Below are 56,436 nucleotides of genomic sequence, written 5' to 3'. Positions count from 1 at the left end.
GGCCGGCCGTCGTCGAGCACCTCGACCTCGACGAAGGGCCGCTCGGCGTCCTCGGCGACCCGCAGCCGCACCGACGTACTGGTCGCCGTCGAGTGCCGGACGACGTTCGCCAGCGCCTCCTGGGTCGTGCGGTACAGGGTCAGGCCCACGGTCTCGGGCACCCGGGCCGCCGCGCCGGAGCGGTCCTCGACCACGACGTACGACGTGCGCAGCCGGTCCGAGGCCCGGCTGGCGACCAGCTCCTCGAGATCGGCGACCCCGGGGGTGGCCGCGCGGGTCCTGCCGGCCGACGGGTCCTCACGGCGCCCCTCGAGGTCGCGCAGGGTGCCGAGCAGCGAGCGCATCTGGGCGATGGTCTCGCGGGCGCTCGTCTCGATCGCGCCGAGCGCGCCGGCCGCGGCCGGTGGGTCCTGGTGGAGCACCCGGCGCGCCCCCGCGGCCTGGACGCCGATCACCGACACGTGGTGGCCGACGACGTCGTGCAGCTCGCGGGCGATGCGCAGCCGCTCGTCCATCACCGCGCGCTCCTGGAGGGTCACGGTCTGCCGGGCGATGGTGCGGGCCTGCTCGGCGAGCGCCGCGCGCTGCCGGGCGCTACGCCAGGCGACCTGCCCGCCGACGATGGCGCCGACGAAGTAGACGACGTTGATGATGAAGGTGAGCAGCACGATGGCGGGCACCGGCGGCAGGAAGCCGAACCGCTCGTCGGCGCCGGCGGTGTCCAGCCAGGACTGCACGCTCTGGCCCATCGCGAACTGCCAGGCCACCCAGCACAGCATGAAGGCCAGGATGGTGCCGCTGACCAGGAGCGCCGAGCGCCGGCTGCGTCCCCACGCCATCGCGGAGAACAGGCCCAGGAAGTAGCAGATCTGGAGCGCTATCTGCCCCATCACCTGGGGCATCGCGATCCCCGTCACGAACATGTGCGCCGAGAGGTAGACCGCCACCGCGAGCGGGAAGCGGCGCCGCAGCACGAGCGCCAGCGCGGCCGCGGACATGACCAGGTAGATCACCCACCACGGCGCGTCGACCTCCTGGAAGGCGCCGGCGCTGCGGGCCAGCTCGAGCGTGACGACCCCGGCGACCTCGACCGCCGCACCGTTGACGACGTCGCGCCGCGCGACCGGCGGGTTGCCCCGGTCCCAGTCGTCGTCGACCGCGAAGTACGCGCCCAGACGGGCGCGCAGGGCGGGACCGACGGCAGGCACCCGGCGACTCTAGATGACAAGACGACGCGCGCCGCTACAGCGCGAGCCGCTCCCGGACCACGTCCGCGAGCCGCTGGGCGACCGCGTCGGCCTGCGCGGAGGTCGGCGCCTCCACCATCACCCGGACCAGGGGCTCGGTGCCGGACGGACGCAGCAGCACCCGGCCGGTCGCGCCGAGCTCGGCCTCGGCGCCGGCGACGGCCTCGAGGAGCGCCGGGTCGTCGGTCCGGGCCCGGTCGACGCCCGGCACGTTGACCAGCACCTGGGGCAGCCGGGTCATCACGGCGGCGAGGTCGCGCAGCGAGCGGCCGGTGGTGGCCATCCGGCGGGCGACGTGGAGCGCGGTGAGGATGCCGTCGCCCGTCGTGGCGTGCTCGCGCATGATCACGTGGCCGGACTGCTCGCCGCCGAGGCTGAAGCCGCCGCGGCGCATCTCGTCGAGGACGTAGCGGTCGCCGACCGCGGTCTGCACCACCGTCACGCCGGCCTGCTCCATGGCCTGCAGCAGCCCGAGGTTGCTCATCACGGTGGCGACCAGGGTGTCGCCGACCAGTCCGCCGGACTCGCGCAGCGCGAGCGCGAGGATGCCCATGATCTGGTCGCCGTCGACGACCTCGCCGGTGTGGTCGACCGCGAGGCACCGGTCGGCGTCGCCGTCGACCGCGAATCCAGCGTCGGCGCGATGGTCCAGCACCGCCTTGCGCAGCGGCTCGAGGTGGGTGGAGCCGCAGCCGTCGTTGATGTTGAGGCCGTCGGGCGAGGCGCCGATGGTGACGACCTCGGCGCCGGCCGCGGCCAGGGCGCGGGGCCCGACCTCGCTGGCCGCGCCGTGGGCGCAGTCGAGCACCAGCTTGAGCCCGGTCAGCGGCTTGCCGGTGGGCGCGTCGAGGGTGCGGACCAGGTGGTCGACGTACTCCTTGACGGTGGGCCCGTACGGCGTCACCCGGCCCACCGAGGCACCCGTCGGCCGGTCCCAGTCCTGGCCGAGCAGCGCCTCGATCTCGCGCTCGAGGGCGTCGTCGAGCTTGACCCCGCCCCGGGCCAGGAACTTGATGCCGTTGTCGGGCATCGGGTTGTGGGAGGCGCTGATGACCACGCCGACGTCGGCGCCGAGCGCGTCGGTGAAGTACGCGACGCCGGGGGTCGGCAGCACCCGCAGCCGCAGCACGTCGACCCCCGCGGAGGCGAGGCCCGCGACGACGGCGTGCTCGAGGAACTGCCCGGAGATCCGGGTGTCCCGACCGACCACGGCGAGCGGCCGCGGCCGGCTGTAGCCGCCGTGCTCGACCAGCACCCGGGCCGCGGCGCTGCCGAGGTCGACGGCCAGCTCGGCGGTCAGCTTGTCGTTGGCCAGTCCACGGACCCCGTCGGTCCCGAAGATGCGCGGCACGTGCCGTCCCCCTGACGAGTGTGGTGCGGATGGTGGGGTGGAAATACCGACAGGGCCACGGACCGCGGCTGCGGTGCGTGGCCCTGTCGTGGTGATCCTGGTGGGATCAGCGCTTGCTGTACTGCGGGGCCTTGCGGGCCTTCTTGAGACCGGCCTTCTTGCGCTCGGTCGCCCGGGCGTCGCGGGTCAGCAGACCGGCCTTCTTCAGGGTCGGGCGGTACGCGTCGACGTCGACCCCGTTGAGGGAGCGGGCCACGCCGAGGCGCAGGGCGCCGGCCTGGCCGGTGATGCCACCACCGTGGATGCGGGCGATCACGTCGAAGCGGCCCTCGAGTCCGAGAGCCGCGAAGGGCTCGTTGACGACCTGCTGGTGCAGCTTGTTGGGGAAGTAGTCGTCGATGGTCCGGCCGTTGATGGTCCAGTTGCCGGTGCCCGGGACGATCCGCACGCGGGCCACGGCCTCCTTGCGGCGACCGGTGGCCGCGCCGGGGGCGACGGTCACGGGGCGGTTGTCGGCGACGGCCGACGGGGAGGTCTCGCTGGTGTAGGCGACACCCTGCTCGTCGGTCTCGAAGGTCTCCTCGACCTCGTTGATGTTCTCAGTCACGTTGTCCTCAGTCCGTTCAGATCAGTCGAGAAGTCACTGGGAGATCTGGGAGATCTCGTAGGGCACGGCCTTCTGGGCCTGGTGCGGGTGAGCCGGGCCGCTGTAGACCTTCAGCTTCTTGATCATCTGCCGACCGAGACGGTTCTTCGGCAGCATGCCCCACACGGCCTTCTCGACGGCCTTGCGGGCGTCCTTGTCGAGGACCTCGCCGATCGGGGTCGCGGTCAGACCGCCCGGGAAGCCCGAGTGGCGGTAGACGAGCTTGTCGGCACGCTTGTTGCCGGACAGGGCGACCTTGTCGGCGTTGACGACGATGACGTAGTCACCGGTGTCGGCGTTCGGAGCGAAGATCGGCTTGTGCTTGCCGCGCAGCAGGTTGGCGGCGGTGACAGCCAGGCGACCGAGGACGACGTCGGTCGCGTCGATCACGAGCCAGGCGCGCTCGACGTCGCCGGGCTTCGGAGCGTAGGTGCGCATGAGAATGCACCCTCCTTGCTAGTTCGTTTCCCGATCCGGCGGTCGCCGACCCGGGTGCCGTCGCAGCGAGCTGCTCGGGCGGCGTTCTCCTGACGAACTCAGCCCGGCCCACGCACGCTCGTCTCTCGACGATCCGTGAGCGATCCGGGTCTGCCCCGACGGCCACCCGAGGGACGGCGTACGAAGCGGCAGAAGACGCGACCGCCTAGGCTACGTGAGGCCGGGAACGCGGGTCAAAACGCCTCGCCCCCTCCGGCGCCGGCCCGGACCCACGGGCACCGGACGTGACCTGTGCCACACTCGGGGCGCATGGACTCAGGTCTGGTGTCGATCGGTCTGCCCGCCGCCCTCGCGATCATCATGTTCGGCCTCGGCCTGGCGCTGACGGTCGACGACTTCCGCCGGGTCGGCCGCGCGCCCCGGCCCGTGGTCGTCGCGCTCCTCGCCCAGCTGGTCCTGCTCCCGCTGCTCTGCTTCGGCCTGGTGCTGGCACTCGAGCTCGAGGCGATCCTCGCCGTCGGCATGATGCTGCTGGCCGCGTCCCCGGGAGGAACCACGGCCAACCTGTTCAGCCACCTGTTCCGCGGCGACGTGGCCCTCAACATCACGCTGACCGCCGTCAACTCGGTGATCGCGGTGGTGAGCCTGCCGCTGGTGGTCAACCTCGCGATCGGCTGGTTCGAGCCGACCGGCGCCGACGACATCGGCCTCCAGCCGGCGAAGACCGCCCAGGTGTTCGCGATCGTCCTGGTGCCCGTGGCGCTCGGGATGCTGGTCCGCCGCACCTCCCCCGCCTTCGCCTCGCGGGCCGACCGTCCGGTGCGGATCGCCTCCGCGGCGGTGCTCGCCCTCGTCATCGTCGGCGCACTCGTCGGCGAGCGCGAGAACCTCGCCGACTACCTCGCCGAGATCGGCGTCGCGACCGTCCTGTTCTGCGCGCTCAGCCTCACCGTCGGCTACGCGCTGCCGCGGGCGCTCGGCGTACCGGACCGACAGGCGCTGTCGTCGGCGTTCGAGGTCGGCATCCACAACAGCACGCTCGCCATCGCGGTGGCGCTGAGCGTGCTGGAGCACGACACGCTGGCGGTCCCGGCGGCGGTGTACGGCGTCGTGATGTTCCCGCTCGCGCTGCTCGCCGGCTGGCTGCTCACCCGGGGCCGTCCGGGTGCCCCGGGTCACGCTTCGGGACACCGGCTACCGGCTCTGTGACGTGGCCGACTAGGTTGGCAGGGTGACTGACTCTCTCACCGTACGCGACAACCGCACCGGCGCGGAGTACGAGATCCCGATCACCGACGGCACCATCAAGGCCGCCGACCTCGGGCAGATCAAGCTCAACGACGACGAGCCGGGCATCGCGACCTACGACCCGGGCTTCGTGAACACGGCTTCCTGCCGCAGCGCCATCACCTACATCGACGGCGACAAGGGCATCCTCGAGTACCGCGGGTACCCGATCGAGCAGCTCGCCGAGAAGTCCAACTTCCTCGAGGTCGCCTATCTCCTCATCCACGGCGAGCTGCCCACCAGGGAGCAGTACGACGCCTGGGTGCACGAGATCACCTACCACACGTTCGTGCACGAGAACGTGAAGGGCTTCATGGAGGGCTTCCGCTACGACGCGCACCCGATGGGGATGCTGATGGCGTCGGTGGGGGCCCTCTCGACGTTCTACCCGGAGTCCGCCCGGATCGAGGACCCGGAGAACCGGCACATCCAGATCGTCCGGATGATCGCCAAGATGCCGACCCTCGGCGCCTGGGCCTTCCGCCACGCGCAGGGCAAGCCGTACGTCTACCCCGACAACGAGCTGTCGTACGCCGAGAACTTCCTCTCGATGCTGTTCAAGATGAGCGAGTCGAAGTACGCCGGCGACCCGCGCATCGTCAAGGCGCTCGACGTGCTCTTCATCCTGCACGCCGACCACGAGCAGAACTGCTCGACCAACGCGGTCCGCTCGGTGGGCTCCTCGCAGGTCGACCCCTACTCCGCCGTCGCCGCCGGCATCGGGGCCCTCTTCGGCCCGCTCCACGGTGGCGCCAACGAGGCGGTGCTGCGGATGCTGCGCCGGATCGGCACCAAGGACAACATTCCCGCCTTCATCGAGGGCGTCAAGAACGGCGACGAGCGCCTGATGGGCTTCGGGCACCGGGTCTACAAGAACTACGACCCGCGCGCCAAGATCATCAAGAAGGCCTGCGACGACGTCTTCGAGGTCACCGGGGTCAACCCGCTGCTCGAGGTCGCCCAGGAGCTGGAGAAGATCGCCCTCGAGGACGAGTACTTCGTCAAGCGGCGCCTCTACCCCAACGTCGACTTCTACTCGGGCCTGATCTACGAGGCGCTCGAGTTCCCGCCCGAGATGTTCACCGTCCTGTTCGCGATCGGCCGCACCCCCGGCTGGCTCGCGCAGTGGCTGGAGCTGACCGGCGACAAGGAGCAGAAGATCGCCCGCCCCAAGCAGATCTACACCGGCGACCGCGGGCTGACCTTCGTCGCCGCCGAGGAGCGCTGGGCCTGACCCCACCTCCTGTCTCGACCCCGGTCACCTGGTGACCGGGGTCGTTCGCATTTTCGGCAGTGGGATCAGGCGAGCAGGGCGTCGATGTCGAGGGCGACATCGGCGTCGCCGTACCGCAGAGTCGCCCGGCCCCCCGTGACCCGGCCGGTCTCGAGGTAGAGGCCGTCGACGAGCTCCATCGTCACCACCTGGTGGTCGCGCGGGTCGACGATCCAGTACGACGGCGCGCGCCACGCGGCGTAGCGCTGCACCTTGCCCACGAGGTCGTCGCGGCGGTTGGTGGAGAGCACCTCGACGACCAGCAGCGGGATGCCGGACAGGAAGGGGGCGTCGCTCTCGTCGCGGAAGACCGTGAGGTCGGGGATGAGGAGCTCGCGTACGCCCGGTGGCGACCAGCCGAGCGACTGGAGCGCCTCCGCGCCGGGCGGCAGGGTCGCGTCGATCAGCCGCTCCAGGCGCTTGAGCACCTGCTGATGCTTCTTGCTCGGCGTCGGCATGACGACCAGGCACCCCCCGTAGTACTCACCGGTCTCGGGGTGGTCGAGGAAGTCCTCCCAGGTCATGGGGATGCGCCGCAGCTCGTCGGTGGGCTCGATCGTCACGGTCATCGCTGCTCCTTCCGGTGTCGGCGTCTCCCGAGATCGTCGCCGAGGCCCCAACGATCCGCAAACGGACCCCTGGCCGCAACCGCGACCCGCCGGCCTGTGGATGAGTCGGCCTCAGCCTGGCTCAGGCGAGCAGGGCGTCGATGTCGACGGGGACCTCGATGTCGCCGTAGCGCAGGGTGGCCCGGTCCGAGGTGAAGCGGCCGGTCTCGAGGTAGAGGCCGTCGACCAGGTCCATGGTCAGCACCTGGTGGTCGCGCGGGTCGACGATCCAGTACGACGGCGACCGCCACGCGGCGTAGCGCTGCACCTTGCCCACCAGGTCGTCTCGGCGGTTGGTGGAGAGCACTTCGACGACCAGCAGCGGGATGCCGGCGAAGACGGCCTCGTCACTCTCGTCGCGGAAGACCGTCAGGTCGGGGATGAGGTACTCCCTGACGCCGCGCGGCGACCAGCCGAGCGAAGGCAGCACCTCCGCACCGGACGGAAGGCCACCGGCGAGCAGGTGCGTCAGACGCATGACGATCCGTTGATGCTGCTTGCTAGCCGGCGGCATGACGACCAGGCACCCCCCGTAGTACTCACCTGTCTCGGGGCGGTCGAGGAAGTCCTCCCAGCTCATGGGGATGCGCCGCAGCTCGTCAGTGGGCTCCATCGCCACGGTCATCGCTGCTCCCTCCGGTTTCGGCGTCTCCCGAGATCGTCGCCGAGGCCCCCACGATCCGCAACCGCAACGCCGGGCGCAACCCGGAGCGTCAGGCCTGTGGAAAACCCGGCAGTGCGACGTCGTACAGCCACGGCCGCAGCACCGCCGCGACGTCCGCACCGGTGTGCGCGGACGCGAAGGCGAGGAAGTCGTCGGTGGTGACCGACTCCCCCGCGCGCGAGGACGCCCAGTCGCGCAGCACGCCGAAGAAGGCGTCCTCGCCGACGGCCACCCGCAGCGCGTGCAACGCCAGGGCGCCGCGCTTGTAGACGCGGTCGTCGAACATCAGCTCCGGACCGGGGTCGGCGAGGAGCAGGTCCTGGGGCAGGTCGGTGAGCCGGTCGTGGTGGTGGCGAGCCCATTCGTCGCAGGTGCGCGGCCCGCCGCTCTCCTCCGACCACAGCCACTCGGCGTAGCAGGCGAAGCCCTCGTGCAGCCAGATGTCCTGCCAGCGGCGCAGGGTCACCGCGTTGCCGAACCACTGGTGGGCCAGCTCGTGGGCGATCAGCCGGACCTGCTCCCAGTCGGAGGAGCAGAAGTTGCGCCCGAAGGTGGACAGGCTCTGGCTCTCGAGGGGGATCTCGAGGTCGTCGTCGGTGATCACGGCGGCGTAGGCGTCGAAGGGATAGGGCCCGAAGACGCGCTCGAAGAACGCCAGCATCGCGGGCTGCTGGTCGAAGGAGTCGGCCAGGTCGGCGTCGGGCGGCGCGATGGTGCGGGTACGCCGATCGTGCTCGGTGGTGGCGTAGCGGCCGATCTGCACGGTCGCGAGATAGGTCGCCATCGGCCGGTCCATCACCCAGGTCCAGCTCTCCCCACCGGCCCGGCGCTGGTGGGCGGCGAGGGTGCCGTTGCTGACCACGGTGTAGCCGGCGGGTGCGGCGAGGACGATCCGGTAGGTCGCCTTGTCGTCGGCCCGGTCGTTGCACGGGAACCAGGTGGGCGCGCCGTGGGGCTGCGCGGCGACGATGACGCCGTCCTCGAGCTCCTCCCAGCCCGCGTCGCCGTGGTGGCGGTCGACGAGCGGCTTCGGCGAGCCGCCGTAGGTGACGGTGAGCCGCAGCGGGGTGTCGGGGCCGACCGGGCGGTCGAGCTGGAGGACCAGCCGGTGCTCGCGCGCGGACCACTTCTTCAGCCGTGCGCCCTCGAGGCGCAGCTTCGAGACGCGCAGGTGGGCCAGGTCGAGGACCAGGCGGGCGGTCTGCTCACGGGCCACCAGGTCGAGCACCGCGGTGCCGCTCAACCGGTTGCCGTCGGGGACGTAGGCGAGGTCGAGGTCGTAGTGCCGCACGGCGTACGACGGGTCGCCGTGGCCCGGCAGGTAGGGGTCAGCGCTCGGCAGGCTCGGCACGGCTCAGTCGACCCACGGCCCGATCGGGTTGCCGATCCAACGCGTCTTGTCCGGCACGGACTCCCCCCTCATCACCAAGGACACCGGCCCGACCGTAGCGTGCTTGCCCAACGAGGCGGCAGGCAGCACCACGGAGTTGGGGCCGACGGTGGCGCCGCGGCGCAGCCGGACCGTGTCGGTGGCGAGCAGCCGGTCGTGGAAGAGGTGGGTCTGCACGACGCTGCCCTGGTTGACGGTCGCGCCGTCGCCGAGGTCGACGAGGTCCGGCTCGGGCAGCCAGTACGACTCGCACCACACGCCGCGGCCGACCGTGGCACCCATCGCACGGAACCACACGGCGATGAGCGGCGACCCGGTCGCGAGCCCGGCGAACCAGGGCGTCGCGACCACCTCGACGAAGGTGTCGGCGAGCTCGTTGCGCCACACGAAGGAGCTCCACAGCGGGTGCGAGCCGGCGCGGACCCGGCCGACCAGCAGCCACTTCGCGAGCACGGCGACCACGGCGGCGACCAGGCCGGCCGCCCACAGCAGCACGGGTACGACGAGCAGCCCGGCGAGCGCGCCGTGCCGGTCCCACACGGCGAGGCTGCCCAGCAGCACGCCGAGGTGGAGCGCGACGGCGAGGGTGACGGGCAGCAGCCGCGCGATCTCCCAGCAGGCCCGGGCGACCTTGAGCCGGGTCGGCGGCGCATAGGTCCGCTCGTCGGCGGAGCCCTGCTCGGCGCGGCGCAGCGGGGCCGGCGGGCTGCCGAGCCAGGACTCGCCCGCCTTGACCGTGCCCCGGGCCGGCGCGGCCGAGAGCACCGCCACCAGGGAGCGCTTCGGGACCTTGCGACCGGGCGCGGCCATCGCCGAGTTGCCGACGAAGGCGCGCTTGCCGACCTTGACCCGCTCGGCGCGCAGCCAGCCGCCGCCGAGCTCGTAGCCGCCGATCAGCGTGTCGTCGGCGAGGAAGGCCTGGTCGCTGACGGTGACCAGGGACGGGATCATCAGCGCGGTCGACGCCTCCACGTCCTTGCCGATCCGCGCGCCGAGCAGCCGCAGCCAGCCGGGCGTGAGCTGCGAGCTGTAGAGCGGGAACAGCCAGGTCCGAGCCTCGTCGAGGACCCGGATCGTGGACCACACGCACAGCGCCGCTCCGCTCTGCAGTGGGTGCGCGCCGGGCTTGATCCCGCGGGCCAGCAGCCGCACCACGACCAGCACCAGCAGCGCCAGCACGACGCAGCCGGCCACCACGCCGGGCACCAGCCACGGCAGCAGCGCGCCGACCGCGTCGCGCGGCCCGGTCGTGCTGCCGAGGTCGGCCAGGAGCAGGACGGGCACCGCCACGACCAGCACGGCGAGCGCGGGCAGGCAGGAGAGCAGGCCCGCCACGGCGCCGTACGCCGTCGCCCAGGTGCGCAGCGAGCGGCGCGAGGCGGCCGGCCGCTCGGCCCACGGGCCGCGCGCCGCGGAGCTGGCCCGGGTCGCGGGCGCGCCCGACCAGAACTCCCCCGCGGGGACCTGTCCGAACACCGCCGAGCCCGGCGCCACCTCGGCGTCGTCGCCGACGACCGCGCCCGGGCAGAGCATCGAGCGGGTGCCGACCCGGGCCCGCCGGCCGACCCGGATGCCGCCGACATGGAGGGTGTCGCCGTCGATCCAGTAGCCGGTGAGGTCGACCTCCGGCTCGATCGACGCGCCCTTCCCGACGGTCAGGTGCCCGGTGACGGGCGGCAGCGAGTGGAGGTCGGCGCCACGGGCCACCTTGGCGCCGAGCAGCCGGGCGTACCAGGTGATGTACGGCGCCCCGGCCAGCCGGGTCGCCCCCAGCTCGTCGGCCAGCCGCTCGGCAGTCCAGATCCGCAGGTGCACCTTGCCGCCGCGCGGGTACGCGCCCGGGGTCACGCCGGCGAGCACCGCCTGGGCCAGCTTGGCGGCGAGGAGCATCCGGCCCGGCGGGCTGACGAACACGACGAGCAGCAGCGTGAGCACCCACCACGGCACGGCCGGGAGCCAGGCGATGTCGAGCAGGTCGTGGCCGAGCCGGGCGGCGGTCAGCGTCCCGGCGACCCAGCGCGGCGCCGCGAGCGCGCGCAGCAGCGGGACGGCGAGCACCTGGCCGATCTGGGTCTTGCGCGGGATCGGCATCACCTTGCGGCTCTGCTCGGCCAGTGCGCTCGGCTCCAGGGAGTCGAGGAAGGCCGCCAGGCCGTCGACGGTCGAGTGCTCGTAGAGGTCGGCGACGGTCAGCTCGGGCTGGTCGGCGCGCAGCAGGGTGACCACCTGGGCGGCGGTCAGGCTGCCGCCGCCCAGGTCGAAGAAGTCGGACCTCGGGCCGTCCGGCGCCGCGCCGATCACCTGCTGCCAGACCTCGGCGATCCGCGCGGCGGTGCCGTGCAGGCCCGCGTCGGCGGGATCGGCCGCCGCGAGCGGCCACGGCAGCGCGTCGCGGTCGACCTTGCCGGACGTGCGGGTCGGGATCTCCTCGACCACCGCGAGCCGGGGCACCAGGGCGGCCGGCATGGTGGCGCGCAGGTGGGCGGTGGCCGCGGCGCCGTCGTAGTCGGCGGTGGTCGCGACATAGCCGACGAGCAGCTGGTTGCCGGTGCTGGTGCGGCGTACGGCGGCCGCCGCCGCGCTCACGCCGGGCAGGGCCAGCAGCGCCGAGTCGATCTCGCCCAGCTCGATCCGGCGGCCGCCGACCTTGACCTGGTCGTCGGCACGGCCGGCGAACAGCAGCCCGGCCGGGTCGTTGACCACGATGTCGCCGCTGCGGTAGGCCCGCTCCCAGCCGAGTGTCGGCATCGGCGCGTACTTCTCGGCGTCCTTCGCGGGATCGAGGTAGCGGGCCAGGCCGACGCCGCCGATGATCAGCTCGCCGCGCTCCCCCTCGGCGACCGGCTCGCCGGTCGCGGGGTCGACGACGACCAGGTCCCAGCCGGCCAGCGGCAGCCCGATCCGCACCGGCCCCTCGGCCTCGACCGGGGCTCCGCAGGCGACGACGGTGGCCTCGGTCGGGCCGTAGGTGTTCCACACCTCGCGCCCGGGCTCGACCAGGCGGGCGGCCAGTTCGGGCGGCAGCGCCTCACCGCCGAGGATCAGCAGCCGGACCCGCGCCAGCGCGTCGTCGGGCCACAGGCTGACCAGGGTCGGCACGGTCGAGACCACGGTGATGTCGTTGGCGGTCAGCCAGGGGCCGACGTCGACGCCGCTGCGCACCAGTGCGCGGGGCGCCGGGACCAGGCAGGCGCCGTACCGCCAGGCCAGCCACATCTCCTCACAGCTCGCGTCGAAGGCGACGCTCAGCCCCGCCATCACCCGGTCGCTCGGGCCGATCGGGGCGTCCCGCAGGAACATCAGCGACTCGGCGTCGACGAAGGCGGCGGCGTTGCGGTGGGTGACGGCCACGCCCTTGGGCGTGCCGGTCGAGCCGGAGGTGAAGATCACCCACGCGTCGTCGTCCGGCGCCGGGTCGCGCCGGGACCGGGCGGCGGCCTCGCGGCGGGCCTCGATGACCAGCCCCGGGCCGATCAGCGCCGCGACCCGGGCCTCCCCGAACACCAGCCGGGCGCGCTCCTCCGGGTCGTCGGCGTCGACCGGCACGTAGGCGGCGCCGGCGAACAGGATCCCCATGATCGCGACGTAGAGGTCGGTGGTGCCCGACGGCAGCCGCACCCCGACCTTGTCCCCCGGCCCGATCCCGAGCTCCGCCAGCTCGACCGCCACCGTCTCGGCGGCCTCCGCGAACTCGGCGTAGGTCACCGTGTCGTTGCCGCTGTCGAGCGCCATCGCGTCCGGGTGGTCGGCCGCCGTACGTCGGAGCACGTCGACGAGCGTGCGCGGCGCGGGCGCTTCGTCGCCGCGGAGCAGGGGATTCACCTCTCGATCCTCGTCGACGGAGGTGAACGGGAAGTGGCCGGGCGATGCGTGCTCCGTTGTGCCGTTTTGTGATGTGGGCCACAATCTCACGCGTGAGCGCGACGACGGAGTCCACCACCCCTGCGACCAAGGCCTGGCCCCCGGCCACGCCGCCCGAGCCGACCTATGTCGAGGACCGGCTCAACTACTGGGCCGAGGCCACGCCCGACGCCGAGGCGATGACCTACCTCGGCCGGACCTGGACCTGGAAGGAGTGGCACGACCGGGTGCACCGCGCCGCGGGCGGCCTGCGCGACCTCGGCGTGGCGCGCGGTGACGTCGTCTCCTTCCTCGACAAGAACCACCCGGCCTGCGTCGAGATCAGCCTGGCCGCCGGCTCGATCGGCGCGGCCAACGCCATCATCAACTGGCGCTCGGCCGGCGACGAGATCGACTACGCCGTCAACGACTCCGGCGCCAAGGTGCTCTTCGTGGGCCGCGAGCTGATGCCCACCATCGAGGCGATCCGCGACCGGCTCCCCAACGTCGAGAAGATCATCGAGGTCACCCCCGAGGGCGGGGACGACGACCCCTACGAGCAGTTCCTCGCCTCCGCCACGCCGTGCGACGACGGGCCCGACGTGCTCGAGGACGACGTGTGCCTGGTGATGTACTCCTCCGGCACCACCGGCCGGCCCAAGGGCGTCATGCTCACCCACCGCAACATGGTCAAGCACACCATCAACGCCCACGACGGCTGGGGCTTCGAGCCCGGCGACAAGTCGATGGTGGCCATGCCGCTGTTCCACGTCGGCGGCTCGTCGTACGTCCTGTTCGGGATCCACGACGGCATCCCCAGCGTGATGACCCGCGAGCCCGACGCGGCCTCGCTGGCCGGCGCGATCCTGGCCGGCGCCAACCGCACCTTCCTGGTGCCCGCCGTCCTCGCGCAGGTGCTGCAGGCCGGCCCCGACGCGATCAAGCTGTTCGGACTGCTCAAGACCTACACCTACGGCGCCGCACCGATGCCGCCCCCGCTGCTGCGCGCCGCGATGGAGGCCTGGCCCGACACCGACTTTATCCAGGTCTACGGACTCACCGAGGTCGCCGGCGTCGCCACCCACCTGATGCCCGAGGACCACCGCACCGCCGAGTCCTCCGGCCACCCGGAGCGACTGGTGTCCGCCGGCAAGCCGCTGCCGGAGTGCGAGGTCCGGATCGTCGACCCCGCATCCCTGACCGACGTGGGGGTGGGTGAGCACGGAGAGATCTGGCTGCGGACCCCGCAGCTGATGAAGGGCTTCCTCAACAAGCCCGAGGCCACCGCCGAGGTGATCACCGACGACGGCTGGTTCCGCACCGGCGACATGGGCCACGTCGACGAGGACGGCTACGTGTTCGTCTCCGACCGGCTCAAGGACATGATCATCACCGGCGGCGAGAACGTGTACTCCCCCGAGGTCGAGCGGGTCCTCTCCGAGCACCCCGGCGTCCTCGAGGTCGCGGTGATCGGCGTACCCGACCCGACGTGGGGCGAGTCGGTCAAGGCCGTCGTCGCGCTCAAGGAGGGCGCGGACGCCACCGAGGTCGAGCTCATCGAGTGGACCCGCGAGCGGCTGGCGCACTTCAAGGCGCCCAAGTCCGTCGACATCATCACCGCGCTCCCCCGCAACCCCACCGGCAAGATCCTCAAGCGCGAGCTGCGCAGGCCGTACTGGCAGGAGCAGGAGCGCCAGGTCTGAGCCCGGCCCGCGTGGTTCGCCGGGGGCGCTGTAACACGCTGTCCACCAGGCTGGTCGGCGCTTTTCCGCAGCGGAGAGGCTCTTCGAGGGGCTTTCCTGCTGACAGCCGTCGCCCAGTCGTGCGGACAGCGTGTTACAGCTCAGGCGTGAGCCTCACGGCGACCACGTCGGAAGGACCGGCCCCCGTCGTACGACGACGCGCGGCTTGGCATGGCGGGGGCGGAACTGCGCGAGATCGGTCGCGTCCGCACCGAACCGGGAGCAGGTGTCGAGGAACTCCCGACGACAGCGCTCCAGCGCGATCTGTCGCCGACGTCCGAAGAAGTCCCTCCACGTCAGCCGCGACACGCCTGTCTTGAACCCGGTCACGAAGTCCTGACGCAGTTTCTCGTCCCAGAGCACGTCCTCTGGATCCTTCACGGCGAAGCCGCCGGCGCCCACCGAGCGCAGCTTCGACCTGCCGTCGATCTCGAAGAAGTGCCGTCCCAGACGCAGGTCGCACCACACGGTCCGGCCCTCCGCCGTGAGCCCGAACTGTGGCTGAGGTACGCCGTAGCCGAGCTGGCTGACGAGGTCCCGGCCGAGCGTCTCGGCGACCGAGTCCGTGAGCGGGGACGCGGACGCGATGACATCGCGCACCACGGTGACGTTCGGCCACGACGTCATCGAGCTCGCCGCCCGTTCGAGATCGACGAGCGTCGCGCCTGCGCGGAGGGCGGAGTCAGCAGCGACCAGGCCTTGCAGGTAGCCGTGCTCGCGAGCGATGTCGAGGCTGGTCCGCGAGGGGTCGAGGACGGGCACCCCGTCGATCTCGACGACCTGGCCCGGCTCGAACGGCGCCAGGTGATGCTTGACGCCATGGCGCAGGTGAGCGCCGACGATGCCGGGACGGCCGATGTGCGTCACCGGCTCGGGCTCACGAAGCACGTCGAGCTGCTGGACGAGCGCTGAGGAGTGGTGGGACATCACATGCGGGTCGTCGACGCGCAGACTGTCGGCCCGGTCCGTGAGCACCCTGAGGTGGGGGTAGGTGGTGAGCGAGGAGACGTACGCCGCTTCGGCGTACACCCCTCGCCGGACGGCGATCCACGTCCCTGCGCGAACGAGGCTGTCGATCCGGTGGCCGAGCATGCCGGCACCGATCGCCTGACGCCTGGTGATCAGGCCCCACTGCGCGCTCATCAGCGCGCCCACCCGAGCATTCATGCGAAGACGATCAGCCGTCCGCCTTCCCTCCGGCGACCCCGAGCCCACCGCCTGTGGACGACCCTCGCCTGCGTGCCGGCTGTGGATGCTCGCGGTAGCGATGCGCACGTGCCGGGACGGGTGATGTAACACGCTGTCCATACGTCTGGTCGCCCGCTGTCAGCAGAAAACGGCCGCCACAGCGCTCCGATCAGCTGATTCGGGCCAGGTTGTCGGGTGGACAACGTGTTACAGCGGTCGGGCCAGCCGCGCCCCACCCCCGCGACGCACCGGCCTCTCACCGGAACTCCTCACCCCGTCCTCAGCCGGATCACAGGGACCGCTCGCACAGTGGGTGACATGACCCAGGCCCTGCCCCCGATTCCGCCGACCCCGCCGGTTCCTCCCGCTCCGCCCGCGTTCCCGCCCCCCTCCTTCGAGAGGGCGCCGGCCCCACACCGGCGACCGAGGCGGGCCGGGTTCGCGGTCGCGGTGCTGACCGGCGCCCTGGTCGTCGGGGGTGGGGCCGGGGTCGCCACCGCGGCGCTCTACGACAGCTCCCAGGGCGGCTCCGGCAGCGCCGGCGGCTCGTCGTCGCTGCCGGTCGTCGACAACGGCAACCGGCCCGCGGCCACGGGCAGCGTGGAGTCCGTCGCGTCGACGGTGCTGCCGTCCGTGGTGGCCCTCGGCGTCAGTGGCGGCGGCTCGGCCGGCAGCGGCTCGGGCGTCATCCTCGACACCGACGGGCTGATCCTCACCAACGACCACGTGGTCACCTTGGGCGGGCAGATCCCGGCCGACCAGGCCGAGGTGACCGTGTCGTTCAACGACGGCAAGAAGGTGCGGGCCACCGTCGTCGGCACCGACCCGCTCACCGACACCGCCCTGGTCAAGGTCGACGGCGTCTCCGACCTGAAGCCGATCACCATCGGCAAGTCCAGCAACCTCGACGTCGGAGAGCAGGTCGTGGCGATCGGGTCGCCCTTCGGCCTCGACGCCACGGTCACCAGCGGCATCGTCAGCGCGCTCGACCGGCCGGTCGAGGTCGCGCGCGACGCCCAGGGCAATGCCACGGCGTATCCCGCCATCCAGACCGACGCGGCGATCAACCCCGGCAACAGCGGCGGGCCGCTGGTCAACATGGACGGCCAGCTGGTCGGCATCAACGCCTCGATCCGCTCCACCTCCTCGGGCCAGGGCGCCGAGTCGGGCTCGATCGGCCTCGGCTTCGCGATCCCGATCGACGAGGTGCTGCCGATCATCGACCAGCTCAAGGCCGGGGAAACCCCGACCCATGCCCGGCTCGGCATCCAGGTCGCCGACGTGGCCGGTACGGCGGGCTCCAGCGACACCACGCTCAGCGGCGCCCGCATCGCCTCCATCGAGAAGGGCTCCGCCGCCGAAGACGCCGGCCTGAAGCAGGACGACGTGATCACCTCGATCGACGACCACCGCATCGACGGCAGCGAGTCGCTGATCGCGACGATCCGCTCCTACCGCCCCGGCGACGAGGTCAAGGTGACCTACCTGCGCGGCAGCAAGGAGAGCAGCACCGAGCTGAAGCTCGGCTCGGACGGCTAGGGGATCCTAGGAGCCGCCGCCACCGGCCTTGCGGCGGTGCATCTTCGGAGCGCCGCCGACCACCTCGGAGCCGTGCGCCTTCTCCTTGGTCGGGCCGTCGGCGTGCACGCCCTGCTCCTTGTGGTTCTTGCGGTCGAGGGCCTCGCGCATCTTGGCCTTGAGGTCGTCGTTGGCGCCGTTGGCAGTCATGGTGGTCCTTCCGCAGCGGTGGGGGTGACTCCCCCACCGTCGCATCCAGGTGCCCGCGAGCCAAGGCATTAATGGCTCGCGTCGCTCACCGGACCCGCGCCACCCGGCCCTCGTCCCAGACCGGGCCGTCGGACTCGTAGACCGTGCCGTCGGCCCCGAAGACGCAGAACCGGTCGAACCCGCGGGCGAACCAGCGGTCGTGGGTGACCGCGACGACGGTGCCGTCGAAGGCGGCGAGACCCTCCTCGAGAGCCTCCGCGGACTGCACGTCGAGGTTGTCGGTCGGCTCGTCGAGCAGCAGCAGGGTGGCGCCGGAGAGCTCGAGCAGCAGGATCTGGAAGCGGGCCTGCTGACCGCCGGACAGCGACTCGAAGGGCTGCTCGGCGCTGGCGGCGAGCTCGTAGCGGTCGAGCACCCGGCTGGCCGCCTCGCGGCCCATCCCCTGCCGGCCGTTGGGCACGCCGTCGCCGCGGTGCAGGATCTCGACCAGGGTGCGACCGGTCAGCTCGGGGTGCTCGTGGGTCTGCACGAACCAGCCGGGCCGCACCCGCGCGCCGAGCCGGGCCCGGCCGGAGTGCGCGACCGGCGCGATGGGGACGTCGCCCACGGGCCGGTGCTCGACGTCGGGGTCGCTGCCGCCGGCCGCCAGCAGGCGCAGGAAGTGGGACTTGCCGGAGCCGTTGGAGCCGAGCACGGCGAGCCGGTCGCCGTACCAGACCTCGAGGTCGAACGGCTTCATCAGGCCGGTCAGCTCGAGGTCCTCGCACACGACCGCGCGCTTGCCGGTGCGCGCGCCGGACAGCCGCATCGTGACCTGCTGCTCGCGCGGCTGCTCGGTCGGCGGGCCGGCCTCCTCGAACTTGCGCAGCCGGGTCTGCGCCGCGCGGTACTGCGAGGACATGCCGTCGTTGTACTCCGCCTTGACCTTCAGCCGCAGCACCAGCGCCTTGATCTTGGCGTGCTCCTCGTCCCAGCGCCGGCGCAGCTCGGCGAAGCGGGCGAACCGGTCCTTCCTGGCCTCGTGGTACGACGTGAACCCGCCCGGGTGGGTCCAGACGCTGTTGCCCCCGCCGCCCGCGCCGAGCTCGACGGTGACGACGTGGGTGGCGGCGTTGGCGAGCAGCTCGCGGTCGTGGCTGATGAACAGGATCGTCTTGTCGGAGGCGGCGATCCGCTGCTCCAGCCAGATCTTCCCGGGGACGTCGAGGAAGTTGTCGGGCTCGTCGAGCAGCAGCACCTCCTCGGGCCCGGCGAGCAGGTACTCCAGCACCAGCCGCTTCTGCTCGCCGCCCGAGAGGGTGCGCAGCTCGCGGTACTTGGCCCGGTCGTAGGGCAGCGCCAGCGCCTTGACCGTGCAGACGTCCCAGACCACCTCGACGTCGTAGCCACCGGCGTCGGCGTACTCCGCGAGCGCGTGGGCGTAGGCCAGCTGGGTGGCCTCGTCGTCGGTGTCCATCAGCGCGAGCTCGCAGCGGTCGACCTCGGCGGCGGCCTTCCGGACCCGCTCGGGGGCGAGCGAGAGGAGCAGGTCGGCGATCGTCGGCTCCTCGCCGAGCCCGCGGTCGACCATCTGGCGCATCACTCCCAGCCCGCCCGAGCGGGTGACCGCGCCTGCGTGGGGCGTCAGGTCACCGGTGATGATCCGGAACAGCGTCGTCTTGCCCGCGCCGTTGGCGCCGACGAGCGCGACCTTGGCGCCCTCGCCGACCCGGAACGACACGTCGTCGAGCAGCACCCGCCCGTCGGGCAGCTCGTACCGGACGCCGGCGACCTCCACATGACCCACGAGGGTCGATTCTCCGCGACGAGGCCGCCGGCTGGCGAGCGGTTTAGCTCCGGTTCAGGCCCGCCGCTCCAGCATCGGCACCCGCGAGCGGGTGCAGGCCGCCGTGATCAGCGCCGCGAGGATCGGAACCCCGAGCCCCACGCCCACGAGGTTCGCCCACGGCACCGTGAACGACGACGCTCCGAAGGTCGCGCGCAGTGCGTAGGACACGAAGCTGCCGAGGACCACCCCGACCAGCGCGCCGACCCCCGAGATGACCAGGGCCTGCGCGCCGGCCAGGCGGCGGCGTACGGCGGGATCGGCTCCCACCGCCGACAGGGTCGCCAGCTCGCGCCGGCCCTCGGCCGCCGAGAGCGCGACCGCGATCGCGACGCCGATCAGGGTGACCAGCGCGGCCAGGCCGCCGGTGACCAGGAGGGCGAGCCCGCTCTCGGAGTGGTAGGGCCGCTCCACCGACGCCGACGCGCGATGGCCCTCCGCAGCGGCCCGGAGGCCGGCCCGGACCTGGCCCTTCGTCGCGTCCGCGTCGAAGGTGACGAAGCGCTGGGTCGGCACCACCACGAGCCCGTTGGCCTGCGCCGTCTCGGGGCTCATCAGCACCCCCGGCATCGACGCATAGGCCGTCGGCGCCTCGACCACGCGGGCCGGCAGCGAGAGCCTCGGGATGTCCTTCTCCTCCACGACGCCGTCGCCGTCGCCGTCCGCGAGCCCCTCGAGGTCGGCGGTGACCCGGCCGTCACCGCCGACCAGGCCGGGCAGGAGCGCCAGCACCTCGCCGTCGGCGAGCGCGGCGGTCTCGGCGGCGCTCAGGTCGCGCCCGAGGACGGCCCGGGCGAGCGCGGGGTCCGCGAGCGCGGCCGAGCCGCCGACGCCGTAGCTCACGCAGCTGTCCGGACAGGCGGCACCGCCGCTGAACCACACCTGCTCGACGGCCGGCCCGCCCTGCTCCTGCTGCGCACCCGGGTTCGGGTAGCCCAGCTCGCCGGCCGGGAGCGCGGTCCCGTCCGGCAGCGCCGCGGCCGCCCGCTGCGCCGCCTCCTCGACGGTCGCCGGCACCTCGTCCGGGTCGACATAGGTCGGGTAGACCTGCATCACGCCCGGCGGCAGGCTCGGGATCCAGGCCTCCTGGTCACCGCGCACGCTGCCGGCGATCGCGAACGCCGCGACCACGGACCCCGCCACGGCGAGCATGATCGCGCTCGCCGCCGGACCGGTGCGGTGGCGGTGCCGGTCGGCGTCGCGCAGGGCGATCCGGCCGGCCAGCGGCAGTCGGGCGCCGAGCCGGCCCAGCCGGCCGATGAGCACCGGCATGGCCAGCACCAGGCCGGCGATGGCGAGGACGGCACCCATCAGGACGAGCGCGACCGGGATGGTCGGGCTGGGCGCGGACACGTAGTTGCCGGTCTGCTTGGCCATGGCCAGCGCGGCGGAGTACTCCCGGAAGTCGTCGGCCATCTGCGCGCTGCCGACCAGGGCCAGCACGGCGCCGGCCAGGATGCCCGCGAGGCCGAGGAGCCCGGCGCGCCGCGAGCGGGCCCCGGTGATCCGGAACCGACCGGACAGGGCGTCGAGCGGCTGCTGACGCGACGCGCCGATGGCCGGCACCACCGCCGCGAGCACGCCCGAGAGGATGCCGACGACCACGGCGATGAGCACCTCGGGGCCGAACCGGAAGACGGGCAGCACCGAGCCGTTGAGCCACTCCCACAGCGGCCAGCCCAGCCAGGCGACCAGGAAGCCGACCGCGACCCCACCCGTCGTACCGATCACGCCGAGGGTGGCCCCCTGCACCAGCAGCACGGCGCGCAGTTGGCGGGGCGAGGCACCGCCCGCGTTGATCAGGCCCATCTCGCGCACCTGCTTGCGGGCGCCCACCGCGAAGGCGGCGCCGGCCAGCAGGATCACCTCGAGCAGCCCGAGGCCGACGATCAGGGTGGTGAGCGCGGCTCCCCGCAGCTCGTCGTAGGTCAGCGACGGCTCGTCCCAGGTCTGGTAGCGGTCGGGGTGCAGGTAGGTGTCGCGCGAGTACAGCAGCACGCCCCGCTCGGCGAGGGACGGCGCCAAGGCGTTGGCGTCGACGCCGGCCGGCAGGTCCACGAGGTACGTGGGCCGGCCGGGCTCCCACACGTAGCCGTCGGCATTCGGGACGGGCGGGACGAGATCCTGCCCGGACTGGGCGTAGGCCGCCTGACAGGAGCGGCACTGCTCGTCGCGGACGATCCCGCTGACGCGCAGCCGGATGCCGCTGAGGTCGTCGGTGACGGTGTCGCCCGCCCCGGCCTTCAGGCCCTCGGCGGCCGCCTCGGTGAGGACCACCTCCCCCGCCTTCGGGTAGCTGCCCTCGCGCAGCTGAAGCCGGTCCGGCTGGAGCCGCGACGGCAGGGTGGCGTACTGGAGCGGCAGCTCCTCGACGTCCGAGCCGCCCAGCACCTGCAGGAGCAGCCCGGACCCCGACCCGTCCTCGTCGTCCTGCTCGAGCACGGTGCCGTGGGGCAGCAGCGCGGCGACGTCGACGCTCGCCGGGTCTCTCGTCACGGCGTCATCGTCGTAGGCGTAGCCCTCCCACTCCGTCCCCTGCCGGAAGTCCTCGATGGTGGGTTGGTCGGTCACCACGAGCTTGGCGTCGGCGTCGCCGAGCGCGAGATAGGCGGCGCGGGCCGGGGAGTCGCTGGAGCGGTAGAGCACGTCGCTGAACGTGGCCACCGCCACCGGCAGCCCGATCAGCAGCGCGATCAGGATCGACCGGGCCAGGTTGCGGCGGATCGAGCGCCGCGCCATCCGGCGAGCGGGCCGCCACACGCTCACGTCAGCGCCCCGAGGTCGAGGGCGGCGGGCGCGTCGGCGACGGTCTCGTCGACGATGGCGCCGTCGCTGATGAAGACCACCCGGTCGGCCCAGGCGGAGTGCCGCGGCTCGTGGGTGACCAGCAGGCAGGCGGCGCCCGCGTCGCAGCGCGCCCGCAGCAGCCGCAGCACGCCCTCACCGGTCTCGCTGTCCAGCGCGCCGGTCGGCTCGTCGGCGAGCACCAGGCGCCGCGGACCGATGAGCGCGCGGGCGATCGCGACCCGCTGCTGCTGCCCGCCCGACATCTCGTCGGGGAACCGGTCGGCGACCTCGCGCAGCCCGACCTCCTCCAGCGCAGCGAGCGCGTCGGTGCGCGCCTCGGCGGCGGCGACGCCGTCGAGCTCCCGGGGCAGCGCGATGTTCTCGGCGGCGGTCAGCGACGGCACCAGGTTGAGGTCCTGGAAGACGTAGCCGATCGAGCGCCGCCGCAGCCGGGCCAGGTCCTTGCGGGAGAGTCCGGAGAGGGACTGGCCCTCGACCAGGACGTCGCCGGTGCTCGGCGCGTCCAGCCCACCGGCCAGGTGCAGCAGCGTGCTCTTGCCCGAGCCGGACGCGCCGCGGACCGCGACCAGCTCGCCGGGCGCGACGCTCAGCGACGCGCCGTGCAGCGCGGTCACGAGGGTCTCGCCCACGCCGTACACCTTGCCTGCGTTGCGAAGTTCCAGGACGGGGTTGGCGGTCACTGGACGGCCTCCTTCTCGGGGATCTGAACGGTTCGGGCCTTGCGGAGCCGGGCTTCACAGCGGTCGAGCCAGCTGACCTCGGCCTCGACGGCGAAGATCAGCGAGTCGATGACCATCACCCGGGCCAGGTCCTCGTCGGGGACCGACGCCTTGGCGCGGGTCAGGGACTGCAGGGAGCTCATCGCCTGGCGGCGCTGGGCCTGGACCACCTCGCGCGCCTCGACGCCGGGGGTGTTCACGGCCATCGCCAGCTTGATGGCGAGCTCGTCGCGCGGGCGCGACTCCTGCGCGATCGGCGAGCGGAACCAGCCGGTCAGCTCCTCACGACCGGCCGGGGTGAGCGCGTAGACCACGCGCCCGTCGTCGTCCGGCACCCCGTCGGCCTCGATCTGGCCGCCCTTCTCCAGGCGCTGGAGGGTCGAGTAGACCTGCCCGATGTTCAGCGGCCAGGCCGACCCGGTCGTGGCCTCGAACTCGGCCTTGAGCTGGTAGCCGTACTTCGGGCCCGGCGCCAGGAGCGCCAGGAGACCGTGCTTGATGGACATAGGTACGGAGTATGCATACGGCGTATCCATCTGTCCAGCGACACGGCGCGTCGCCTCCGTGACAGCGTGCTGCGAAGATCTCGCCATGGAGTGGATCGACCTGCTGGAGACGACGACCGGCCGGTTCGCGGAGGTGCTCGCCACGGGCGACCTCGCCGCGCCGGTGCCGACCTGTCCGGGCTGGACCCTGGCCGACCTCGGCGAGCACACCCGCTGGGTGCACGCCTGGGCCACCCACGCCGTCGTCGAGGGCTCCCCCGACGGCGACAGCCCCGCTCCCGGGCCCGGGCGCGAGGTCCTGGTCGCCGGCTACCGGGCGGCGGCGAGCGGCCTCGTCGACGTCCTGCGTCGCACCCCGCCGGACGCGCCGGCCTGGACCTTCGGCCCCGAGAAGGTGGCCGGGTTCTGGCCGCGGCGCCAGGTCCACGAGGTCACCATGCACCTCTACGACGCGCTCGGCTCCCAGGACCGCACCCGCGAGTGGCAGCCGGGCCCCGAGCTCGGCTGGGACGGCGTGGAGGAGGTGGCGAGCCTGTTCTACCCGCGTCAGGTGCGACTCGGCCGCAGCGAGCCGCTGACCGCGCCGGTGCGCGTGGTCGCCACCGACCTCGACCGCTCGCTCGTGCTCGAGCCGGACGCGGCCGGGAAACCGGTCGAGCTGGCCGCACCGGCCACCGACCTGCTGCTCCAGCTCTGGGGGCGGCTGCCCGCGAGCGGACCAGCGGCGGACGTGCTGGCGGGGGCGCGGATCACCTCCTGAGGCGGACGGGGCAGAGCCGCCCCTCAGTCCGCGACGAAGCGGGCGTCGACCTCGGCGCTGACCTCGATGTCCTCGGGTGCCAGCTCCAGCTCGGCGCCGCCCCCGCTGTCCTTGGCGGCCATCCGCATGAACCCGGCCGGTCCGCCGCCGCCCATCGGGGAGATGCCCTGGCTGAGCATGCCGGCGTCGGCCACCGCGACGGGGCGGACCTGGCCGAGGCCGAGCGCGTCGGCGTACTCCTGGGCCCGGCGGACGGCGTCCTGCACCGCGTGGGTGCGCACGGCGCGCTCCAGCTCGACCCGCCGCGCCTCGGTCAGCGCCCACTCGACGCCGTCGAGGCGGAAGCCGTCGGCCGAGCTGACCAGCCGGCCCACCCAGGTGGCGAGCCGGGCGAAGTCACGGAACTTGACCCGCACCCCGACGCTGGCGTGGTGGACGAGCGGGAGCTGCTTGCCGTCCTTGTTCCACGGCCGCTGCGCCCAGGTCCGCACCTGCTGGGTCGACCACCAGGTGACCGGTCCCTGCGCCGGGTCGTGGAGTTCCTGGATCGAGGCCCGCACCGCGTCGAGGTCGCCGGCCACCCGGTCGTACACCGGCTGCAGTGCCGGGCCCTGGAAGGCCAGCGTGACGTGCGCGGTGCCGCGCTCGGGCGACTGGAAGGCGGAGTGCGACCCGCGCACCGTGAACTCGGTCGGCATGGCGCCACTGTAGGAGACGGCGCCTCACCCACGACGGGTCTCGAGGACCCGGAACCCCTTCGCGCTGGCGATCCGGCCGGTCGGGAAGCCCTGCTCGCCCAGCCAGCGCTGCAGCGAGTCGGCGCCCAGGTTCTTGCCGACCACCAGCACCGCGCGGCCCTCGGGCGCGAGCCGCGGCAGCCAGGTCAGCAGCAGCTCGTGGAGGGCAGCCTTGCCGATCCGGATCGGCGGGTTGGACCAGATCTCGTCGTACGTCGCCGCGGGGTCGACCTGGTCCGGGGTCGTCGCGCTGAACCGCTCCCCCAGGCCCAGCGAGGCGGCGTTCTCGTTGGCCAGCAGGACGGCGCGCTGGTTGACGTCGACCGCGGTGACGGTGGCGGCGGGGGCCGCGACGGCGCAGGCGAGCCCGATCACGCCGTACCCGCAGCCCAGGTCCAGGATCCGCCCGCCGGTGGGCGGCTCGGTCTCGCGGAACAGGACCGAGGTACCGATGTCGAGGCGGCCCTGGGCGAACACGCCGGAGCCGCTGACCAGGCGCAGCCGGTGGCCCCAGACCTCGGCCTCGACGGGGGCGCGCTGGAAGGCGACCGCCGGGTCGGCGGAGAAGTAGTGCTCGTCGCTCACCGCTGCGTCTCCTCGGCCGTACGACGGGCGGCGGTCTGCGCCACCCGCGCCGCGAGCCCGGCGGCGTCGGGATAGGCGACCTCCTCGAGGGTCAGCCCGTGCGCCGGCACCACGACCACCCCCTGGTCGCGCCGCCGCCCGGTCAGGATCTCGACCGCCCACGCCGGGTCCTGCCGGCCCTCGCCGATCGCGATCATGCAGCCGACCAGGGCCCGCACCATCGAATGACAGAACGCGTCGGCCTTGACGTGCCCGACGACGAGCCCGTCGTCGGTCCGGCTCCAGCCGAACTCCAGCAGGGTGCGGATGGTCGTCGCGCCCTCCCGGTGCTTGCAGAACGCGGCGAAGTCGTGCAGCCCGACCAGCGAGCCCGCCGCCTGGTCCATCGCGGCGACGTCGAGCCGGCGCGGCCAGAACAGCACGTGGTTGCGGGTCAGCGGGTCCACCCGCTCCGGGTCGTCGACGATCCGGTACGCATAGCGCCGCCACAGCGCCGCGAAGCGCGCGTCGAAGCCCTCGGGCGCCGCACTGATCCGGCGTACCCGCACCGTCTTGTCGAGCACCCCGTTCACCCGCCGCGCCAGTACGTCGAGCTGGGTGACCTGGCGCGCCGCCGTCGGCGAGCCCTCCTCGGGATCCTCCGGCACGTCCACGTGCACGACCTGCCCGCGCGCGTGCACCCCCGAGTCGGTCCGGCCCGCGCAGGTCACCCGCAACGAGCCGACCGGGAGTCGCAGCACCGTCGTCAGCGCCGAGGTCAGCTCGGCCTGCACCGTGCGCAGCCCGGGCTGCGCCGCCCAGCCCCGGAAGTCGCCGCCGTCGTAGGCGAGGTCGATCCGCAGGCGCACCGGGCAAGCCTATGCGTCCGCGCCGGCCAGCTCCGCACGGGTCGGCGGGTCCGCACCCACCCGGCCGACGGTGACGGCCGCGGCGCGGGCGGCGTGGGTGAGCGCGGCGCTCCACTCGTCGGGCCCGAGCGCGGCGAGGCGGGAGCGGGCGTCGGCGCCGAGCAGCGGCCACAGGTGGTCGAGGAGAGCGGCGGCGAAGGTGTCGCCGGCGCCGATGGTGTCGACGACGGCCGCCGGCGTGGCGTGGACGCCGCCCGTGGACCAGTCGGGCCCGGAGCAGGCGTGCCAGGAGGCACCCTCGCCGCCGTGGGTGACGACGACGGCGACCGGCCCGCCGGGGAGGGCCAGCAGGGCGGCGGCGGACTCGCCGACGGACCGGTCGGGCCAGAGCGCGAGCAGGTCCTCGTCGGACGCCTTCACCAGCGTCGAGACGGCGGCGGTGCGCAGCACCCGGTCGAGCACCTCGCGGCGGGTGCCGGTGATCGCCGGACGCAGGTTGACGTCGTAGGTGAGGCAGGTGGTCGGCGCGATCCGCTCGACCACCGCGAGCACGTCGTCGGCGCCGGGGTCGAGCAGCGGCGCCAGCGAGGTCACGTGGACGACGTGCGCCGTCGCGTCGGGGAGCGCGGGCAGCCGCCACCCGATGTCGAAGGTGTACGACGCCGCACCGGTGGCGTCGATCACCGCCTCCGCACGGGGCGTGGCCGCCAGCACGCACGGATCCCCGGCGAGCTCCACCCCGGCGGTGGCGAGGTGGCGGGCGATCCGGGCGCCGGCCGGGTCGTCGGCGTACGCCGTGGCGAGGCGGACGGGCCTGCCCAGCCGGGCCAGGGCGACGGCGGTGTTGACCGCGGAGCCGCCGGGCCGTTCGTCGCCGTGGACCACGTCGAGCACGGATTCGCCGATCACGAGCGCCGTCGCCGTCATGTCGACACTGTCCCATAGGCTCGCGGCCGTGGCCCTCGAGACATCACTGGAGAAGCCGGCTCCGGTCCGCGCGATCGCGAACGCGCTCGCCGGCTGGATCGACCGGCTCGGCGCGGTGTGGGTCGAGGGTCAGGTCACCCAGATCAGCCGGCGGCCCGGGCTGGCGACGGTCTTCATGACGCTGCGCGACTCGGTGGCCGACATCTCGGTGCCGGTCACCTGCTCACGGGTGATGTTCGACGGCCTCCCCACGCCGGTGACCGAGGGCGCGAGCGTCGTCATCCACGCCCGGCCGTCCTACTACGCCAACCGCGGCAGCCTCTCGCTCAACGCCCGCGAGATCCGGATGGTCGGCCTCGGCGAGCTGCTCGCGCGGCTGGAGCGGCGCCGCCAGCTGCTGGCGGCCGAGGGCCTGTTCGCCCAGGAGCGCAAGCGCCGGCTGCCCGCGGTCCCCCGCCGGGTCGGCCTGGTCACCGCCCCCAACTCCGCGGCCGAGCGCGACGTCCTCGACAACGCCACCCGGCGCTGGCCCGCGGTCTCCTTCACGACGGCCTACGCCGCCATGCAGGGCCAGCGCTCGGCCGAGGAGGTGATCGAGGCCGTCCGCCGGCTCGACGCGGACCCCGAGGTCGACGTCATCGTCGTGGCCCGCGGCGGCGGCTCGGTCGAGGACCTGCTGCCCTTCTCCGACGAGGGCCTGATCCGCGTCGTCGCCGCCGCCCGCACTCCCGTGGTCTCGGCGATCGGCCACGAGCCGGACTCGCCGCTGCTCGACCTGGTCGCCGACGTCCGCGCCTCCACCCCCACCGACGCCGCCAAGCTGATCGTGCCCGACATGGCGCAGGAGCGGCTGATGGTCGACCGGGCGCGCGACGCGCTGCGCCGCGCCGTCCGCCATCGCCTGGACCGTGAGCAGGCCCAGCTCGACACGCTGCGCTCGCGGCCCGCCCTCGCCCATCCCGGCAGCCTGGTCGACACCCGCCTCGACGAGCTCGACGACTGGCGCGCCCGGATCCGCCGTCAGCTGGAGTGGCAGCTCGACCGGGCCGCCGACGACCTCGACCACCGCCGCGCCCGGGTCCGGGCGCTGTCCCCGCTCGCCACCCTGCGCCGCGGGTACGCCGTCCTCCAGGACGCCGACGGCCATGTCGTCACCACCGTCGCCGGCGTCGCCGCGGACGCCGCCCTCACCGTCCGCGTCGCCGACGGGCGGATCCACGTCACCGCCACCACGACCGAGGAGATCCATGACTGACACCACGCCCCCGGACCCGAGCGAGGAGCTGTCCTACGAGGACGCGCGCGCCGAGCTGGTCGAGGTGGTCCGTCAGCTCGAGGCGGGTGGGACCACGCTCGAGGAGTCGCTCACGCTCTGGGAGCGCGGCGAGGCGCTGGCCACGGTGTGCCAGGGCTGGCTCGACGGCGCCCGGGCCCGGCTGGAGTCGGTGCTGGGCGAGGGCGACGACGAGGGCGAACACCAGGACTGAGGCTAGGGAGCCGCCGGCGTCCAGGACCAGACCTCATTGGTCCGGACCCCGGGCCAGTCCCGCCCGTCGTCCTGGCCGGTGACGACCACGAGGGTGTCGCCGGCCCAGACCGCGGGGCCCGGCCGCGCCGGTCCGTGCGCCGGCCGCGGGACCTCCCGCCAGCGTGCGGTCGCGTCGTCGTACAGGTAGCCGGAGCCGGCGACCAGGGGGCCGCCGTCGAGCGCGAACACCGGCCAGGAACCGGTGCCGGCGGCCGGCGGCGGTGGCGGATCGGGCAACGGCGACCAGGCGCCCGTGGCCAGGTCGAGCCGACCGCCGAAGGGCACCGGACGCCCGTAGTCGCCCGGGGGGTCGCCACCGCCGTCGCTGCTGTCGAGACTGAGCCCGATCAGCCGGTCGCCGACCACGGCCCAGGGCGCGCCGAGCTGTCCGCTGGGACCGAAGGTCCGCCACCCGCCGGTGGCGCGGTCGAGCAGCGCTGCCTCGACGTACGACGGGTTGGCACCGGCCCCGGGATCGGCGACGAGCTCGTGCGCGCCGAGGACCAGGCCCCGCGGCGTGCTGACGGCGCTGCGGTCGAAGGAGGGCCCCAGCGGGTCGTCCGGCAGCTCGGACCAGGTCTTCGTGGCGGGGGTCCAGACCAGGTCCGGACGCGCTCCGTTCTCGTCGCTGCCGCTCAGGAGCACCAGCCGGTCGCCGTCGGCGACCGGCTGGTACCAGGAGTCGATGCGGCGCGGCAGCGTCGTCCAGCGGTCCGCCGCGAGGTCGTAGACGAGGACGGCGCGGTCGACGACGACGAACAGCTCCGCGCCCACCAGCGCCCGCGGTGAGTACGCCGGAACAGGTCGCGGCGCGTCGGCGATCGGCCGCCAGGCACGGGTCGCCGGATCGAGCGCGGCGCCGTCGGCCGCCGCCTCGTTGGGCCGGGCGCAGTCGGCGGAGGGCGGGCAGGCCTCGCCGATGTCCCCTCCGATCGCGAGCACCTCGGCTCCGGTCCAGACCACCACCGGGCCATCGCGCTCGGCCAACGGGAGGTCGGGCAGGTGCGCCCAGGGGTCTGCGGTCGTCGCCGCCTCGCGGGGCGGCGGCGCGCCGTCGGGGCCGCAGGCCGCCAGCGCTGCCAGGCACAGCACGACGGCGGGCAGGAGGGATCGCCTCATGGTCCTGGGACGCGGCGCCCGCCCGATCGGTTGCACGCCCCGCTCGCGCTCAGCCGACCGGCGTCGTCACCAGGGAGTCGACGATCGCCCGCAGCTCCTTCGCCGGCGCCGAGCCGAACACCAGCACCGTCATCCCGTCGACCTCGGCGGCGTAGGCGGAGTCGCCGCCGGAGTCGCCGTACCCCTTCCACTCGCGGGCCACGGGGGCGGCGACGGTGGCGGGCACCGTGTAGCCGGGGCGGGTCTCGGTGCTCTCGTCGACCCACTGCGAGAGCATCGCGGTCACCGAGCTGTCCTCCTGGCGGACCGCGACGAACTTCTGGTCGTCGGTGAGCAGGCGGACCATGAACACCGGGCGCTCGCCCGGGGTGACGTCGACGCCGGTGGAGATCCAGCCCTTGGGGAGTGCGTCGGGGTAGACCGGGGTGAGCCCGGCCCGCTGGGCGTCCTGGACGGTCTCGAGGTAGTCGACCGCCTCGGGCTTGACCTCGAAGTCGGGGCGGAAGGCGCCCATGAAGTAGAGGAGTCCGCCGATCACGACGACGGTGACGACCAGCGAGGTCACCAGGCCCACCGCCGATCGCTGGTAACGGCCGGGACGCTCGGGCGGCTGTGACTGGCTCATGACGGGTCCAGTGTCCCAGCCGGGCCCACGAGACCGTCCGCAGCCCCAACGACGTACGCGTCTGCGTCAGATTCTTGGCCAAACAGTCGCAGATGCGACAGAGTGGCGGCCATGACCGACTACCGCGTCGCGGAGGCCGCCGAGCTGCTCGGCGTCTCGACCGACACCGTGCGCCGCTGGATCGACGCTGGGCGGGTCCCGAGCAGCACCCTCGACGGGCGCACCGTCATCCCCGGGGCCGACCTGGCCGCCCTCGCGGCCTCGCTCGTCGACGAGGCCGACCGCGACCGCACCCGCGCCGGCGAGGTCAGCGCCCGCAACCGGATGACGGGGATCGTCACCCGGGTCCTCGCCGACACGGTGATGGCCCAGGTCGAGATGGTCTGCGGGCCCTACCGGGTCGTGTCTCTGATGAGCGCGGAGGCCGCGGCCGAGCTGGGCCTCGAGCCCGGCGTGCGCGCGATCGCGTCGGTCAAGTCCACCACCGTCGTCGTCGAACGACCCGTCTCCCCGAGGAAGAACGCATGATGCCCACGACCCGCCGGATCCGCGTCGCCGCCGGCGCCGCCGTCCTGCTCGCGCTCCCGCTCACCGCGTGCGGCAGCGGTGACGACGAGGGTGGCCCGAGCGGTGCCGGCGGGAGGACCGAGCTCACCGTGTTCGCGGCCGCGTCGCTGACCGCGACCTTCGAGGAGCTCGAGAAGCAGTACGAGGCGGCGCACGGCGACGTCGACGTCAAGCTCTCCTTCGGCGGCTCCTCCGACCTCGTCGCGCAGATCACCGAGGGCGCCTCGGCCGACGTCTTCGCCTCGGCCGACACCGCCAACATGGACAAGCTCGTCGCGGCCGGTCTCGCCGAGGGCGAGCCGCGGGAGTTCGCGACCAACACGCTCGTGATCGCCGTACCGCCCGGCAACCCCGCCGGGATCAAGAGCCTCGCGGACCTCACGAAGAAGGACGTCAACCTGGTCCTGTGCCAGCCCGAGGTCCCGTGCGGCAGCGCGGCGCAGAAGGTGGCCGACGCCGCCGGGGTGAGCTTCCAGCCGGTCAGCGAGGAGCAGTCGGTGACCGACGTCCTCGCCAAGGTCGAGTCCGGCGAGGCCGACGCGGGCCTGGTCTACGTCACCGACGTCACCGCGGCCGGCGACAAGGTCGAGGGCATCGACTTCCCCGAGGCCGCGGGCATCGTCAACCACTACCCGATCGTCGCGGTCAAGGACTCGAAGCACGCCGACCTCGCCCAGCAGTGGGTCGACCTGGTGCTCGGCGACGGCCAGCAGGTGCTCCGGCAGGCCGGCTTCGGGGCGCCCGCCTCGTGAGTCGCACCCGGCACGTCGGCCTGCCGCGCTGGCTGTTCGGGCCCGCGCTGCTGGCCGGCGTGTTCGTGGTGCTCCCGGTCGCCGCGATGACGACCCGGATCGCCTGGGGCGACTTCCCCGCGCTCGTCACCTCCGAGGCGGCCCGCTCCGCGCTGTGGCTCAGCCTGCGCACCTCCGCCGCCAGCACGGCGCTGTGCCTGCTCCTCGGCATCCCGCTCGCGACGGTGCTGGCCCGCAGCGAGGCGCGCTGGCTCGGCGTACTGCGCTCGCTCGTGCTGCTTCCCCTGGTGCTGCCGCCCGTCGTCGGCGGCATCGCGCTGCTCTCCGCGTTCGGCCGCCAGGGCCTGCTCGGCAGCGAGCTGGAGGCGCTCGGGATCCGGATCGCGTTCACCTCGGTCGCGGTGGTGCTGGCCCAGACCTTCGTGTCGCTGCCCTTCCTGGTCGTCAGCCTGGAGGGGGCGCTGCGCACCGCCGGGGAGCGGTACGACGTCGTGGCGGCCTCCCTCGGCGCCCGGCCCACCACGGTGCTGCGCCGGGTCACCCTGCCGCTCGTGCTGCCCGGCCTGGCCTCGGGCGCGGTGCTCGCGTTCGCCCGCTCCCTCGGCGAGTTCGGCGCCACCATCACCTTCGCGGGCAGCCTCGAGGGCACCACCCGGACCCTGCCGCTGCTCATCTACAACCTCCGGGTCACCGACGCGGACGCGGCGGTCGCGATGTCGCTGGTCCTGGTCGTGGTGGCGGTGCTGGTGATCGGCCTGGTCCGGCCCCGGGCGGCGCTGTGAGCGCGCAGGTCGAGATCGTCGTCGCCGAGCGCGGGGTCGACGTCGCGTTCGAGGTGGCCGACGGCGAGACCGTCGCCCTGCTCGGCCCCAACGGCGCCGGCAAGTCCACCACCCTCGCGGCGCTCGCCGGACTGCTCCGCCCCGACGGTGGCCGGGTGCTGCTCGACGGCCGGGAGCTGACCGGCCCGGGCCGCTGGGTCGCGCCGCACGCCCGTCGTACGGCCCTGCTGGCGCAGGACCCGCTCCTCTTCCCCCACCTCTCGGTGCGCGAGAACGTCGCCTTCGGTCCGCGCAGCACCGGCGCCGGGCGGCGCGCCGCCCACGCCACCGCCGAGCACTGGCTCGCCGAGGTCGACGCCACCGAGCTCGCCGAGCGCCGCCCGGCCCAGCTCTCCGGCGGGCAGGCGCAGCGGGTGGCCGTGGCCCGGGCCCTGGCCGCCGAGCCCCGGCTGCTGCTGCTCGACGAGCCGATGGCCGCCCTCGACGTGGCGGTCGCGCCCGCGCTGCGGACCCTGTTCCGCCGGGTGCTCGCCGAGCGCACCACCGTGCTCGTCACCCACCACGTGCTCGACGCCCTGCTGCTCGCCGACCGGGTCGTCGTCCTCGACGGGGGCCGCGTCGTCGAGCAGGGCGCCACCGCCGACGTGCTGTCCCGGCCCCGCAGCGGCTTCGCCGCCCGGTTCGCCGGGCTCAACCTGGTGGCCGGCACCGCCACCCCCGACGGCGTACGACGTGGCGACGGGGTGGTCGTCCACGGCACCCCGGGCGCTCCCCCGCCGGTCGCCGGGGCCGAGGCGGTCGCGGTGTTCCGGCCCTCGGCGGTCGCCGTGCACCGCGAGCCGCCAGGCGGCAGCCCGCGCAACGCGCTCGCGGTCACCGTCACCGAGCTGGAGCCGATCGGCGACCTGATCCGGGTCCGGGCCGGCGACCTCGCGGCCGACGTCACCGTCGCCTCGGCCGCCGAGCTGGAGCTGGCCCCCGGCGTACCCGTGACCTTCGCGGTGAAGGCCACCGAGGTCGACGTGTACGCCCGTGCGGTCCACGCCCGATAGGGTTCGCCCTATGAACGACGCCCTCAGCGTGGAGCCGCCCGCCCCCGACCGCAACCTCGCCCTCGAGCTGGTGCGCGTCACCGAGGCGGCCGCGATGGCGGCCGGGCGCTGGGTCGGCCGTGGCGACAAGAACGGCGCCGACGGCGTGGCCGTGCAGGCGATGCGGGTGATGATCTCGACCGTCAGCATGAACGGCACCGTCGTCATCGGCGAGGGCGAGAAGGACAACGCCCCGATGCTCTACAACGGCGAGAACGTCGGCGACGGCACCGGCCCCGAGTGCGACGTCGCCGTCGACCCGATCGACGGCACCACCCTCACCGCGAAGGGCATGGCCAACGCGGTCGCCGTCCTCGCCGTCGCCCCGCGCGGCACCATGTACGACCCCTCCGCCGTCTTCTACATGGAGAAGCTGGTCACCGGCCCCGAGGCCGCCGAGGTCGTCGACATCCGCTACCCCGTCGCCGAGAACATCCACCAGGTCGCCAAGGCCAAGGGCTCCAACCCCTCCGACGTCACCGTCGTCCTGCTCGACCGCCCCCGCCACGCCCAGCTCGTCGACGAGATCCGCGCCACCGGCGCCCGGATCAAGTTCATCACCGACGGCGACGTCGCCGGCGCGATCATGGCCGCCCGCCCCGACACCGGCATCGACCTGCTGCTCGGCATCGGCGGCACCCCCGAGGGCATCATCGCCGCCTGCGCCATGAAGGCCATGGGCGGCACCATCCAGGGCCGACTGTGGCCCACCGACGACGAGGAGCGCCAGCGCGCCATCGACGCCGGCCACAACCTCGACCCCGACCACATCCTCACCACCGACACCCTGGTCACCGGCGACGACTGCTTCTTCGTCGCCACCGGCATCACCGACGGCGAGCTGGTCCGCGGCGTCCGCTACCGCGGCGGCGGCGCCGTCACCCAGTCGCTGGTCATGCGCTCGCGCAGCGGCACCATCCGCACCATCACCTCCGAGCACCAGCTCTCCAAGCTGCGGAGCTTCTCGGCCATCGACTTCGACTGAGTCGCCCCTCGGCCCCCGCGCCGGGTCGGGCCTCCTCGTCGCACCCGGCGTTCCGGTCGTGCCTGCGGCCGGAACGCGACCCAGATGCCGGGTACGACGCGCCACCGGACCCGCGCCGACCGACCTACGCCCCTCGCACCAGCTCCAGCAGCCTCGCCACATCCCCCACCGCGTCGGCGATCGGGTCCTCGTCGCCGACGGCCGCGCCGTACAGCAGCGCGGCGTCCAGCATCCGCACGACCAGCTCGAAGTCGGCCCCCTCGGCCACCGCTGACCACCCGCACCGGTCGAGCGTCTCCCGCAAGGCCGCGAGCAGGGCGGGGCGGGAGGCGGCCATGATCGGGCGGAGCTCGGGATCGGCGGTGGCGGCGAGCATCGGCCGGAGGCGGCGGGTGACGACGGCGGGGTCGAGGGCGGGGGCGTAGAGGACCTCCAGCAGCAGCTCCGCGGTACGCCGGGCGGAGCGGCCGCGGCGGGCGATGGAGCGGGCGTGCGCGGCGGCGGCGGTGGTCCGGACCTGCTCGGCGGCGGTGACGGCGGCGGCGTAGAGCTCCTGGCGGGTGGCGAAGTAGTAGCCCGCCGAGCCCGCGGGTACACCCGCGGCGGCCGCGACCCGTCGGTGGGTGACGGCGTCGGGGCCCTCCTCGATCAGCAGCCGGGCGGCGGCGTCGGCCATCGCCCGGGTGCGTTGCGCGCTGCGCGCCTGGACGGGGCGGCGGGGAGAGGCGGGCACGGCGCTCAGCCTACGCAGGCCCACCCGCCCGGAATATCTATACGCGCGTATAGGTTCTGCTCTTCGAGGGCCGAGATCCGGTCCCGTGTTCGACAGAGGTGCATCACGATGAGCAGCCTTGTGGCCCAGGAGGGCCTGAAGATCGACTGGGCGAACATGCCCACCTACAACACGATCATGGCCGTCGCCGTCGGCGCCGGACTGATCGGCCTCGTCCTGCTCGGCCGCGAGCTCCTGCGCGCCCCCGAGGAGGTCGAGCCCGACGGCTGGGCGCTGACCTTCGGCGTGCTCGGCGCGGTCCTCACGACGACCGGCCTGCACATGACGCTGACCTGGCCGCTCGCGGCCGGCGGCTTCCCGTTCGACAACATCATCTTCGGTGAGACCAGCCTCGGCTTCGGCGTCCTGCTCCTCGCCGCGGCGCTCTACCTGTGGAAGCGGGGCGCGGTCGCGCTCGCGGCCACCCAGCCGCTGCGGGCGCTCGCACGGGTGGCGCAGCCGATCACCGTCTTCGTCGGCGGCCTCGGCCTGAGCCTGGTCGCGATCGCGGTGGCCGGCATCAAGTACCAGCTCTTCGCCGCTCCCCCGCAGGAGCCGATCTCGGGTGAGTTCGCGGACCACCCGCTCGTCGAGGCGATCTTCATGTCGGGCCTGATCGGCATCGTCGGCCTCGGCGCCCTCGCCTTCGCCGTCCTGGTCAACCGCCTGCGCAGCACCGGTACGGCGGGCGTCTGGGCCCGGATCACCGGCTGGCTCTGGGCCGTCTCGGGTGTGCTCTTCCTGCTGTTCGGCGCGATGAACTTCTTCACCCACATCGGGCTGATCGTCAACACCATGTGACCCGCGGGCTCGGGTCTCACCGTCGTACCCGGCAGTCGGGTCGTGATTCAGGCGGAATCGCGACCCAGATGCCGGGTACGACGCACGTCCGGCACCACCAGCGCCCCCGCCACCACGTCCATCACCCGCGGGTCGAGCGCCATCCCGATGTGGGAGGCGCGGACCTCGACGGCGTGGCCGGCGGGGTCGATGCACGCCCGCCAGTCGACGATGCCGTCGCGGCGGGAGTAGATGTTGGTCATCGCGACGTCGGCGCGCAGCGGCTGCTGCGACTCGGTGAAGCTGAGGTGGGCGCACTCCCCCGCGACGCAGTCCTCGCTCATCAAGCCGGGCACGCCGGCGTCCGCGAGCCGGTTGAGCACCCGCACCCCGCGGGTGAGCACGGCATGGTGGGCGGCGGGCGCGCGCATCGGGCTGCCCATGGTGACGATGCCGGCGACCAGGTCGGGACGGCGCGCGGCGAGACCGCGGGCGATCATGCCGCCGAGGCTGTGGCCGACGATCTGGACCCGCGCGTCGCGGCGCTCGGCGATCTGCTCCAGCCGCTGCTCGAGCGCCAGCGCCGAGCCGAGCGTGCAGCCGACATTGGCGTGGATGTGGGAGCGATAGGTGCGGAAGCCCCGCGCACGCAGCTCGGCGGCCATCGCGGTAAGGGTCCAGTCGCCGGCGAGGAAGCCGGGGATGAGCAGCACCGGCTCGGCGACCCGGGTCGCCGATCGCCCCGCGAGCGGCGTACGACGGCGCACGCGTCGGGTCGCGCCACGACGGGCCGCGAACCGGCCCGCCTCGGTCACCAGACTGCCCTCGCGCAGCAGCGCGGCCAGCGCCGGGCGGCCGTAGCCGTCGGGCAGCAGCCAGGGCGCCAACGTGTTGCTCACGTCACAAACCCTACCCAGTTGAATCGACAACTAGTCGCAGGTTGTCAAACTGGATGTCATGTCCGCCTCCGACGAGCTGCTCGCCCCCGTCTCCGCCGAGATCGAGCTGTGCTACCAGACCTTCGGCGACCCGAGCGCCGAGCCGCTGCTGCTGGTCATGGGCCTCGGGGGCCCGATGACCTGGTGGGACGCCGAGCTGTGCGCCCAGCTGGCCGACGCCGGCTTCTACGTCATCAGGTACGACAACCGCGACACCGGGCGCTCCTCGCGCGCCGCGGGTCGGGTACGCCGGGCCGACCTGCTCCGCGCCTTCGTCGGGGCGCCCACCCGGGCGCCGTACTCGATGGCGGACCTGGCCGAGGACGCCTTCGGCCTGCTCGACCACCTCGGCATCGACGCCGCGCACGTCGCCGGCGTGTCGATGGGCGGGATGATCGCGCAGACCATGGCGCTGGCCGCGCCGGAGCGGGTGCTGAGCCTGAGCAGCATCATGTCGTCGACCGGCCGGCGCACGGCCGGGCGCCAGCACCCCAGCCTGCTGCCGACGCTGATCGCCGGGCGCGGACCCGAGCGCGAGGACTACATCCGCGGCAGCCTCGCGGTCTGGCGGATCATCGGCTCGCCCCGGTTCCCGCAGACCGAGGAGGCGCTGCGCAAGCGCGCCGGCGAGACCTGGGACCGCGGTGTGTCCCGCGCTGGGGTGCTGCGCCAGATGATGGCCGTGCTCACCCAGCCCGACCGCACCCGAGCGCTCGCGGGGGTCACCGCGCCCACCCTGGTCATGCACGGCCTGGCCGACCGCATGGTCCACGTGTCCGGCGGCCGGGCGACCGCGGCCGCCGTCCCCGGCGCGCGGGTGACCTTCATCGAGGGCTGGGGGCACGACCTCCCGGCCGCGCTGTTCCCCACCTTCACGGCGGCGATCCGCCGCAATGCGGACCGGGCGGCCCTCAGGCCTCGATCCGCAGGGCCTCGATCGGAGTGACCGTGACGGCGCGGCGGGCGGGGGCGCGGCTGGCGGCGAGCACGAGCACCACGCCGCAGACGGCGATCCCGGCCAGGACCAGCCATGGCACGCCCCACACGAAGCCCTCGGTCCCGAACCCGATCAGCGACTGGGCGCCGACCGAGCCGTAGACCAGCCCGAGCACCATCCCGAACGCGACCGCGGTCGCCGACAGCGCGATCGACTCCCGGGTGATCATCGAGCGGACCTGGGCCCGGGTGAAGCCCAGGGAGCGGAGCAGGCCGATCTCGCGCTGGCGCTGGATGACGGTGAGCGACATCGTCGAGACGAACCCGACCGCGGCGATGACCGAGGAGATCACCACGATCGCGATCAGGATCGCGGTCGTCGCGGCGAGGATCCGGTCCATCTCCCCCTGGTGCTCGGCGTCGGTGGGCCAGGTGGCGATCGAGGCGCGCAGCGCCTGCATCCCCGAGGCGAAGGTGGTCACGAGCGTCACGCCGATGACCAGGCCCATCGTCGAGCGGGTGGTCCGCAGCGGGTCCTTGACCGCATTGCGCCGGGCCAGCACGGACGGCGGCTGGGCGCCCACCAGGCGCGCGCAGAGCCCGACCAGCGCCGGGATCACGAACCGGGCGCCGAGGAGCAGGCCGGTGGCGGAGACGACCGAGCCGAGGAAGGCCGCGAGGAAGCCGGCCGCGCTGCCGTCCTCACCCAGCCACATCGACAGCAGCAGGACGAGGAAGCCGCCGCCGATCAGCGTCAGCGAGGCGAGCGCGCGCAGCACGGAGCCCGCGCGCGAACGGGGCAGCTCGCTCGCCGTGCCGCTCATCGCCTGGGCCGGGGATACCCGCAGCACGGCCCGCGACCCGAGCCAGCCGGCCAGGGTGGCGGCCGCCACCACGGCGGCGACGCCGAGCAGCACGAGCGGGTGGATCAGGCCGTAGTCCGCCTCCGGCAGGGTGCCGCGAGCGACCAGCACGATCCGGGTCAGGTCCGCCAGCACGACGCCCGCCACCGCGCCGACGACACCCCCGGCCAGGCCGACGAGCGCGGTGGCCCGCATGACCGACCGGCGCAGGTACGGGCCGCGCGCCCCGAGCAGCCGGAGCAGCGCGATGTGCCGCAGCCGGCCCGCGATCACGGTGTCGACGCAGTTGGCGATGACGACGACCGAGACGTAGAGCGCGATCAGGATGAACACCGTCGCGACCGAGCCCAGCAGGACGCCGACGCCGCCACCGGAGCTGGCCATGGTACTGAGGAAGCTGCTGGTCATGATCAGCACGGCGGCGTACGCCGAGCCGAGCCCGGCGACCAGCCCGACGGTGCCGAGCTCCCGCATCGAGCCCATCACCAGGGTGCGCCGGCTCATGCCACCTGCTCCTCGAAGGAGATGAGCAGATGGGAGATCTCCTGCGGGCTCATCCGGCCGTGGTCGCCGACGATCCGGCCGTCGGCGATGACCAGGATCCGGTCGGCGTACGACGCGGCGACCGGGTCGTGGCTCACCATCGCGATGGTCTGGCCGTAGTCGCGGGCCGCGGCGCCGAGCAGCGAGAGCACCTCGCGCGAGCTGCGGGAGTCGAGATTGCCGGTCGGCTCGTCTGCGAAGATGATCTGCGGCGTCGCGGCGAGCGCCCGGGCGATGGCGACCCGCTGCTGCTGGCCGCCGGACAGCTCGCTCGGCCGGTGGCCGACCCGGTCGGTGAGGCCGAGGGTCGCGATGATCCGCCGGATCCAGGCCTCCCGCTCGGCGTCGACCCGGCGGCCGGCGAGCTCGAACGGCAGCAGCACGTTCTCGTAGGCCGTCAGGGTCGGGACCAGGTTGAACGACTGGAACACGAAGCCGACCTGCTCGCGGCGCAGCAGGGTGCGCTGGTCGTCGGTCATCGCGTGCACCGGCGCGCCCGCGACCCAGACCTCGCCGCTGGTCGGGTCGTCCAGGCCCGCCGCGACATTCATGAAGGTCGACTTCCCGGAGCCCGAGGGCCCCATGATTGCGGTGAACGCGCCGCGCTGGATGTCGACGCTGATCCCGTCGAGCGCCCGCACCTGGCCGGCGCCGGCGCCATAGGTGCGGGTCACGCCGCGGAAGCGGACCACGGCGGAGTCGGGCTGCTGGGGCGGGCTGAAAGGCGGCTGGCTCATGTCGTCCACGCTAAAAGTCAGCGACCGCGCGCACATCGGGCGCGGGATCGAACCGGCGTACATCTCCCGATGTACGCCGACCTCCGGGGAACCCTCAGATCAGCCCGTGCTCGTAGGCGTAGACGACCAGCTGCACCCGGTCGCGCAGCCGCATCTTGGTCAGGATCCGCGAGATGTGGGTCTTCACCGTCGCCTCGGACAGGAACTCCGCCGCCGCGATCTCCGCGTTCGACAGCCCCGCCGCGGCCCGCAGCAGGATCTCCCGCTCGCGGGGCGTCAGGGCGTCGTACTCCGGGCCGGGAACGGCGGTGCGGGCCCGGAACCGCTCGAAGAGCCGGCGGGTCGCGCCGGCGGCGACGACCTGGGTGCCGGCGGCGACCGAGCGGATCGCGGCCAGCAGGAACTCGGGCTCGGCCTCCTTGAGCACGAACCCCGAGGCGCCCGCCTCGATCGCCGAGGCCGCCGACTCGTCGAGGTCGAAGGTGGTCAGCACGAGCACCCGCGGGCCGTCGTCGCCGTGCTCCTCGACGATCCGCGCGGTGGCCGCGACCCCGTCGAGGACCGGCATCCGCACGTCCATCAGCACGACGTCGGGCCCGGTGTCGCGCGCCCGCTCGACCGCCTCGGCGCCATTGCTCGCCTCGCCGACGACCTCGAGGTCGGGCTGAGAGCGCAGCAGCATGCCGATCCCGGTGCGGAACAGCGGCTGGTCGTCCACGAGCAGGACTCGGATCCGTTCGCTCACTCGTCCTCCGTCGTCGGGATGAAGGCCGCGACCTCCCACGTGGCCGGGCGCCCTGCCTCGGCCGGCAGCCTACGGCTCGCGAAGGTCCCGCCCGCCACCTCGGCCCGCTCCGCCATGCCGGCGAGCCCGTGCCCGCCGGGCTCGCCCTCGCGGACGGCGTCGGGAGGGATCGCGTTGCGCACCCGCAGCCGGTAGCCGTGGGTCCAGTCCTCGGCGACCTCGACCGGGCGGGCCAGGTCCCCGTGCTTGAGGGCGTTGGTGAGGGCCTCGCCGAGGATCCGGTGGGCGGTGACGGTGAGCAGCCGGTGCTCCGGCGGCGTGCCGTAGGACGTCTCGACGATGGTCATCCCCGCCGCCCGCATCCGGCCGAGGAGCTCGCCGCGACGCTCGAAGTCCAGCGGCACCGGGTCGGTCTCGCGGTCGCGCAGCTGGGTGAGCAGTCGGCGTACGTCGGCCATGGCGGTGCGTGCCGTCTCGCCGATCGCGCGGAGCGCGCCTTCCGCCTCCTCCGGGTGGCTGCGCAGCCCGTAGCGCGCCCCGTCGGCCTGGGCCGCGACCACCGCCCACGAATGGGCGACGACGTCGTGCATGTCGGCCGCGATCCGGCTGCGCTCGGCCTCCTGGCGCAGCACCTCGGCGAGGCGCTCCTGCTCGACGGCGTTGACCCGGGCCTCGAGCGCGGCGTCGACGCGGGCCTGGACCGTCTGCCGGCTCTGCCAGCGCAGGAAGCCGACCAGCCAGCCACCGAGCGTGAAGACGGCGCACATGGCCGCGGTGCTGACCGCGGCGAAGGCCGTCTCGCTCGCCGACGCGAACCACTCGCGCGAGAGCTGGGCGTTGAGCGCCATGGCCACGCCCGCGACGACGGTGGCGATCACGCCGGCGGCGAGGCCGAAGCGTCGTACGCCGCGCCGCTGGGACGCGCCGAGGGTGAAGAACAGCGGGAAGTAGGCGATGTCGGCGAGGAACGCGATCTCGCGGTCGACCAGCTGGCCGAGTGCCGCGGCGAAGGCGAGCGCGACCATGCCGGGCAGCCACCAGCGCCGGATCGCGAGCGCGACGACGAGCAGGGCGGCGGCGACGACGGTGAAGCCGCCCTGGGTGAGCTGGGCGAGGAGCGCGAAGAGCCCGAAGCCCGCCGCGGTCAACACGTCGAAGGCCACCTGGGCGCGCGTGGGACGGGTGTCCTGCCACACCGCGGTGTCGTGAGCGCCGCTCATGCGCCCATTGTCGCGGCCCGCGCGAGGGACGTCGTCCCTCCTCGGATGTATCAGCCGGCGGCGACCTCCGCGCCGGGGATCCGGCCGGCCCGCTCGCGGTCGACGGTGAGGTTCTCGCCGGTGGCCGGGTCGAACAGGTGGATCCTGCTCCCGTCGACCCAGATCTCGGCGTCCTGGCCCTCGGTGATCCGGCTCGCGCCGTCGAGCGAGACGACCAGCTGGGTTCGCATCGCCTCGCCGTCGAGGTCCTTCTCCAGCTGCTGGAGCTGCGCCTTGACCTCGTCGGGCGCCTCGAACGGGATGTAGGCGTAGGTCTCGTTGCCGAGCCACTCGACCGCGTCGACCGTCGCCGAGAAGGTCGACCCGCGCCGGCCTTCGGCCGCCGCCAGGGAGGCGTCCTCGAAGTGCTCGGGGCGGATGCCGGCGATGAGCAGGCCGCGGCCCGCGGCCCGCTCGGCCTTGTCGGCCGGGATCTCGACGCTGCCGAACGGCAGCTTCACCTGCCCGCCCTCGACCGTCGCGGGCAGGAAGTTCATCGGCGGCGAGCCGATGAAGCCCGCGACGAAGAGGTTGCCGGGGTTCTCGTAGAGCTCGCGCGGGGTGGCGAGCTGCTGCAGCACGCCCCGCTTGAGCACGGCGACCCGGTCGCCGAGCGTCATCGCCTCGGTCTGGTCGTGGGTGACGTAGACCGTGGTGATGCCGAGCCGCTTCTGCAGCCGCGCGATCTCGGTGCGCATCTGGCCGCGCAGCTTGGCGTCGAGGTTCGACAGCGGCTCGTCGAAGAGGAAGGCGTCGGCCTGGCGCACGATCGCGCGCCCCATCGCCACCCGCTGCCGCTGGCCGCCGGACAGGTTGCCGGGCTTGCGCTCGAGGTGCTCATCGAGCTCGAGGGTGGCCGAGGCCTCCCGCACCAGCTTGTCGACCTCGGCGTCCGGCATCTTGGCCAGGCGCAGCGGGAAGGCGATGTTCTCGTAGACGGTGAGGTGGGGGTAGAGCGCGTAGTTCTGGAACACCATGGCCAGGTTGCGCTCGCGCGGGGCCAGGTCGTTGACCCGCTTGTCGCCGATCATCATGTCGCCGGAGGTGATGTCCTCCAGGCCGACGATCATCCGCAGCAGCGTGGACTTCCCGCAGCCCGAGGGCCCGACGAGGATCATGAACTCCCCGTCGGCGACGTCGATCGAGACGTCGTTGACGGCCGGGAAGCCGTCGCCGTACTGCTTGACGATGTGGTTCATCGTGATGGCAGCCATCAGTGCCTCGCTTCGAGAGTGTTGGTGTGCTGGGCATGTTCAGGGTGCGTGCATCGCAAGGCGGCGGAGCGCTGGCATGCTGGCTCGCACGTCGAGCGACGCCAACGCGGCGAGGTGCGTGCACTGGACGTGTCCAGTGCGCCAAGGCTCTCGAAGCGAGGCACTGTTCACCCCTTCACGGCGCCGGAGGTGAGGCCGGCGACGATCTTGCGCTGGAAGATCAGGACGATGACGACGATCGGGATGGTCGCGATGACCGCTCCCGCGGCGAGCAGCGAGGCCGGCCGGTTGAACGGGTCGGAGCCGACGAAGAACGACAGGGACGCCGGGATCGGGCGGGCGTTCTCGGTCGAGGTGAGCGAGATGCCGAAGACGAAGTCGTTCCAGGCGAAGAAGAAGGTGAGGATCGCCGCGGTGAACACACCGGGCGCCGCCAGCGGCACGATCACCTTGCGGAATGCCTGCCACGAGGTCGCCCCGTCGACCTGGGCGGCCTGCTCCATCTCCCACGGGATCTCGCGGAAGAAGGCCGACAGGGTCCAGATCGCCAGTGGCAGCGTGAACGACATGTAGGGGATGATCAGGCCCGGCCAGGTGTCGTAGAGCCCGATCGCGCGCCACATGTCGAACAGCGGCCCGACCAGCGAGACCACCGGGAACATCGCGATCGCCAGCGCGATGGTCAGCACCGCCTTCTTGCCGCGGAACTCCAGCCGGGCGATGGCGTACGCCGCCAGGGTGGCCACGATCACCGACAGCAGCGTGGCGATCAGGCTGATCCCGATCGAGTTGAAGATCGCGCGGCGGAACTGCTCGTTGTCCCACACCGCGCGGTAGTTGTCCCAGCCCGCGCCCCCGCCGTCGGAGGGGAAGAAGCCCGGGCTGCCGTTGGTGATCGCCGTCTCGGACTTGAAGGACAGCGAGATGATCCAGGCGACCGGCAGCAGGCACCACAGCATGATCAGGATGCAGCCGACGACGAGGCCGATGCGGTTCTTCATCTCAGGACTCCTGCCGGGCCTGCGCCAGGTCGACGCGGAAGAGTTTGACGATCGCGAACGCCACCACGAGCACGGACAGGAAGAGCAGCACCGACAGGGCCGAGCCCATGCCGAGCTGGAACTGCTCGATGGTCTGGCGGTAGGTCAGGAAGCTGATCGACTCCGTCTTCACCGCGCCCGCGGTCATCACGAAGATGTTGTCGAAGATCCGGTAGGCGTCGAGAGCCCGGAACAGGACCGCGACCATGATCGCGGCCCGCATGTTCGGCAGGATCACCTTGGTCAGCCGCTGGGTCCAGGTGGCGCCGTCGACCTTGGCCGCCTCGATCATGTCCTCGCTGACCTGCGCCAGGCCGGCCAGCAGGAGCAGCGACATGAACGGCGTGGTCTTCCAGATCTCCGAGACCATGATCGCGACCACCGCCGAGCCGGTCTGCCCGAACCAGTTGAAGTCGTCGCCGACGAACGGCAGCCAGCCGTTGACGAAGCCGTTCTGGAAGGAGAACGCGAACTGCCAGGCGAAGCCGGAGACCACGGTGATGATGCCGTAGGGGATCAGGATCGACGTCCGGATCACCCCGCGGGCGAAGATCACCCGGTGCATCACCATCGCGAAGATGAAGCCGATGACCAGCTCGACCGCCACGGTGACGACCATGTAGAGCACGGTCACGCCGGTGGTCTGCCAGAACAGCGGGTCGGTCAGCGCCGTGAGGTAGTTGCTCAGTCCGACGAAGCTGCGGTCGTCGGGTGCGGTGAGCGCGTAGTCGAAGGTCGACAGGTAGAGCGCGCGCAGCATCGGGAAGGCGGTCACCAGCAGCATCAGCACGATGGCCGGCGCCACCAGCTTCTGGCCGAGGCGGGTCTCCGCGCGGGCGCGGTCACTGGCGACGGGCTTGGCCTTCGCGGGCTTCACGGGTGCGGTCACGGTGCTCACAGCAGCGACTTCCCTTCCAGCACGTCCTTCAGGTACGTCGCCGAGTCCTTCGGCGTACTGCCGGGGCTCACCGAGGTCGGCGAGTGCCACTTGGCCTGGATGGCGCCCGAGATCATCGCGTAGAACGCGCTCTTGGGCCGGGGGCCGCCCTCGTCGACGCTGGTGCGGAAGAGCTCGATCAGGTCGGCCGGATAGTCGCCGCTCGCCGAGACCTTGTCGTAGGCCGCATTGGTCGAGGGCATCAGGCCGTTGTCGAGGGCCAGGTCCACCTGGGCCTGCTCGGAGGTGATGCAGCGCGCCGCCTCCATCGCGAAGTCCGGGTGCTTGCTGTAGGCGCCGACGCCGATGTCGATGCCGCCGACGGGCGGCTTCGAGGCCTCCCCCGCGACGGTCTGGGGATACCGGGCCCAGCCGAGGTCGGCGAACTGCTGGTCGGTGAGGCTGTCGCCCACCAGGCCCTCGTAGTTCTTGTAGACGAAGGTCCAGTTGACCATGAACTCGCCGGCCCCGTCCTTCGGGAACATCTGGCCCAGGCTGGTGCCCTCGTTGGACACCGTGAGGTCCGGCTGGGCCGCCTTGGAGTCCGCGAGCTCCTTGATGATCTCGGCCGCCTTGCGCCCGGCGTCGGAGTCGATGTCGACCTTCGCGTCGCGGCCCGCCTCGGTGTCGGAGACGATGTCGCCGCCCGCGCCCTGGACCAGCGCGTTGATCCACACGACGTACGCCTCGTACTTGTTGGCCTGGACGCCGACGGTGCCGCCGTTGTCGGCGGCGGCCTGGATCACCTGGTCCCAGGTGACCGGCTGGCTCATGTCCAGCCCGGCTGCCTGCGCGAGCGACTTGCGGTACCAGAGCACCTGGGTGTTGGCCCACAGCGGGATCGCGTAGACCTTGTCGTCCCAGGTGACCGTCTCGGCGGCGCCCTTGAGGTAGTCGCCGTCGCCCTGGACGCTCGCCGTGATCGAGTCGGCGAGGTCGCCCTCGACCTGCTGGAGCCAGCCGGCGTTGGCGAACTCGGCCACGAAGACCGGGTCGAGGTTCATCAGGTCGGTCGAGGAGTCCTCCGCCGCGAGCCGCCGGGCCAGCTGGGTGCGCTGGTCGGTCGCCCCGTTGGGCAGCAGCTGCACCGAGAGCTCGTACTGGTCGGTGCTGCACGACTTCGCGTACTTCTGGAAGGTGTCGACCCCGTCGGGGTTGACGTACCAGTTCAGCACCGGCTTGCCGGACCCGCCGCACGCCGTCAGGCTGCCGGCCGCGAGCGCGGCGACCGCCGCGAGCGCAGCCCGGCGCCGCCGTCGCGACCGGCGCCCCCACAGGCCATTGGTCGATCTCATCGCCCTGATCACCCCTCCCAGGATGTGGCGTTCGTCACCCAGTAGTACCCCTATCGCGCGGACTTTGTCCACGACCAGTCGCCACCCCGTTGGCGCCCGGCACCAGCCAGGTGCCCGTGACGGCCGGGTTCAGACGTCGTAGGTTTTCGGTCATGGCGCTGCACGTCGTGGCCGCCCGCACCGACCCGGCCCTGTTCCGGCTGCCCTGGTCGCGCCCGCTGGCCGACTGGGAGGACTGGTACGTCGTGCCGCTCCCCCTCGGCCTGTCCCGCCACGTCGTGCGCGTGGTCCAGGTGAACCGGCAGTTCCTCGCCGTGAAGGAGACCGAGGAGGCGATAGCGCTGCGGGAGTACGACCTGCTGCGCGACCTGCAACGGCTCGACCAGCCCGCCGTCGTACCGCGGGGCGTGGTGACGGGACGCGTCGGCGCCGGCGGCGAGCCGCTGCCCGCGGCCCTGCTGACCGAGCACCTGCACTACTCGCTGCCCTACCGCGCCGTATTCCAGCACGGCCTGCGGGCGGAGCAGGTCCCCGCGCTCGTCGACGCGCTCGTCGTGCTGCTGGTGCGGCTGCACCTCGCGGGCTTCTTCTGGGGTGATGTGTCGCTCTCGAACGCCCTCTTCCGCCGCAGCGCCGGGGGTTTCGCGGCGTTCCTGGTCGACGCCGAGACCGGCGAGCTGCGCTCCTCGGTGTCGGACGCGATGCGCGAGCAGGACGTGACGGTCGGTGTGGAGAACATCTTCGCCGAGCTGATGGACCTCCAGGCCAGCGGCGACACCGACATCGAGGTCGACGCCTTCGCGATCGTCGACCAGCTCGCCGAGCGCTACCACGCCCTGTGGGACGAGCTGACCGCCGCCGAGGAGTTCGGCGCCGACGAGTGGTACCGCGTCGAGCAGCGGATCGCCCGCCTCAACGACCTCGGCTTCGACGTCGACGAGCTCGACGTGCAGACCGACTCGGACCGGGTCCGCATCCAGCCCAAGGTCGTCGAGGCCGGCCACCACCGCCGCGAGCTGCGCGAGCTCACCGGCCTGGTCGCCGAGGACAGCCAGGCCCGCAAGCTGCTCAACGACCTCGCGGCGTTCACCGCGCACGGCGGGTACGACGACGAGGACCGCGAGATCGTGGCCCGCCGCTGGCTCACCACCGTGTACACCCCGATCGTCGACCTGCTGCCCCCCGAGCTGCGCCGCGCCATCTCCGCTCCGGAGTACTTCCACGAGGTGATGGAGCACCGCTGGGCGCTGTCCGACCAGGCCGGGCACGAGGTCGACATCTTCGACTCCGCGCGCGACTACGTCGCGAACGTGCTGCCCCACCGGCCCCCGGACACCCCGTCAGGGCTGGCCTGACCCTCGCCCTAGCGTGGCTGGACGAGGATCTTGACGTTCGACTCCTTGTTCTCGATCAGCTCCTGGAAGCCGCCGACGACGAGGTCGTCGAGACCGATCCGGCCGGTGATGAACTGGTGCGGGTCGACCTTGCCCCGGGCGATCAGGTCGATCACCGGACGGTGGTCGTCGGCGTACGCCAGGCTGCCGAGCACGTTGACCTCACGGAACACCAGGTCGTTCATGGCCACCGACGCCTCGTGCCCCCAGATCGCGACGTTGACGCAGGTGCCGCCCACCCGGGTGGACTGGATCGCGGTCTTCAGCACGGCGTCCACGCCGGCGCACTCGAAGGTGACATCGGCGCCCCGGCCCTTGGTCAGCTCCATGATCTCCGCCGTCACGTCGGTCGAACGGGGGTCGAGCACCGCGCCCGCGCCCGCGACGCTCGCCTTCTCCTTGCGCACGTCCGCCGGCTCGACCACGATCACCTCCTCGACCCCGACGGCACGCAGCGCCGCCGTGGTCACCAGGCCGATCGGGCCGGCGCCGAAGACGACGGCCGTGTGGTCGGGCCGGGTCCCGGCGAGGCGTACCGCGTGGTAGGCCACGGCGAGCGGCTCCACGAGGGCTCCCACGTCGGTGCCGAGCTCGCCGAGGGGGTGGATCCAGCGACGTTCCGCCACGACGTACTGCGAGAAGCCGCCGCCCATCCCCGACAGGCCGACGAATCCCAGGCTCTGGCAGACGTTGTAGCGCCCCTGCGTGCAGGCGTCGCACCGGCCGCAGACGATGTAGGGCTCGACGACGACCCGGTCGCCCACCCGGAGGTCGGTGACGCCCTCGCCCAGCTCGGCCACGACGCCCGCGAACTCGTGGCCGAGCGTGATCGGGACCGTCTCACCGGTCAACGGGTGCGGCGCGTCCGCGGGCGGCGCGAAGATCGGGCCCTCGAGGTACTCGTGGAGGTCCGTCCCGCAGATCCCGCACCACTCGACCTCGACCTTGACGGTCCCCGGGCGGACCACGGGCTCGGGGACCTCGTCGATCCGGATGTCCCCGCGGCCGTGGAAGCGTGCTGCCTTCATGATTCTCTCCTTCTGGATGGTGTGCGTTGGTCAGCCGGCCGAGGTGGCGGTGGCTTCGAGCAGGACGACGTCGGGGTCGGGCGCGGCTGCCGGCGCCCGGAGCGGATAGGAGCCGAAGCCGACGACGTAGAGCAGGGTCACCAGCGCGAACCAGTCGAGGAAGCCCAGGGCATTGCCGTGCAGCGCTCCGACGACGACCGGCTCGTGGAGCACGCGCTCGGCGAGCACGTAGTAGTAGCCGACGAAGGTCGCGACGGCGAGCCCGAAGGTGAGCAGGGCGCGGCAGACCAGGTTCGTCGCCGTGCCGAGGCCGGTGGGCCGGTTGCCGAAGGCATTGCCCCACAGGATCATCCAGGCGACCCAGCACACGCCGATCTGCGACGGGAACTGGTTGAGCACCGGACCGAGCTCATGAGCCACGCTCGAGCCGACGACGAGCTCGACCACGGCCCGCAGCCCGAAGTACAGCCCGGTTCCCAGCGCCACGTTGCCGACGAGCGAGACCGCCGCGACCCCGGCGCGTCCGCCCGCCACCCGCCAGGGCCAGTTCTCCCAGCACAGGCCGGTGAGCACGATCGCGACGACGATGCTGTAGTACCAGCCCAGCAGGGTGTTCAGCTCCAGGACGGGACCGTGGCCGGCGGTCCGCTCGGCCACGGCGGGGATGCCGAGGACGACGTACAGCAGGATCGTCGGGCCGAGCAGGAACGCGATCTCACACAGGCCGACGAACGGCTGGCGCAGGCCCCGGTCCGTCCACGGCCAGTGGTTCCAGTTCACGACCGCCATCACGTAGGTCGAGAAGCCGAACAGGACGAAGAGCGCCCCCGTGAAGTAACCGACACCGCCCGCGCGGCCGGCGGCGAAGTTCGGGTCCAGGCCGCCCAGACCGTGTCCCAGCAGCCAGGTCACCACCACCGCGAAGATCACCGTCGCGGCCGTGTAGGCGACGCCACGGGCGGGTTGCGGGAGCCGCTCGAACCCGGCGAGCTCGAGGTTGAAGCCGGTCCACACGACGAACATCAGCGCCCAGAAGAGAGCCGCGTTGAAAGGCAGTGGATAGACGTCGAGCGGGCTGGTCGTGGGGTCGGCCAGGAGATACCAGCCGAGCAGGGCGGCGGCGAGGACCACCGCCAGGTTCGCGAGCCCGAAGGCCCACCACGCCATCGGGCGCTTGTCGTCGTGCTGCATGTCGGACCACCTTCTCGGGATGTGACCGACAGCACACCGGCGTCACCCGGCGAGCCGGAAGCGTTGCACGCGGTTGCAACCCGAGGACCGTCCGAACGGGCAGGTCAGCGCCGGATCCTGACCTTCGCGGTCCCGCCGGTCACGGTCGCGACCGCCCGGGTCACCGGCTTCTTGCGGATCTTCTTCAGGCCCTTCTTGGTGAGCTCGACCCGCACCTTGGCGCTGCCACCGCCCGCGATCGAGTACGGCGTCGGCTTCGCGAGCGGCTTGCCCTTCGCGGTCAGGGTCAGCGTGCCCGAGCACGGGGTCGCGCTCACGCACCGCACCCGGAGCGCGACCTTCCGCTTGGTGACCCGCACGCCCTTCTTCGGGGCCTTGACCGTGGCCGCCCCCGCGCCGGCGGGGCTGAGCTTCGCGATGCCCCACATCACGGGACTGTCGAGGAGGGCCGCGACGTAGATGCTGCGGTCGGGGCCGACGGCGAGCGAGGTGACCTCCGTACCGGCGCGCACCTCCTGGACGAAGGCGCCGGCGGCGGTGAAGATCCGCACCGGGTCGTCGGCCCCGCCGACCGCGATGGTGCCGTCGGGCATCACGTCGATGCTGCGCGGAGCCGAGGTGAACTGCCCGGGGCCGGTGCCCGCGGACCCGAACGACTGGACGAACGCGCCGCCGGGAGCGAAGCGCTGGACGCGGTGGTTGTTGCCGTCGGCGACCAGGATCGTGCCGTCGGGCGCGACCGCGACGTCGTAGGGATTGTCGAGCCGGCCGAGCCCGGCCCCGGAGGTGCCGATCCGGGTCACCGCACCGGTGGCGGCGTCGAACCGGTAGACCGTGTCGGCGACCGGGTCGGCGACGTAGGCGTTCCCGGCGGAGTCGACGTCGATGCCCCAGGGGTGGAAGGAGTCGGCTCCGGGCGGCGCGAAGGTCGCGTACTCCTCGCCGTTGGACCGATAGGCATGGACGCCGGTCCCGTTGGAGTAGTCGCCGACGAGGAGGGCGCCACCGGGTCCGATCGCGATCCCCTGCGGGCGCACCTCGTCGCCGATGGAGAACTGGGAGACCAGCACACCCGAGGTGGTGTACGTCTGCACCCGGTCGTCGAGGTCGGAGACGGTCACCACGCTCGTCGCGGTCGCGTCCACGGCGTTGGCCCGGTGCTCGCCGACCTGCCACCGACCCGACAGCGACCAGTCCTCCGCGGGCTGCGCCGGCCCCCTCGCCACGGCCGGCTCCGGCGCGGCCGTCGAGACGGTCACCACCCCGGCCAGGGCGAGCCCCAGCGCCGTCCACCGACACCCGTGCGACCCCATCAACCCCACCCCGTTCCGTCGCGGGAGCACCCCGAACACCCCTGTCTACCCGCGCCGACACCGATGTGGCGTGCCCCGCGGGCCAGCAGTGCGTGAATGGTCGACGGCCCGCCGCTACGGACGTCCCCGCACCTCGAACGCGCTCGCCAGGTCCGCCCGCGCCACCGGCCCCCGCAGCGCCAACGCCCACAGCAGCAGCCGCGCCTTGACCGGCGAGAGCCAGCCGGCGCCGACGGCGCCACGGGCGAGCAGGTCGGTCTCGGAGCCCGGGTAGCCGTACATCGCCCGTCCGGTGGGGCCGGAGCCGGTGCGGGACGCGAACACGACCGGCACCTGACGCGCGAGCCGGCCGACCGCCTCGGCCATCCGCGCCGAGACATGTCCGGCGCCGAAGCCGGCGATGACGACGCCGTCGACGTCCTCGGGCCGGATCGCGTCGAGGACGTACCCGTCGTCGCCGAGGTAGGTCGCGACGAGCGGCACCCGCGGGTCGCCGGACTCCTGGCCCGCGGCCAGGTGCAGCGGGGGCGTCCGGCCGGGCGGGACGCCGTACACGATCTCACCCTCGACGCAGCGCCCGATCGGGCCGAACACCGGCGAGCGGAAGGCGCCGGTCGACATCGAGTCGGTCTTGGCGACCCAACGGGCCTGGTGCAGCTCGTCGTCGAAGGCGACCAGGACGCCGCGCTCCCGCGACGCCGACGCGAGGGCGCACCGCACGGCGGTGAGCAGGTTGGCCGGGCCGTCCGCGCCGGCGGCCTGGGGGGAGCGCATGGCCCCGGTGAGCACCAGCGGCTCGGGGCGCTCCCAGAACAGGTCCAGCAGGTACGCCGACTCCTCGAGCGTGTCGGTGCCCTGGGTGAGCACGACCCCCTGCGCGCCCGCGGCGACGGCCGCCCGTGCCCAGGACAGGGTGCGCAGCACCGTGGGCTCGTCGAGCGACGGGCTGGGCAGGGTCGCGAGCGTCTCCGCACGCACCGTCGCCGCCTCCGCGAGCCCCGGAACCGCCGCCGCCAGGGCAGTCGCCGACAGCGTCGGCACCACCTCGGTGCCGTCGGTCGAGGTGGACGCGATGGTGCCGCCGAGCGCTCCGATCGCCACGGTGGGGAGGGTCATGTGCCCAGCATTCCGCACCGCTGTCGGCTCTCGGTGGCAGGCTCGTCGCATGGCACGCGACACCAGTCCCGGACGACCGGGCGGCAGCCCCGAGCGCCCGGCCCGCTTCTTCGCCGGCCCCGAGGAGTTCGACGCCTGGCTCGCCGCCCACCACGACACCGAGACCGAGCTGTGGATGGGCCTGTACAAGAAGCACGTCCCCGACCGCGGCCTGACCTGGGCCGAGGCGGTGCCGGTCGCGCTGTGCTGGGGCTGGATCGACTCCGTCGCGCAGCGCATCGACGAGGACGCCACCCGCCAACGCTGGACCCCGCGCCGCAAGACCAGCATCTGGAGCAAGGTCAACATCGACCTGGTCGAACAGCTGCGCGCCGAGGGCCGGATGCAGCCCTCCGGCCTGGCGATCTGGGAGCAGCGGCGCCGCGACGTCGCGCCCTACACCCACGAGGTCGACGGCGAGCTGGTCCTGCCCGACGCGTACGCCGACCGGCTGGCCGCCTCCCCCGCCGCCACCGCCTTCTGGGAGGCCGCGACCCGCACCTACCGCCGGATCTGCATCAACTGGGTGACCACCGCCAAGCAGGAGGCGACCCGCGACCGGCGGATGGCCCAGCTGGTCGAGGACTCCGCCGCGGGGCGGCTGATCCCGAGCCAGCGCTACGGCGAGATCCCGAAGTGGGTGGAGCGGGCGGCCGCCGCGGCGGCGGCGGCCGGCTGATCCGGGACATGCCTGAAGCCCCGCAGCCGGCTGGGCAGCGGGGTCCGGGGCTCGGTCGCTAGGCGTCGGGCGCGGGGATCGGGTGGGTGCCGCGGTAGTCCACGCGGAACCGGAACCCGGCCGGGCTGGTCCACACATAGGTCGCCGGGTCCGGGATGTCGTAGCACCAGCGGGAGTGGGTCTTGGCGCGATGGTGACGGCGACACAGCGGAACCAGGTTGCACGGACACGTCGGCCCACCCTGGTCGTGGGGTGTGGCGTGGTCGAGGTCGCACCGGGTCGCAGGGCGGGTGCAGTGGGGGAACCGGCAGGTCGGATCGCGCAGAGCGACCTGGGCGCGGTGGCGGTCGGGGATCTCGTAGGAGTCGACCGGCACGTGGTCGGCCAGGTCGATCACCGGCCGCACGATGATCGTGGTGTCACGGGTCTGGAGCCATTCATGGACCTGAGCGGTGGTGACCGGGCAGCGACCCTCGTCCCACCGTGCGACCGGGTTGGCCCCGGCCAGGCTGGTGTCGGTGACGTGCACGTTCAACACCACGTTGCGGCCCGGGACGGTCGCGACCACCGCACCGGTGTCGGGGTCGGGGATGAGCAGGTCGAGCGCCAGATCCTGGCGGGCCAGCTCGGCGGCAGCCTTGGACCGGCGCACGTCCAACGAGGAGTCATCGCCGAGCCGGCCCAACACCTCGGCCCGGCGGGCGACCGCGAGGTCGAGGTCGCGCCCGTCGGCGGCATCCAGCAGTGCGTCGAGGTGGACCAGCCCGTGCTGGTCGACCTCACCCACATCGAAGCGACGCTGGTCGGCAGCGCCCTTGCGGTCGGCTTCGGCCCGCTCGGGGTCGAACCGGAGCGTCGCTTCGGCGACGAGGCGTTCGAGCTGGGCCCACCCGACCCCGGAGGCGTCGTAGAGCTGTCGGTCCACGAATCCCGCCGCCTCAGCGCTCAGAGCGTGGGTGAGGTCGGCGATGCGTTCGGCGCGCCAGGGCGCCAGCCGGCCGGCCAGGACCGCGGCGTAGACCCGGGGCAGCCGCCACGCGCAGGCGAGGACGCGTCCGACATAGGCCCGGCCACCGTCGGGGGTGCGGCCCAGGACGGCGACGAGCTCCATCAGCGCGAACTCACTGACCAGCGGCGCACCGTCGCCCGCGATCGGGACACCGGTGTCGAGGAAGCCCCCGGCGATCGTCGCCGCGCCCTCGGGGCCGGTGATGATGTGGTCGCTACCCCAGGCGGCGATGTCCTCCCACTCCTCGATCACCAGCGCGTTGCGGGAACGGATCCGCTCACCCACCCGCGACAGCAGAGCTGCTGTCGCACGGGGCTGGGTTCCGAGATCCATGACCGGATGCTCTCACCAGGGTCCGACACAAAGCCGGGCCCTGGTGAGAGCGGGACGTCAGCTCAACGGGCGGGCTCGACGTACACCGACGCCCCCAGCTCCAGGAACTCCGCCGACTTCTGCGCCATCCCGTCGGCGGCGAACCGCTCCCGCACGTCCTGGCTGATCCGCATCGAGCAGAACTTCGGCCCGCACATCGAGCAGAAGTGCGCGGTCTTGGCGTTCTCGGCGGGCAGCGTCTCGTCGTGGAACGACTCGGCGGTGACCGGGTCGAGCGAGAGCGCGAACTGGTCGCGCCAGCGGAACTCGAAGCGCGCCTTCGACAGGGCGTCGTCCCAGTCCCGGGCGCCGGGGTGGCCCTTGGCGACGTCGGCGGCGTGCGCGGCGAGCTTGTAGGTGATCACGCCGGTCTTCACGTCGTCGCGGTCGGGCAGGCCGAGGTGCTCCTTGGGGGTGACGTAGCAGAGCATCGCGGTGCCGTGCATGGCGATGGTGGCGGCACCGATCGCGGAGGTGATGTGGTCGTAGCCGGGTGCGACGTCGGTGGCGAGCGGCCCGAGCGTGTAGAACGGCGCGCCGTGGCACCAGTCCTGCTGGAGCCGGACGTTCTCCTCGACCAGGTGCAGCGGGACGTGGCCGGGCCCCTCCACCATCACCTGGACGTCGTACTTCCATGCGCGCTGCGTCAGCTCCGCGAGCGTGCGCAGCTCGGAGAGCTGGGCCTCGTCGTTGGCGTCGGCGGTCGAACCGGGGCGCAGCCCGTCGCCGAGGGAGAACGAGACGTCGTACTGGCGGAAGATCTCGCAGAGCTCGTCGAAGTGCGTGTAGAGGAAGTTCTCCTCGTGGTGGGCGAGGCACCAGCCGGCCATGATCGACCCGCCCCGGCTGACGATCCCGGTCACCCGGTTCGCGGTGAGGGGCACGTAGCGCAGGAGTACGCCGGCGTGGATGGTCATGTAGTCGACGCCCTGCTCGCACTGCTCGATGACGGTGTCGCGGAAGATCTCCCAGGTCAGCCGGTCCGCCTCGCCGTCGACCTTCTCGAGCGCCTGATAGATCGGCACGGTGCCGATCGGGACGGGCGAGTTGCGGATGATCCACTCCCGCGTCGTGTGGATGTCCTCGCCGGTACTGAGGTCCATCACCGTGTCGGCGCCCCAGGTGATCGCGTGGGTGAGCTTGTCGACCTCCTCGGCGATGGACGACGTCACGGCTGAGTTGCCGATGTTGGCGTTGATCTTCACCAGGAACCGCCTGCCGATGATCATCGGCTCGGACTCCGGGTGGTTGACGTTGGCCGGGATGATCGCGCGGCCGGCGGCGACCTCGCTGCGGACCAGCTCGACGTCGCAGCCCTCGCGGAGGGCGACATAGCGCATCTCCTCGGTGACGATCCCGGCGCGGGCATAGGCCAGCTGGGTCACGTTCGCGCCGCGCAGCGGCCGTCGCCTCGCGCCGCGCCACTCATCGCGGGCCGCGCCGCGCCGGATCGCGCTGCGCCCGTTGTCGACGAGCTGGGTGGCGCGCCCGTCGTACGCCGTGGTGTCGGCGCGGGCGGCGATCCAGCCCGCCCGCAGGGCCGGCAGGCCGACCTCGGGGTCCGAGCCGGGGCCCGAGGTGCAGTAGCGGTCGAAGGTCTCGCCGTTGGTCAGCGCGACCCGGGTGAACGGCACGGCCAGCTCGCCGGTCTCGTCGCTCTTGAGGATCCT

At 72.9% G+C, this 56,436-nt stretch carries 52 protein-coding genes (2 of these 52 running past the window's edge); 16 read left to right on the top strand and 36 right to left on the bottom strand.

Annotated features, from left to right (window positions below):
- The 4 genes from JOD66_RS29600 to rplM all read right to left on the bottom strand — a co-directional run.
- On the bottom strand, window positions 1-1,208 hold the 5' portion of the coding sequence (locus JOD66_RS29600) for a sensor histidine kinase (RefSeq protein WP_204838491.1). Its footprint begins 148 nt before the window's first position; 1,208 of the gene's 1,356 nt are visible here — the first part of the coding sequence; its start codon is at window positions 1,206-1,208; its stop codon lies beyond the left edge, outside the window.
- 34 nt (window positions 1,209-1,242) lie between these two features.
- On the bottom strand, window positions 1,243-2,598 hold the full coding sequence (gene glmM / locus JOD66_RS19585) for a phosphoglucosamine mutase (RefSeq protein ID WP_204838490.1): 1,356 nt from the start codon (window positions 2,596-2,598) through the stop codon (window positions 1,243-1,245).
- Between the two features lie 106 nt (window positions 2,599-2,704).
- Window positions 2,705-3,205: a 30S ribosomal protein S9 gene (rpsI, locus tag JOD66_RS19580; RefSeq protein WP_204838489.1), complete on the bottom strand. Its 501-nt coding sequence runs from the start codon at window positions 3,203-3,205 to the stop codon at window positions 2,705-2,707.
- A gap of 33 nt (window positions 3,206-3,238) precedes the next feature.
- Window positions 3,239-3,682: a 50S ribosomal protein L13 gene (gene rplM, locus JOD66_RS19575; RefSeq protein ID WP_204838488.1), complete on the bottom strand. Its 444-nt coding sequence runs from the start codon at window positions 3,680-3,682 to the stop codon at window positions 3,239-3,241.
- 309 nt (window positions 3,683-3,991) lie between these two features.
- Between rplM and JOD66_RS19570 the strand changes: the two genes are divergently transcribed.
- Both JOD66_RS19570 and JOD66_RS19565 read left to right on the top strand, forming a co-directional pair.
- Window positions 3,992-4,891, top strand: coding sequence for a bile acid:sodium symporter family protein (locus JOD66_RS19570; RefSeq protein ID WP_204838487.1), 900 nt, complete (start codon window positions 3,992-3,994; stop codon window positions 4,889-4,891).
- A gap of 22 nt (window positions 4,892-4,913) precedes the next feature.
- Window positions 4,914-6,203, top strand: coding sequence for a citrate synthase (locus tag JOD66_RS19565; RefSeq protein WP_204838486.1), 1,290 nt, complete (start codon window positions 4,914-4,916; stop codon window positions 6,201-6,203).
- 65 nt (window positions 6,204-6,268) lie between these two features.
- Here JOD66_RS19565 and JOD66_RS19560 read toward each other — a convergent pair whose 3' ends face one another.
- The 4 genes from JOD66_RS19560 to JOD66_RS19545 all read right to left on the bottom strand — a co-directional run bounded on the left by JOD66_RS19560 (window position 6,269) and on the right by JOD66_RS19545 (window position 12,726).
- Window positions 6,269-6,811, bottom strand: a complete 543-nt coding sequence (locus JOD66_RS19560; RefSeq protein WP_204838485.1) for a Uma2 family endonuclease — start codon at window positions 6,809-6,811, stop codon at window positions 6,269-6,271.
- Between the two features lie 121 nt (window positions 6,812-6,932).
- A complete protein-coding gene (locus tag JOD66_RS19555; RefSeq protein ID WP_275580087.1) occupies window positions 6,933-7,430 on the bottom strand; it encodes a Uma2 family endonuclease in 498 nt (165 codons plus the stop codon).
- 133 nt (window positions 7,431-7,563) lie between these two features.
- Window positions 7,564-8,865, bottom strand: coding sequence for a M1 family metallopeptidase (locus JOD66_RS19550; protein WP_204838483.1), 1,302 nt, complete (start codon window positions 8,863-8,865; stop codon window positions 7,564-7,566).
- A 3-nt stretch (window positions 8,866-8,868) separates the two neighbouring features.
- Window positions 8,869-12,726, bottom strand: coding sequence for a Pls/PosA family non-ribosomal peptide synthetase (locus tag JOD66_RS19545; RefSeq protein WP_307823615.1), 3,858 nt, complete (start codon window positions 12,724-12,726; stop codon window positions 8,869-8,871).
- A 92-nt stretch (window positions 12,727-12,818) separates the two neighbouring features.
- Between JOD66_RS19545 and JOD66_RS19540 the strand changes: the two genes are divergently transcribed.
- Window positions 12,819-14,447 (top strand): long-chain-fatty-acid--CoA ligase, encoded by a 1,629-nt coding sequence (locus tag JOD66_RS19540; protein WP_204838482.1) that lies wholly within the window; start codon window positions 12,819-12,821, stop codon window positions 14,445-14,447.
- A gap of 153 nt (window positions 14,448-14,600) precedes the next feature.
- On the opposite strand, the gene JOD66_RS19535 is transcribed toward JOD66_RS19540, so the two are convergent.
- Window positions 14,601-15,653 (bottom strand): type IV toxin-antitoxin system AbiEi family antitoxin domain-containing protein, encoded by a 1,053-nt coding sequence (locus JOD66_RS19535; RefSeq protein ID WP_204838481.1) that lies wholly within the window; start codon window positions 15,651-15,653, stop codon window positions 14,601-14,603.
- Window positions 15,654-16,124: 471 nt separating this feature from the next.
- Here JOD66_RS19535 and JOD66_RS19530 point away from each other — a divergent pair, with 471 nt between their 5' ends.
- Window positions 16,125-17,213, top strand: coding sequence for a S1C family serine protease (locus JOD66_RS19530; RefSeq protein WP_307823614.1), 1,089 nt, complete (start codon window positions 16,125-16,127; stop codon window positions 17,211-17,213).
- Window positions 17,214-17,219: 6 nt separating this feature from the next.
- Here JOD66_RS19530 and JOD66_RS19525 read toward each other — a convergent pair whose 3' ends face one another.
- From JOD66_RS19525 to JOD66_RS19505, 5 genes are all read right to left on the bottom strand, one after another.
- A complete protein-coding gene (locus tag JOD66_RS19525; RefSeq protein ID WP_141800140.1) occupies window positions 17,220-17,402 on the bottom strand; it encodes a DUF5302 domain-containing protein in 183 nt (60 codons plus the stop codon).
- A gap of 85 nt (window positions 17,403-17,487) precedes the next feature.
- On the bottom strand, window positions 17,488-19,188 hold the full coding sequence (locus JOD66_RS19520; protein ID WP_204838479.1) for an ABC-F family ATP-binding cassette domain-containing protein: 1,701 nt from the start codon (window positions 19,186-19,188) through the stop codon (window positions 17,488-17,490).
- Between the two features lie 54 nt (window positions 19,189-19,242).
- Window positions 19,243-21,993 carry an FtsX-like permease family protein gene (locus tag JOD66_RS19515; RefSeq protein ID WP_204838478.1) on the bottom strand — a complete coding sequence of 917 codons (2,751 nt, stop codon included), beginning with the start codon at window positions 21,991-21,993 and terminating at the stop codon, window positions 19,243-19,245.
- Window positions 21,990-22,664: an ABC transporter ATP-binding protein gene (locus JOD66_RS19510; RefSeq protein WP_307823613.1), complete on the bottom strand. Its 675-nt coding sequence runs from the start codon at window positions 22,662-22,664 to the stop codon at window positions 21,990-21,992. Before JOD66_RS19510 ends, JOD66_RS19515 begins: the two co-directional genes overlap by 4 nt.
- Window positions 22,665-22,711: 47 nt before the next feature.
- Complete coding sequence (locus JOD66_RS19505; protein WP_204838476.1) at window positions 22,712-23,260, bottom strand: PadR family transcriptional regulator; 549 nt, start codon at window positions 23,258-23,260, stop codon at window positions 22,712-22,714.
- 85 nt (window positions 23,261-23,345) lie between these two features.
- Here JOD66_RS19505 and JOD66_RS19500 point away from each other — a divergent pair, with 85 nt between their 5' ends.
- The gene (locus JOD66_RS19500; protein WP_204838475.1) at window positions 23,346-24,020 is read left to right on the top strand and encodes a maleylpyruvate isomerase family mycothiol-dependent enzyme; all 675 of its coding nucleotides are present in this window, start codon (window positions 23,346-23,348) and stop codon (window positions 24,018-24,020) included.
- 23 nt (window positions 24,021-24,043) lie between these two features.
- On the opposite strand, the gene JOD66_RS19495 is transcribed toward JOD66_RS19500, so the two are convergent.
- The 4 genes from JOD66_RS19495 to JOD66_RS19480 are packed head-to-tail and all read right to left on the bottom strand — an operon-like array spanning window position 24,044 to window position 27,117.
- Window positions 24,044-24,718, bottom strand: coding sequence for an SIMPL domain-containing protein (locus JOD66_RS19495; protein WP_204838474.1), 675 nt, complete (start codon window positions 24,716-24,718; stop codon window positions 24,044-24,046).
- 24 nt (window positions 24,719-24,742) lie between these two features.
- Window positions 24,743-25,342, bottom strand: coding sequence for a class I SAM-dependent methyltransferase (locus tag JOD66_RS19490; protein WP_204838473.1), 600 nt, complete (start codon window positions 25,340-25,342; stop codon window positions 24,743-24,745).
- Window positions 25,339-26,190 (bottom strand): tRNA pseudouridine(38-40) synthase TruA, encoded by an 852-nt coding sequence (truA, locus tag JOD66_RS19485; protein ID WP_204838472.1) that lies wholly within the window; start codon window positions 26,188-26,190, stop codon window positions 25,339-25,341. The genes JOD66_RS19490 and truA overlap by 4 nt, the downstream gene beginning before the upstream one ends.
- Before the next feature lie 9 nt (window positions 26,191-26,199).
- A complete protein-coding gene (locus JOD66_RS19480) occupies window positions 26,200-27,117 on the bottom strand; it encodes a PfkB family carbohydrate kinase (protein WP_204838471.1) in 918 nt (305 codons plus the stop codon).
- 28 nt (window positions 27,118-27,145) lie between these two features.
- Between JOD66_RS19480 and xseA the strand changes: the two genes are divergently transcribed.
- Both xseA and JOD66_RS19470 read left to right on the top strand, forming a co-directional pair.
- The gene (xseA, locus tag JOD66_RS19475; protein ID WP_204838470.1) at window positions 27,146-28,372 is read left to right on the top strand and encodes an exodeoxyribonuclease VII large subunit; all 1,227 of its coding nucleotides are present in this window, start codon (window positions 27,146-27,148) and stop codon (window positions 28,370-28,372) included.
- On the top strand, window positions 28,365-28,604 hold the full coding sequence (locus tag JOD66_RS19470) for an exodeoxyribonuclease VII small subunit (protein WP_204838469.1): 240 nt from the start codon (window positions 28,365-28,367) through the stop codon (window positions 28,602-28,604). Before xseA ends, JOD66_RS19470 begins: the two co-directional genes overlap by 8 nt.
- A 2-nt stretch (window positions 28,605-28,606) precedes the next feature.
- On the opposite strand, the gene JOD66_RS19465 is transcribed toward JOD66_RS19470, so the two are convergent.
- Together JOD66_RS19465 and JOD66_RS19460 are read right to left on the bottom strand one after the other, a co-directional pair.
- Window positions 28,607-29,764: a Kelch repeat-containing protein gene (locus tag JOD66_RS19465; RefSeq protein ID WP_204838468.1), complete on the bottom strand. Its 1,158-nt coding sequence runs from the start codon at window positions 29,762-29,764 to the stop codon at window positions 28,607-28,609.
- A gap of 49 nt (window positions 29,765-29,813) precedes the next feature.
- Window positions 29,814-30,389, bottom strand: coding sequence for a DUF4245 family protein (locus tag JOD66_RS19460; protein ID WP_204838467.1), 576 nt, complete (start codon window positions 30,387-30,389; stop codon window positions 29,814-29,816).
- Between the two features lie 111 nt (window positions 30,390-30,500).
- Here JOD66_RS19460 and JOD66_RS19455 point away from each other — a divergent pair, with 111 nt between their 5' ends.
- From JOD66_RS19455 to glpX, 5 genes are read left to right on the top strand one after another with little or no spacing between them, the layout of a single operon-like run.
- Window positions 30,501-30,917: a TOBE domain-containing protein gene (locus tag JOD66_RS19455; protein ID WP_204838466.1), complete on the top strand. Its 417-nt coding sequence runs from the start codon at window positions 30,501-30,503 to the stop codon at window positions 30,915-30,917.
- On the top strand, window positions 30,914-31,708 hold the full coding sequence (gene modA / locus JOD66_RS19450) for a molybdate ABC transporter substrate-binding protein (RefSeq protein ID WP_204838465.1): 795 nt from the start codon (window positions 30,914-30,916) through the stop codon (window positions 31,706-31,708). Before JOD66_RS19455 ends, modA begins: the two co-directional genes overlap by 4 nt.
- Window positions 31,705-32,490: an ABC transporter permease gene (locus JOD66_RS19445; RefSeq protein ID WP_307823612.1), complete on the top strand. Its 786-nt coding sequence runs from the start codon at window positions 31,705-31,707 to the stop codon at window positions 32,488-32,490. Before modA ends, JOD66_RS19445 begins: the two co-directional genes overlap by 4 nt.
- A complete protein-coding gene (locus JOD66_RS29595; protein WP_204838464.1) occupies window positions 32,487-33,542 on the top strand; it encodes a sulfate/molybdate ABC transporter ATP-binding protein in 1,056 nt (351 codons plus the stop codon). The genes JOD66_RS19445 and JOD66_RS29595 overlap by 4 nt, the downstream gene beginning before the upstream one ends.
- Before the next feature lie 10 nt (window positions 33,543-33,552).
- Window positions 33,553-34,566, top strand: a complete 1,014-nt coding sequence (glpX, locus tag JOD66_RS19435; protein ID WP_204838463.1) for a class II fructose-bisphosphatase — start codon at window positions 33,553-33,555, stop codon at window positions 34,564-34,566.
- 124 nt (window positions 34,567-34,690) lie between these two features.
- Here glpX and JOD66_RS19430 read toward each other — a convergent pair whose 3' ends face one another.
- Window positions 34,691-35,299, bottom strand: a complete 609-nt coding sequence (locus JOD66_RS19430) for a TetR/AcrR family transcriptional regulator (RefSeq protein ID WP_204838462.1) — start codon at window positions 35,297-35,299, stop codon at window positions 34,691-34,693.
- 108 nt (window positions 35,300-35,407) lie between these two features.
- Between JOD66_RS19430 and JOD66_RS19425 the strand changes: the two genes are divergently transcribed.
- The gene (locus JOD66_RS19425; RefSeq protein WP_204838461.1) at window positions 35,408-36,139 is read left to right on the top strand and encodes a DUF981 family protein; all 732 of its coding nucleotides are present in this window, start codon (window positions 35,408-35,410) and stop codon (window positions 36,137-36,139) included.
- A gap of 47 nt (window positions 36,140-36,186) precedes the next feature.
- Here JOD66_RS19425 and JOD66_RS28575 read toward each other — a convergent pair whose 3' ends face one another.
- A complete protein-coding gene (locus JOD66_RS28575) occupies window positions 36,187-37,017 on the bottom strand; it encodes a lipase family alpha/beta hydrolase (protein ID WP_204838460.1) in 831 nt (276 codons plus the stop codon).
- Window positions 37,018-37,075: 58 nt separating this feature from the next.
- Here JOD66_RS28575 and JOD66_RS19415 point away from each other — a divergent pair, with 58 nt between their 5' ends.
- Window positions 37,076-38,002: an alpha/beta fold hydrolase gene (locus JOD66_RS19415; RefSeq protein WP_204838459.1), complete on the top strand. Its 927-nt coding sequence runs from the start codon at window positions 37,076-37,078 to the stop codon at window positions 38,000-38,002.
- Here JOD66_RS19415 and JOD66_RS19410 read toward each other — a convergent pair.
- The 8 genes from JOD66_RS19410 to JOD66_RS19375 all read right to left on the bottom strand — a co-directional run bounded on the left by JOD66_RS19410 (window position 37,968) and on the right by JOD66_RS19375 (window position 46,625).
- Window positions 37,968-39,359: an ABC transporter permease gene (locus JOD66_RS19410; RefSeq protein ID WP_204838458.1), complete on the bottom strand. Its 1,392-nt coding sequence runs from the start codon at window positions 39,357-39,359 to the stop codon at window positions 37,968-37,970. The two genes, JOD66_RS19415 and JOD66_RS19410, sit on opposite strands and share 35 nt — an antisense overlap.
- Entirely contained in the window at window positions 39,356-40,135 is a 780-nt protein-coding gene (locus tag JOD66_RS19405; protein WP_204838457.1) for an ABC transporter ATP-binding protein, read from the bottom strand. Before JOD66_RS19405 ends, JOD66_RS19410 begins: the two co-directional genes overlap by 4 nt.
- Window positions 40,136-40,229: 94 nt before the next feature.
- Window positions 40,230-40,880 (bottom strand): response regulator, encoded by a 651-nt coding sequence (locus tag JOD66_RS19400; protein ID WP_204838456.1) that lies wholly within the window; start codon window positions 40,878-40,880, stop codon window positions 40,230-40,232.
- Window positions 40,877-42,100, bottom strand: coding sequence for a sensor histidine kinase (locus tag JOD66_RS19395; protein ID WP_204838455.1), 1,224 nt, complete (start codon window positions 42,098-42,100; stop codon window positions 40,877-40,879). The genes JOD66_RS19400 and JOD66_RS19395 overlap by 4 nt, the downstream gene beginning before the upstream one ends.
- Before the next feature lie 50 nt (window positions 42,101-42,150).
- The gene (locus tag JOD66_RS19390; protein ID WP_204838454.1) at window positions 42,151-43,353 is read right to left on the bottom strand and encodes an ABC transporter ATP-binding protein; all 1,203 of its coding nucleotides are present in this window, start codon (window positions 43,351-43,353) and stop codon (window positions 42,151-42,153) included.
- A 167-nt stretch (window positions 43,354-43,520) separates the two neighbouring features.
- The gene (locus JOD66_RS19385) at window positions 43,521-44,354 is read right to left on the bottom strand and encodes a carbohydrate ABC transporter permease (protein ID WP_204838453.1); all 834 of its coding nucleotides are present in this window, start codon (window positions 44,352-44,354) and stop codon (window positions 43,521-43,523) included.
- Between the two features lies 1 nt (window position 44,355).
- On the bottom strand, window positions 44,356-45,282 hold the full coding sequence (locus JOD66_RS19380; protein ID WP_307823611.1) for a carbohydrate ABC transporter permease: 927 nt from the start codon (window positions 45,280-45,282) through the stop codon (window positions 44,356-44,358).
- 5 nt (window positions 45,283-45,287) lie between these two features.
- A complete protein-coding gene (locus tag JOD66_RS19375; RefSeq protein ID WP_204838452.1) occupies window positions 45,288-46,625 on the bottom strand; it encodes an extracellular solute-binding protein in 1,338 nt (445 codons plus the stop codon).
- Window positions 46,626-46,777: 152 nt separating this feature from the next.
- On the opposite strand from JOD66_RS19375, the gene JOD66_RS19370 reads away from it, so the two are divergent.
- Complete coding sequence (locus JOD66_RS19370; RefSeq protein ID WP_204838451.1) at window positions 46,778-47,980, top strand: DUF4032 domain-containing protein; 1,203 nt, start codon at window positions 46,778-46,780, stop codon at window positions 47,978-47,980.
- 8 nt (window positions 47,981-47,988) lie between these two features.
- On the opposite strand, the gene JOD66_RS19365 is transcribed toward JOD66_RS19370, so the two are convergent.
- From JOD66_RS19365 to JOD66_RS19350, 4 genes are all read right to left on the bottom strand, one after another.
- Window positions 47,989-49,047 (bottom strand): 2,3-butanediol dehydrogenase, encoded by a 1,059-nt coding sequence (locus JOD66_RS19365; protein WP_204838450.1) that lies wholly within the window; start codon window positions 49,045-49,047, stop codon window positions 47,989-47,991.
- 30 nt (window positions 49,048-49,077) lie between these two features.
- Window positions 49,078-50,238 carry a hypothetical protein gene (locus JOD66_RS19360; protein WP_204838449.1) on the bottom strand — a complete coding sequence of 387 codons (1,161 nt, stop codon included), beginning with the start codon at window positions 50,236-50,238 and terminating at the stop codon, window positions 49,078-49,080.
- 104 nt (window positions 50,239-50,342) lie between these two features.
- A complete protein-coding gene (locus JOD66_RS19355) occupies window positions 50,343-51,551 on the bottom strand; it encodes an NHL repeat-containing protein (protein ID WP_204838448.1) in 1,209 nt (402 codons plus the stop codon).
- Window positions 51,552-51,665: 114 nt separating this feature from the next.
- A complete protein-coding gene (locus JOD66_RS19350) occupies window positions 51,666-52,667 on the bottom strand; it encodes an asparaginase (RefSeq protein WP_204838447.1) in 1,002 nt (333 codons plus the stop codon).
- 49 nt (window positions 52,668-52,716) lie between these two features.
- On the opposite strand from JOD66_RS19350, the gene JOD66_RS19345 reads away from it, so the two are divergent.
- Window positions 52,717-53,385, top strand: a complete 669-nt coding sequence (locus JOD66_RS19345; protein ID WP_204838446.1) for a YdeI/OmpD-associated family protein — start codon at window positions 52,717-52,719, stop codon at window positions 53,383-53,385.
- Window positions 53,386-53,443: 58 nt separating this feature from the next.
- Here the strand turns inward: JOD66_RS19345 and JOD66_RS19340 are convergent, their stop codons facing one another.
- Both JOD66_RS19340 and thiC read right to left on the bottom strand, forming a co-directional pair.
- Window positions 53,444-54,727, bottom strand: a complete 1,284-nt coding sequence (locus JOD66_RS19340; protein ID WP_204838445.1) for an HNH endonuclease signature motif containing protein — start codon at window positions 54,725-54,727, stop codon at window positions 53,444-53,446.
- Between the two features lie 62 nt (window positions 54,728-54,789).
- On the bottom strand, window positions 54,790-56,436 hold the 3' portion of the coding sequence (gene thiC / locus JOD66_RS19335) for a phosphomethylpyrimidine synthase ThiC (protein WP_204838444.1). It continues 24 nt past the right edge of the window; only the last 1,647 of its 1,671 coding nucleotides appear in the window; its start codon lies off the right edge, out of view — the gene reads right to left on this strand; it ends in the stop codon at window positions 54,790-54,792.

This window comes from Nocardioides nitrophenolicus (assembly GCF_016907515.1).
Lineage (GTDB): Bacteria > Actinomycetota > Actinomycetes > Propionibacteriales > Nocardioidaceae > Nocardioides > Nocardioides nitrophenolicus.
Note: the sequence above shows the minus strand (reverse complement) of the source record. Positions and strands in the feature narration are given on the sequence as shown.

Bases quoted from the DNA above. Each gene is read 5' to 3' on its own strand.
- JOD66_RS19500 (WP_204838475.1), top strand. From the start codon at position 23,346: ATGGAGTGGATCGACCTGCTGGAGACGACGACCGGCCGGTTCGCGGAG.
- JOD66_RS19465 (WP_204838468.1), bottom strand. From the start codon at position 29,764: ATGAGGCGATCCCTCCTGCCCGCCGTCGTGCTGTGCCTGGCAGCGCTG.
- JOD66_RS19470 (WP_204838469.1), top strand. From the start codon at position 28,365: ATGACTGACACCACGCCCCCGGACCCGAGCGAGGAGCTGTCCTACGAG.
- JOD66_RS19385 (WP_204838453.1), bottom strand. From the start codon at position 44,354: ATGAAGAACCGCATCGGCCTCGTCGTCGGCTGCATCCTGATCATGCTG.
- JOD66_RS19365 (WP_204838450.1), bottom strand. From the start codon at position 49,047: ATGAAGGCAGCACGCTTCCACGGCCGCGGGGACATCCGGATCGACGAG.
- JOD66_RS19345 (WP_204838446.1), top strand. From the start codon at position 52,717: ATGGCACGCGACACCAGTCCCGGACGACCGGGCGGCAGCCCCGAGCGC.
- JOD66_RS19360 (WP_204838449.1), bottom strand. From the start codon at position 50,238: ATGCAGCACGACGACAAGCGCCCGATGGCGTGGTGGGCCTTCGGGCTC.
- JOD66_RS19560 (WP_204838485.1), bottom strand. From the start codon at position 6,811: ATGACCGTGACGATCGAGCCCACCGACGAGCTGCGGCGCATCCCCATG.
- JOD66_RS19505 (WP_204838476.1), bottom strand. From the start codon at position 23,260: ATGTCCATCAAGCACGGTCTCCTGGCGCTCCTGGCGCCGGGCCCGAAG.
- rplM (WP_204838488.1), bottom strand. From the start codon at position 3,682: ATGCGCACCTACGCTCCGAAGCCCGGCGACGTCGAGCGCGCCTGGCTC.
- JOD66_RS19555 (WP_275580087.1), bottom strand. From the start codon at position 7,430: ATGAGCTGGGAGGACTTCCTCGACCGCCCCGAGACAGGTGAGTACTAC.
- JOD66_RS19480 (WP_204838471.1), bottom strand. From the start codon at position 27,117: ATGACGGCGACGGCGCTCGTGATCGGCGAATCCGTGCTCGACGTGGTC.
- JOD66_RS19340 (WP_204838445.1), bottom strand. From the start codon at position 54,727: ATGGATCTCGGAACCCAGCCCCGTGCGACAGCAGCTCTGCTGTCGCGG.
- JOD66_RS19405 (WP_204838457.1), bottom strand. From the start codon at position 40,135: ATGAGCCAGCCGCCTTTCAGCCCGCCCCAGCAGCCCGACTCCGCCGTG.
- JOD66_RS19525 (WP_141800140.1), bottom strand. From the start codon at position 17,402: ATGACTGCCAACGGCGCCAACGACGACCTCAAGGCCAAGATGCGCGAG.
- modA (WP_204838465.1), top strand. From the start codon at position 30,914: ATGATGCCCACGACCCGCCGGATCCGCGTCGCCGCCGGCGCCGCCGTC.
- JOD66_RS19425 (WP_204838461.1), top strand. From the start codon at position 35,408: ATGAGCAGCCTTGTGGCCCAGGAGGGCCTGAAGATCGACTGGGCGAAC.
- JOD66_RS19410 (WP_204838458.1), bottom strand. From the start codon at position 39,359: ATGAGCCGGCGCACCCTGGTGATGGGCTCGATGCGGGAGCTCGGCACC.
- JOD66_RS19455 (WP_204838466.1), top strand. From the start codon at position 30,501: ATGACCGACTACCGCGTCGCGGAGGCCGCCGAGCTGCTCGGCGTCTCG.
- JOD66_RS19350 (WP_204838447.1), bottom strand. From the start codon at position 52,667: ATGACCCTCCCCACCGTGGCGATCGGAGCGCTCGGCGGCACCATCGCG.
- JOD66_RS19375 (WP_204838452.1), bottom strand. From the start codon at position 46,625: ATGAGATCGACCAATGGCCTGTGGGGGCGCCGGTCGCGACGGCGGCGC.
- JOD66_RS19390 (WP_204838454.1), bottom strand. From the start codon at position 43,353: ATGGCTGCCATCACGATGAACCACATCGTCAAGCAGTACGGCGACGGC.
- JOD66_RS19395 (WP_204838455.1), bottom strand. From the start codon at position 42,100: ATGAGCGGCGCTCACGACACCGCGGTGTGGCAGGACACCCGTCCCACG.
- JOD66_RS19535 (WP_204838481.1), bottom strand. From the start codon at position 15,653: ATGAATGCTCGGGTGGGCGCGCTGATGAGCGCGCAGTGGGGCCTGATC.
- JOD66_RS19370 (WP_204838451.1), top strand. From the start codon at position 46,778: ATGGCGCTGCACGTCGTGGCCGCCCGCACCGACCCGGCCCTGTTCCGG.
- JOD66_RS19495 (WP_204838474.1), bottom strand. From the start codon at position 24,718: ATGCCGACCGAGTTCACGGTGCGCGGGTCGCACTCCGCCTTCCAGTCG.
- JOD66_RS19415 (WP_204838459.1), top strand. From the start codon at position 37,076: ATGTCCGCCTCCGACGAGCTGCTCGCCCCCGTCTCCGCCGAGATCGAG.
- JOD66_RS19460 (WP_204838467.1), bottom strand. From the start codon at position 30,389: ATGAGCCAGTCACAGCCGCCCGAGCGTCCCGGCCGTTACCAGCGATCG.
- JOD66_RS19570 (WP_204838487.1), top strand. From the start codon at position 3,992: ATGGACTCAGGTCTGGTGTCGATCGGTCTGCCCGCCGCCCTCGCGATC.
- glpX (WP_204838463.1), top strand. From the start codon at position 33,553: ATGAACGACGCCCTCAGCGTGGAGCCGCCCGCCCCCGACCGCAACCTC.
- JOD66_RS19355 (WP_204838448.1), bottom strand. From the start codon at position 51,551: ATGGGGTCGCACGGGTGTCGGTGGACGGCGCTGGGGCTCGCCCTGGCC.